Origin of the sequence: Halomonas halodenitrificans DSM 735, assembly GCF_000620045.1 — a bacterium.
GTDB lineage: Bacteria > Pseudomonadota > Gammaproteobacteria > Pseudomonadales > Halomonadaceae > Halomonas > Halomonas halodenitrificans.
Window position 1 is genome coordinate 55227 of record NZ_JHVH01000008.1, and the last position, 55367, is coordinate 110593.

General features: G+C 64.5%; 59 protein-coding genes (2 of these 59 cut by a window edge). 22 read left to right on the plus strand and 37 right to left on the minus strand.

The window, feature by feature from the left end; translation table 11 throughout:
• From Q358_RS18525 to Q358_RS0105385, 3 genes are all read right to left on the minus strand, one after another.
• A protein-coding gene (locus Q358_RS18525; RefSeq protein WP_027961118.1) for a YebC/PmpR family DNA-binding transcriptional regulator crosses the window boundary here: on the minus strand, positions 1–281 show its 5' portion. It extends 469 nt beyond the left edge of the window; 281 of the gene's 750 nt are visible here — the first part of the coding sequence; it begins with the start codon at positions 279–281; its stop codon lies beyond the left edge, outside the window.
• Between the two features lie 259 nt (positions 282–540).
• Positions 541–2322, minus strand: coding sequence for an aspartate--tRNA ligase (gene aspS, locus Q358_RS0105380; protein WP_027961119.1), 1782 nt, complete (start codon positions 2320–2322; stop codon positions 541–543).
• 75 nt (positions 2323–2397) lie between these two features.
• The gene (locus Q358_RS0105385) at positions 2398–2649 is read right to left on the minus strand and encodes an FmdB family zinc ribbon protein (protein ID WP_027961120.1); all 252 of its coding nucleotides are present in this window, start codon (positions 2647–2649) and stop codon (positions 2398–2400) included.
• A gap of 173 nt (positions 2650–2822) precedes the next feature.
• Here Q358_RS0105385 and Q358_RS0105390 point away from each other — a divergent pair, with 173 nt between their 5' ends.
• Genes Q358_RS0105390 through Q358_RS0105400 form a run of 3 tightly spaced genes read left to right on the plus strand, consistent with a single transcriptional unit; the run spans position 2823 to position 5682 of the window.
• Entirely contained in the window at positions 2823–3761 is a 939-nt protein-coding gene (locus Q358_RS0105390) for a D-2-hydroxyacid dehydrogenase (RefSeq protein WP_027961121.1), read from the plus strand.
• Positions 3762–3763: 2 nt separating this feature from the next.
• On the plus strand, positions 3764–4744 hold the full coding sequence (locus tag Q358_RS16610; RefSeq protein WP_084286446.1) for a ribokinase: 981 nt from the start codon (positions 3764–3766) through the stop codon (positions 4742–4744).
• Positions 4741–5682, plus strand: a complete 942-nt coding sequence (locus tag Q358_RS0105400; protein ID WP_027961122.1) for a nucleoside hydrolase — start codon at positions 4741–4743, stop codon at positions 5680–5682. The genes Q358_RS16610 and Q358_RS0105400 overlap by 4 nt, the downstream gene beginning before the upstream one ends.
• Positions 5683–5698: 16 nt before the next feature.
• Here the strand turns inward: Q358_RS0105400 and Q358_RS0105405 are convergent, their stop codons facing one another.
• Positions 5699–5971, minus strand: coding sequence for an acylphosphatase (locus tag Q358_RS0105405; RefSeq protein WP_027961123.1), 273 nt, complete (start codon positions 5969–5971; stop codon positions 5699–5701).
• Positions 5972–6211: 240 nt separating this feature from the next.
• Between Q358_RS0105405 and Q358_RS0105410 the strand changes: the two genes are divergently transcribed.
• The gene (locus Q358_RS0105410; RefSeq protein WP_027961124.1) at positions 6212–7255 is read left to right on the plus strand and encodes a Glu/Leu/Phe/Val family dehydrogenase; all 1044 of its coding nucleotides are present in this window, start codon (positions 6212–6214) and stop codon (positions 7253–7255) included.
• A 44-nt stretch (positions 7256–7299) separates the two neighbouring features.
• Here Q358_RS0105410 and Q358_RS16615 read toward each other — a convergent pair whose 3' ends face one another.
• Complete coding sequence (locus Q358_RS16615) at positions 7300–8259, minus strand: YihY/virulence factor BrkB family protein (protein WP_051530200.1); 960 nt, start codon at positions 8257–8259, stop codon at positions 7300–7302.
• Between the two features lie 136 nt (positions 8260–8395).
• On the opposite strand from Q358_RS16615, the gene Q358_RS0105420 reads away from it, so the two are divergent.
• Entirely contained in the window at positions 8396–9490 is a 1095-nt protein-coding gene (locus Q358_RS0105420; protein WP_027961125.1) for a bifunctional nicotinamide-nucleotide adenylyltransferase/Nudix hydroxylase, read from the plus strand.
• 94 nt (positions 9491–9584) lie between these two features.
• Here Q358_RS0105420 and Q358_RS0105425 read toward each other — a convergent pair whose 3' ends face one another.
• The 6 genes from Q358_RS0105425 to Q358_RS0105450 all read right to left on the minus strand — a co-directional run bounded on the left by Q358_RS0105425 (position 9585) and on the right by Q358_RS0105450 (position 16672).
• Positions 9585–10502 carry a LysR substrate-binding domain-containing protein gene (locus Q358_RS0105425; RefSeq protein WP_027961126.1) on the minus strand — a complete coding sequence of 306 codons (918 nt, stop codon included), beginning with the start codon at positions 10500–10502 and terminating at the stop codon, positions 9585–9587.
• A gap of 65 nt (positions 10503–10567) precedes the next feature.
• Complete coding sequence (cls, locus tag Q358_RS0105430; RefSeq protein ID WP_027961127.1) at positions 10568–11986, minus strand: cardiolipin synthase; 1419 nt, start codon at positions 11984–11986, stop codon at positions 10568–10570.
• A gap of 165 nt (positions 11987–12151) precedes the next feature.
• Positions 12152–13657 (minus strand): fumarate hydratase, encoded by a 1506-nt coding sequence (locus tag Q358_RS0105435; protein WP_027961128.1) that lies wholly within the window; start codon positions 13655–13657, stop codon positions 12152–12154.
• Positions 13658–13911: 254 nt separating this feature from the next.
• Positions 13912–15933 (minus strand): excinuclease ABC subunit UvrB, encoded by a 2022-nt coding sequence (uvrB, locus tag Q358_RS0105440; protein ID WP_027961129.1) that lies wholly within the window; start codon positions 15931–15933, stop codon positions 13912–13914.
• Between the two features lie 70 nt (positions 15934–16003).
• Complete coding sequence (locus tag Q358_RS0105445; protein ID WP_027961130.1) at positions 16004–16420, minus strand: OsmC family protein; 417 nt, start codon at positions 16418–16420, stop codon at positions 16004–16006.
• A 54-nt stretch (positions 16421–16474) separates the two neighbouring features.
• Positions 16475–16672 carry a hypothetical protein gene (locus tag Q358_RS0105450; protein ID WP_027961131.1) on the minus strand — a complete coding sequence of 66 codons (198 nt, stop codon included), beginning with the start codon at positions 16670–16672 and terminating at the stop codon, positions 16475–16477.
• A gap of 136 nt (positions 16673–16808) precedes the next feature.
• Here Q358_RS0105450 and ygfZ point away from each other — a divergent pair, with 136 nt between their 5' ends.
• Positions 16809–17846, plus strand: a complete 1038-nt coding sequence (ygfZ, locus tag Q358_RS0105455; RefSeq protein ID WP_043487708.1) for a CAF17-like 4Fe-4S cluster assembly/insertion protein YgfZ — start codon at positions 16809–16811, stop codon at positions 17844–17846.
• A 37-nt stretch (positions 17847–17883) separates the two neighbouring features.
• On the opposite strand, the gene Q358_RS0105460 is transcribed toward ygfZ, so the two are convergent.
• Together Q358_RS0105460 and Q358_RS0105465 are read right to left on the minus strand one after the other, a co-directional pair.
• Positions 17884–18645 (minus strand): TatD family hydrolase, encoded by a 762-nt coding sequence (locus Q358_RS0105460; protein WP_027961133.1) that lies wholly within the window; start codon positions 18643–18645, stop codon positions 17884–17886.
• 12 nt (positions 18646–18657) lie between these two features.
• Positions 18658–20247 carry a peptide chain release factor 3 gene (locus Q358_RS0105465; protein WP_027961134.1) on the minus strand — a complete coding sequence of 530 codons (1590 nt, stop codon included), beginning with the start codon at positions 20245–20247 and terminating at the stop codon, positions 18658–18660.
• 143 nt (positions 20248–20390) lie between these two features.
• Between Q358_RS0105465 and Q358_RS0105470 the strand changes: the two genes are divergently transcribed.
• Both Q358_RS0105470 and Q358_RS0105475 read left to right on the plus strand, forming a co-directional pair.
• Positions 20391–21668: an ATP-binding protein gene (locus Q358_RS0105470; protein ID WP_027961135.1), complete on the plus strand. Its 1278-nt coding sequence runs from the start codon at positions 20391–20393 to the stop codon at positions 21666–21668.
• A gap of 28 nt (positions 21669–21696) precedes the next feature.
• Positions 21697–22236: a response regulator transcription factor gene (locus Q358_RS0105475; RefSeq protein ID WP_027961136.1), complete on the plus strand. Its 540-nt coding sequence runs from the start codon at positions 21697–21699 to the stop codon at positions 22234–22236.
• Between the two features lie 7 nt (positions 22237–22243).
• Here Q358_RS0105475 and Q358_RS0105480 read toward each other — a convergent pair whose 3' ends face one another.
• Positions 22244–23011 carry a 3-hydroxybutyrate dehydrogenase gene (locus tag Q358_RS0105480; RefSeq protein ID WP_027961137.1) on the minus strand — a complete coding sequence of 256 codons (768 nt, stop codon included), beginning with the start codon at positions 23009–23011 and terminating at the stop codon, positions 22244–22246.
• Positions 23012–23124: 113 nt separating this feature from the next.
• Positions 23125–23583, minus strand: coding sequence for a [NiFe]-hydrogenase assembly chaperone HybE (gene hybE / locus Q358_RS18790; protein ID WP_027961138.1), 459 nt, complete (start codon positions 23581–23583; stop codon positions 23125–23127).
• Positions 23584–23787: 204 nt separating this feature from the next.
• Between hybE and Q358_RS0105490 the strand changes: the two genes are divergently transcribed.
• The 5 genes from Q358_RS0105490 to Q358_RS0105510 all read left to right on the plus strand — a co-directional run bounded on the left by Q358_RS0105490 (position 23788) and on the right by Q358_RS0105510 (position 26470).
• On the plus strand, positions 23788–24009 hold the full coding sequence (locus Q358_RS0105490) for a response regulator (RefSeq protein WP_027961139.1): 222 nt from the start codon (positions 23788–23790) through the stop codon (positions 24007–24009).
• A complete protein-coding gene (locus Q358_RS16620; RefSeq protein WP_425402538.1) occupies positions 23979–24233 on the plus strand; it encodes a peptide-methionine (R)-S-oxide reductase in 255 nt (84 codons plus the stop codon). The genes Q358_RS0105490 and Q358_RS16620 overlap by 31 nt, the downstream gene beginning before the upstream one ends.
• A gap of 113 nt (positions 24234–24346) precedes the next feature.
• Positions 24347–25168, plus strand: coding sequence for an inositol monophosphatase family protein (locus Q358_RS0105500; RefSeq protein ID WP_027961140.1), 822 nt, complete (start codon positions 24347–24349; stop codon positions 25166–25168).
• A 159-nt stretch (positions 25169–25327) separates the two neighbouring features.
• Positions 25328–25603, plus strand: a complete 276-nt coding sequence (locus Q358_RS0105505; RefSeq protein ID WP_027961141.1) for a GrxA family glutaredoxin — start codon at positions 25328–25330, stop codon at positions 25601–25603.
• Between the two features lie 99 nt (positions 25604–25702).
• Entirely contained in the window at positions 25703–26470 is a 768-nt protein-coding gene (locus Q358_RS0105510; protein WP_027961142.1) for a VOC family protein, read from the plus strand.
• Positions 26471–26567: 97 nt separating this feature from the next.
• Here Q358_RS0105510 and Q358_RS0105515 read toward each other — a convergent pair whose 3' ends face one another.
• Together Q358_RS0105515 and Q358_RS0105520 are read right to left on the minus strand one after the other, a co-directional pair.
• The gene (locus Q358_RS0105515; RefSeq protein WP_027961143.1) at positions 26568–27227 is read right to left on the minus strand and encodes a CoA transferase subunit B; all 660 of its coding nucleotides are present in this window, start codon (positions 27225–27227) and stop codon (positions 26568–26570) included.
• A gap of 58 nt (positions 27228–27285) precedes the next feature.
• A complete protein-coding gene (locus Q358_RS0105520) occupies positions 27286–27987 on the minus strand; it encodes a CoA transferase subunit A (RefSeq protein WP_027961144.1) in 702 nt (233 codons plus the stop codon).
• A 214-nt stretch (positions 27988–28201) separates the two neighbouring features.
• On the opposite strand from Q358_RS0105520, the gene Q358_RS16625 reads away from it, so the two are divergent.
• Genes Q358_RS16625 through Q358_RS0105540 form a run of 4 tightly spaced genes read left to right on the plus strand, consistent with a single transcriptional unit; the run spans position 28202 to position 31546 of the window.
• Positions 28202–29152 carry a LysR family transcriptional regulator gene (locus tag Q358_RS16625; protein WP_051530201.1) on the plus strand — a complete coding sequence of 317 codons (951 nt, stop codon included), beginning with the start codon at positions 28202–28204 and terminating at the stop codon, positions 29150–29152.
• 39 nt (positions 29153–29191) lie between these two features.
• Positions 29192–30061, plus strand: coding sequence for an acyltransferase (locus Q358_RS0105530; protein ID WP_027961145.1), 870 nt, complete (start codon positions 29192–29194; stop codon positions 30059–30061).
• A gap of 14 nt (positions 30062–30075) precedes the next feature.
• Positions 30076–30945 (plus strand): LysM peptidoglycan-binding domain-containing protein, encoded by an 870-nt coding sequence (locus Q358_RS0105535; RefSeq protein ID WP_027961146.1) that lies wholly within the window; start codon positions 30076–30078, stop codon positions 30943–30945.
• A complete protein-coding gene (locus tag Q358_RS0105540) occupies positions 30932–31546 on the plus strand; it encodes an alpha-ketoglutarate-dependent dioxygenase AlkB family protein (protein ID WP_043487710.1) in 615 nt (204 codons plus the stop codon). The genes Q358_RS0105535 and Q358_RS0105540 overlap by 14 nt, the downstream gene beginning before the upstream one ends.
• A gap of 136 nt (positions 31547–31682) precedes the next feature.
• Here the strand turns inward: Q358_RS0105540 and Q358_RS0105545 are convergent, their stop codons facing one another.
• Positions 31683–33089: an alanine/glycine:cation symporter family protein gene (locus Q358_RS0105545; protein ID WP_027961148.1), complete on the minus strand. Its 1407-nt coding sequence runs from the start codon at positions 33087–33089 to the stop codon at positions 31683–31685.
• A gap of 572 nt (positions 33090–33661) precedes the next feature.
• On the opposite strand from Q358_RS0105545, the gene gcvH reads away from it, so the two are divergent.
• Both gcvH and gcvP read left to right on the plus strand, forming a co-directional pair.
• Positions 33662–34054, plus strand: coding sequence for a glycine cleavage system protein GcvH (gcvH, locus tag Q358_RS0105550; RefSeq protein WP_027961149.1), 393 nt, complete (start codon positions 33662–33664; stop codon positions 34052–34054).
• 99 nt (positions 34055–34153) lie between these two features.
• Positions 34154–37048: an aminomethyl-transferring glycine dehydrogenase gene (gene gcvP, locus Q358_RS0105555; protein WP_027961150.1), complete on the plus strand. Its 2895-nt coding sequence runs from the start codon at positions 34154–34156 to the stop codon at positions 37046–37048.
• A gap of 99 nt (positions 37049–37147) precedes the next feature.
• On the opposite strand, the gene Q358_RS0105560 is transcribed toward gcvP, so the two are convergent.
• A complete protein-coding gene (locus Q358_RS0105560; RefSeq protein WP_027961151.1) occupies positions 37148–38071 on the minus strand; it encodes a LysR family transcriptional regulator in 924 nt (307 codons plus the stop codon).
• A gap of 100 nt (positions 38072–38171) precedes the next feature.
• On the opposite strand from Q358_RS0105560, the gene ppnN reads away from it, so the two are divergent.
• Entirely contained in the window at positions 38172–39533 is a 1362-nt protein-coding gene (ppnN, locus tag Q358_RS0105565; protein WP_027961152.1) for a nucleotide 5'-monophosphate nucleosidase PpnN, read from the plus strand.
• 81 nt (positions 39534–39614) lie between these two features.
• Here the strand turns inward: ppnN and Q358_RS0105570 are convergent, their stop codons facing one another.
• Together Q358_RS0105570 and Q358_RS0105575 are read right to left on the minus strand one after the other, a co-directional pair.
• Positions 39615–39986: a hypothetical protein gene (locus tag Q358_RS0105570; protein ID WP_027961153.1), complete on the minus strand. Its 372-nt coding sequence runs from the start codon at positions 39984–39986 to the stop codon at positions 39615–39617.
• 1 nt (position 39987) lies between these two features.
• The gene (locus Q358_RS0105575; RefSeq protein ID WP_027961154.1) at positions 39988–40452 is read right to left on the minus strand and encodes a flavodoxin domain-containing protein; all 465 of its coding nucleotides are present in this window, start codon (positions 40450–40452) and stop codon (positions 39988–39990) included.
• Between the two features lie 196 nt (positions 40453–40648).
• On the opposite strand from Q358_RS0105575, the gene Q358_RS0105580 reads away from it, so the two are divergent.
• Positions 40649–40858, plus strand: a complete 210-nt coding sequence (locus tag Q358_RS0105580) for a DUF2788 domain-containing protein (protein WP_027961155.1) — start codon at positions 40649–40651, stop codon at positions 40856–40858.
• An 84-nt stretch (positions 40859–40942) separates the two neighbouring features.
• Here the strand turns inward: Q358_RS0105580 and ihfA are convergent, their stop codons facing one another.
• From ihfA to Q358_RS16630, 13 genes are all read right to left on the minus strand, one after another.
• Entirely contained in the window at positions 40943–41245 is a 303-nt protein-coding gene (ihfA, locus tag Q358_RS0105585) for an integration host factor subunit alpha (protein WP_027961156.1), read from the minus strand.
• Positions 41246–41334: 89 nt separating this feature from the next.
• Positions 41335–43731 (minus strand): phenylalanine--tRNA ligase subunit beta, encoded by a 2397-nt coding sequence (gene pheT, locus Q358_RS0105590; RefSeq protein ID WP_027961157.1) that lies wholly within the window; start codon positions 43729–43731, stop codon positions 41335–41337.
• A 40-nt stretch (positions 43732–43771) separates the two neighbouring features.
• Positions 43772–44791, minus strand: coding sequence for a phenylalanine--tRNA ligase subunit alpha (gene pheS, locus Q358_RS0105595; RefSeq protein ID WP_027961158.1), 1020 nt, complete (start codon positions 44789–44791; stop codon positions 43772–43774).
• A 126-nt stretch (positions 44792–44917) separates the two neighbouring features.
• A complete protein-coding gene (gene rplT, locus Q358_RS0105600; protein WP_013332273.1) occupies positions 44918–45271 on the minus strand; it encodes a 50S ribosomal protein L20 in 354 nt (117 codons plus the stop codon).
• 39 nt (positions 45272–45310) lie between these two features.
• A complete protein-coding gene (rpmI, locus tag Q358_RS0105605; RefSeq protein WP_027961159.1) occupies positions 45311–45505 on the minus strand; it encodes a 50S ribosomal protein L35 in 195 nt (64 codons plus the stop codon).
• Between the two features lie 103 nt (positions 45506–45608).
• Positions 45609–46151, minus strand: coding sequence for a translation initiation factor IF-3 (gene infC / locus Q358_RS0105610; protein WP_084286449.1), 543 nt, complete (start codon positions 46149–46151; stop codon positions 45609–45611).
• A gap of 11 nt (positions 46152–46162) precedes the next feature.
• On the minus strand, positions 46163–48082 hold the full coding sequence (gene thrS, locus Q358_RS0105615; protein WP_027961161.1) for a threonine--tRNA ligase: 1920 nt from the start codon (positions 48080–48082) through the stop codon (positions 46163–46165).
• A gap of 268 nt (positions 48083–48350) precedes the next feature.
• Positions 48351–49004: an OmpA family protein gene (locus tag Q358_RS0105620; RefSeq protein ID WP_043487711.1), complete on the minus strand. Its 654-nt coding sequence runs from the start codon at positions 49002–49004 to the stop codon at positions 48351–48353.
• Positions 49005–49266: 262 nt separating this feature from the next.
• Complete coding sequence (locus Q358_RS0105625; protein ID WP_027961163.1) at positions 49267–49734, minus strand: DUF2489 domain-containing protein; 468 nt, start codon at positions 49732–49734, stop codon at positions 49267–49269.
• Positions 49735–49860: 126 nt separating this feature from the next.
• On the minus strand, positions 49861–50814 hold the full coding sequence (cyoE, locus tag Q358_RS0105630) for a heme o synthase (RefSeq protein ID WP_043487712.1): 954 nt from the start codon (positions 50812–50814) through the stop codon (positions 49861–49863).
• On the minus strand, positions 50807–51874 hold the full coding sequence (locus Q358_RS0105635; protein ID WP_027961165.1) for a COX15/CtaA family protein: 1068 nt from the start codon (positions 51872–51874) through the stop codon (positions 50807–50809). Before Q358_RS0105635 ends, cyoE begins: the two co-directional genes overlap by 8 nt.
• Before the next feature lie 52 nt (positions 51875–51926).
• Positions 51927–52478, minus strand: a complete 552-nt coding sequence (locus tag Q358_RS0105640) for a hypothetical protein (RefSeq protein ID WP_027961166.1) — start codon at positions 52476–52478, stop codon at positions 51927–51929.
• Entirely contained in the window at positions 52475–53209 is a 735-nt protein-coding gene (locus Q358_RS16630; RefSeq protein WP_084286450.1) for an SURF1 family protein, read from the minus strand. Before Q358_RS16630 ends, Q358_RS0105640 begins: the two co-directional genes overlap by 4 nt.
• Between Q358_RS16630 and Q358_RS0105650 the strand changes: the two genes are divergently transcribed.
• Positions 53208–53399 (plus strand): DUF2909 family protein, encoded by a 192-nt coding sequence (locus Q358_RS0105650; protein ID WP_027961167.1) that lies wholly within the window; start codon positions 53208–53210, stop codon positions 53397–53399. The genes Q358_RS16630 and Q358_RS0105650 overlap by 2 nt on opposite strands.
• Positions 53400–53445: 46 nt before the next feature.
• On the opposite strand, the gene Q358_RS0105655 is transcribed toward Q358_RS0105650, so the two are convergent.
• The 3 genes in view from Q358_RS0105655 to ctaD are tightly spaced (at most 30 nt apart) and all read right to left on the minus strand, a layout consistent with a single transcriptional unit that may run on beyond the window.
• Positions 53446–54303, minus strand: coding sequence for a cytochrome c oxidase subunit 3 (locus Q358_RS0105655; protein ID WP_027961168.1), 858 nt, complete (start codon positions 54301–54303; stop codon positions 53446–53448).
• A complete protein-coding gene (locus Q358_RS0105660; protein WP_043487713.1) occupies positions 54300–54899 on the minus strand; it encodes a cytochrome c oxidase assembly protein in 600 nt (199 codons plus the stop codon). The genes Q358_RS0105655 and Q358_RS0105660 overlap by 4 nt, the downstream gene beginning before the upstream one ends.
• Positions 54900–54929: 30 nt before the next feature.
• A protein-coding gene (ctaD, locus tag Q358_RS0105665; RefSeq protein ID WP_027961170.1) for a cytochrome c oxidase subunit I crosses the window boundary here: on the minus strand, positions 54930–55367 show its end. The gene runs 1197 nt beyond the window's last position; only the last 438 of its 1635 coding nucleotides appear in the window; its start codon lies off the right edge, out of view; it ends in the stop codon at positions 54930–54932.

Genomic DNA, 55367 nt, shown 5'->3' on the forward strand with positions numbered 1-55367 from the left:
CCTTCCGGCCCATAGCCCTCGTAGATGCACTCCTCCATGGCATCGTCATCGGCATTGCCGGCACCCCGGTCGACGGCGCGCTGCACGGTATCCTTGGGCATGTTGTGGCCCAGCGCCTTGTCGACGGCCGTGCGCAGGCGCGGGTTGTCGGCGGTGTCCGGGCCACCCTGGCGCGCGGCCACGGTAAGCTCGCGGATCAGCTTGTTGAAGATCTTGCCCCGCTTGGCGTCCTGAGCCGCCTTGCGGTGCTTGATGTTGGACCATTTGCTATGGCCGGCCATATTACCTCCGGTGTATCCAGAAACGCAGACAGTCACGGGGTCTTCCGTGGCGAGGGGCGCCGACGGTAGGCCAAAGAGGAGGTCCTACGCCAAGGATGGCGTCGGTAGCGCCCAGGGAAGGGTTCACAGCGCCTCCTCGTCGGCCTGCCGCCGGGTTAGCCCCGGGGAAAAAGTCATAACATCAGCGCCCGAGAGAAAACAGGACACAACACCGGCGCCCTGAGGCGCCGGTGAAAGGGGCTGGTGAGGCGGCCGAGGCTTACTCCTCGGCGGTCTCTGTCCTCGCCTTCTGGCGCAGACGGATATTGAGCTCCTTGAGCTGGTCGCCGCCGACCTCGCCCGGGGCGTCGGTCATCAGGCAGGCCGCGCTCTGGGTCTTGGGGAAGGCGATGACCTCGCGGATGGTGCGCCCGCCGGTCATCAGCATCACCAAACGGTCGAGGCCGAAGGCCAGGCCACCATGGGGCGGCGCCCCGTATTGCAGCGCATCCAGCAGGAAGCCGAACTTCTCGCGGGCCTCGTCCTCGCCGATGCCGAGAATCTCGAAGACGCTACGCTGCATCGCCTGGTCGTGGATACGAATGGAGCCGCCACCCAGCTCGGTGCCGTTCAGCACCATGTCATAGGCCCGGGACAGCGCCTCGGCGGGATTCGCCTTGAGCGCTTCGGGACTGCACGCCGGCGAGGTAAAGGGGTGATGCAGCGGGCTCAGGCGACCCGCGTCGTCGGCCTCGAACATCGGGAATTCCACCACCCACAGCGGCGCCCATTCCTGGGTATAGAGGTCGAGATCCTCACCCAGCTTGACCCGCAGGGCACCGATCGCCTCGTTGACGATGCGTGCCTTGTCGGCGCCGAAGAAGATGATGTCGCCATCCTCGGCCCCCACGCGGTCGAGCAGCTGCTCTACCACGTTCTCCATGAACTTGACGATGGGCGACTGGAGGCCTTCCAGCCCCTTGGCACGCTCATTGACCTTGATCCATGCCAGCCCCTTGGCACCGTAGATGCCGACAAACTGGGTGTAGGCGTCGATCTCCTTGCGGGACAGCTTGGCACCGCCCGGGACGCGCAGGGCCGCGACGCGACCGTCGTCGGCGCTGGCCGGCCCGGAGAAGACCTTGAAGTCGACCTGGGTCATCAGGTCGTCGACATCGGTGAGCTCCAGCGGAATGCGCAGGTCGGGCTTGTCGGAGCCGTAGCGATTCATGGCCTCATGCCAGGTCATGCGCGGGAATTCGGGGAGCTTGGCGCCGAGCACGTCCTGGAACAGCTGGCGGATCATCGACTCGGTGATGCCCATGATGTCCTCTTCCTCCACGAAGGAGGCCTCGAGGTCGATCTGGGTGAATTCCGGCTGACGATCGGCGCGCAGGTCCTCGTCGCGGAAGCACTTGGCGATCTGGTAGTAGCGATCGAAGCCGGCCACCATCAGCAGCTGCTTGAACAGCTGCGGCGACTGGGGCAGCGCGAAGAAGCTGCCCGCATGGGTACGACTCGGCACCAGATAGTCACGGGCGCCCTCGGGGGTAGCGCGGGTCAGGATCGGCGTCTCGATGTCGAGGAAGCCTTGCCCCTCGAGGTAGGCACGCACGCTGTGAGAGATGCGTGAGCGCAGGCGCAGCTTGTCGATCATCTCCGGGCGGCGCAGGTCGATATAGCGATGCTTGAGGCGGACCTCTTCGCCTACCTTGCCGTGATCGTCGAGCTGGAACGGCGGCGTGGCGGCGGTGTTGAGCACTTCCACCTGCTTGGCCAGCACCTCGATCATGCCGGTCGGCATGTTGGGGTTCTGGGTCCCCTCGGGGCGCAGCCGCACACGACCCTGAATGCGCAGCACAAACTCGCTGCGGGCGCGGTCGGCGTTGGCGAAGGCCTCGGCGGTATCGGGGTCGACCACGACCTGGGCGATGCCATCGCGATCGCGCATGTCGAGGAAGATCACGCCCCCGTGGTCACGGCGGCGGTGTACCCAGCCGCACAGGGTGACCGTCTGGTCCACCAGGGTCTCGTTGAGCTGGCCGCAATAATGGCTGCGCATGTCGTGTCCTGTTCTGTTGCGTGGTGTAAGTCGAATAACGTTCGAAAATAGGGTCGAATCGATGAGGGGCCGACCTCAGGCCGCCGCACCGTCCTTGCTGCTTGTCTTGTCGCTGCCGCCGTCCCCGGCAAGATTCTTCTTGCCGCCGGACTTGAAGTCGGTCTCGTACCAGCCATCACCGGCCAGCCGGAAGCCGGCGGCGGAGACCAGGCGCGAAAGCGCCGAGGCCGTGCAGGCGGGACAATCGGTCAACGGCTCGGCGCTCAGCTTCTGGAGCTTCTCCAGGCGATGGCCGCAGGCCTTGCACTCGTACTCGTAGATGGGCATGGTTTGCTCACTCCAAATCGTCACTACCCAATTCAGGACGCGGTCGGGCCCGACCCGACCCCGATGGATATGGGGCCGAGTGTGGCGACTTCCAAGCCTGCCAAAGCGCGCTATTATAGCGCGCCTCATACCTGTGCGGGCAAGGCGCCCCTCATACAACGAGGAACCCTGTAATGAAAGCCGTCCTTCTCGATGCCGCAAGCCTCGGCCCCGATATCGATCTCGCTCCCCTTCACGAGCAGGTAGAGACGCTGGTGGTGCACGAGCGCAGTACCACTCATGAGGCCCAGGCCAGGCTGGCCGACGCCGAGATCGCCATCGTCAACAAGGTGGTGCTGGACGCCGCGACCCTGGAGGCCCTGCCCTCCCTGAAGCTGATCTGCGTGCTGGCCACGGGCACCAACAATATCGATATGGCCACCGCCAATCGCCTGGGTATCGCGGTCAAGAACGTCACCGGCTATGGCACCGCGAGTGTCGCCCAGCATACCCTGATGCTGCTGCTGAACCTGGCGAACCGGCTGCCCCTCTATCGGCACGACGTGGCGGCGGGCCACTGGAACCAGAGCCCCTTCTTCTGCCTGATGGACCACCGCACCCTGGAGCTCGAGGGCAAACACCTGGCCATCGTCGGCCAGGGGGAACTCGGGGGGCGCGTGGCCCAGCTGGCCGAGGCCCTGGGCATGCGGGTAACCTTTACCGCCCGCCCCGGCAACGAGGCCCATGATGCCCGCCCCGGCCTGCTCGAGCTGGCCCCCGATGTGGATGCCGTCAGCCTGCACTGCCCGCTCAGCGAGGCCACCCACCACCTGGTCGATGCCGACCTGCTGGCCCGGCTCAGGCAGGATGCCCTGCTGATCAACTGCGCCCGTGGCAGCATCATCGACGAGGTCGCGGCCCTGGACGCCCTGCGTGCCGGGCGCCTGGGTGGACTTGCCGTCGATGTCCTCCCCGAGGAGCCGCCTCGAGATGGCCATCCGCTGCTCGACGCCCTGCACGAGCCGCTCAACCTGATCGTGACGCCTCACAACGCCTGGATTACCCCCGAGGCGCGTCAGAATGTCGTATCGCTGACGGTCAATAACCTGCAAGACTGGCTCAGGGGGCATTGACCATGACCGGGCATGACGCTACTCGACATCCTGTCGTTTCCGGTGGTGCAGGTGGCCATTCCCAGTGTCATGAGTTTCATTGCCATAACTTCGGCTCGATCAATCTGGACCATGTCTATCGGGTGCCTCACCTGGTACATCCGGGCGAGACGCTTGCCAGCCTTGACTATCGAGTCGGCCTCGGGGGCAAGGGGGCCAACCAGTCGCTGGCCATGGCCCGGGCCGGGGGGCGCCTGAGTCACTGGGGGCGACTGGGGCGACAGGACGCCTGGGCACGCGATGCCCTGGCCCGGGACGGCGTCGACGTTTCCACGATCATGCTGGTCGATGGGCCCAGCGGGCACGCCATCATCCAGGTAGATGACGCCGGCGAGAATGCCATTATCCTGTTCCCCGGGGCCAATCATGAGACGTCCAGGCAGGAGCTGGCCGACCTCCTTGCCGCCTCACGCCCGGGTGACTGGCTGCTGCTGCAGAACGAGCGCAACGGCCTGGAGGAACTGATACCCCTGGCCGTGGCGCATGGACTGAAGGTGGCCTTCAATCCGGCCCCCATGGACAGCAGCGTCGCCAGGCTCCCCCTTCAGCAATGCTCCTTGCTCTTCGTCAACCGCACCGAGGCGGCCCTGCTCTGCGGGCTCGCCGTGGAAAGCAGCGCCGAGGCGCTGCTCGATGCCCTGGCGGCGCAACTGCCCGGGGCCGAGGTAGTCCTGACCCTGGGGGGCGAAGGTGCCTGGCATCAGCAGGCAGGCCTGCGCCGCCACCAGCCGGCCCTGCCGGTCGTGGCGGTGGACACGACCGGTGCCGGCGACACCTTTGTCGGCTACTATCTCGCGGCACTGCAGGCCAACCTGCCTGTCGAGGAGTGCCTGCGGCGCGCCGCCACCGCCGCGGCACTGGGCGTTCAACGAGCCGGTGCCGCCGACAGCATCCCCTTCCTCGACGAGGTCGAGGGCTGGGGGGCCACAAGGAGAACTCGATGACTCACCCGATCATTTTCGATACCGATCCGGGCGTGGACGACGCCCAGGCCATCGCCATCGCCTTGCGCCATCCGAAGCTTGAGCTATTGGGCATGACCACCACCTACGGGAATGTGGATGTCGAGGTCGCCACCCATAACGCCCTGCTGCTCGCCCAGCTGGCGGGGCGCGAGATACCCGTTGCCCAGGGCGCCGCGGCGCCTCTGGTGAAGAGGCGCCATGCACCGCCCGCGCATATCCACGGCGCCAACGGCCTGGGCGATATCCCCCTGCCGGCGGTCAACCGCCAGGCGGAATCCAGGAGTGCGGCGCAGTTTATCGTCGACACCGTGAACGAACGCCCCGCCGAGGTGACCCTGGTGGCCGTTGGGCCCCTGGGCAATCTGGCCGCGGCGCTACAGCTCGACCCGACCATCATCGACAAGGTGAAGGGCGTGGTGATAATGGGCGGCTCGATTCACGAAGGCGGGAACGTGACTCCCGTGGCCGAAGCCAACATGTTCAACGACCCCGACGCCGCGGCACGGGTACTCACCGCCGGCTGGCCGCTGACCCTGGTGGGTCTGGACGCCACCCATCGCTGTGTGCTGAGGCCATCGCACATGGCGAGAATCGAGGCCGGTCAGGGTGAGCTGGGTCGGTTGCTGGCCGGCAGCTATGCCTTCTATCGGGACTTCTACCACGAGTTCCTGGGTATCGATGGCTGCTGCCCCCACGACAGCTGCGCCCTGGCCTGGTTGCTGCAGCCTGAGCTGTTCACCACGGCACGGGGCCACCTGTCGGTGGTCACCGACGGCGCGGCGGAGGGGCAGACACTCTTCGCTCCCGAGGGTCGCGGCTTTATCGAGGAGCGCTGGTCAACGACGCCGCTGGTCGACGTCTGCCTCGAGGCCGATGGCCAGGCCATCAGCGATTGGATCGCCGACGTCCTGGCGTGACGCCGAGGTCTTCTCCCTAACCGGTACGGAAGTCGTCCGGAGCATGCGTCTCGATGACCTCGAGTCCCACATGGGTGACTCTTGCATTTTCCGGGCCTTTCCATAGCCACTCACTGAATACCCTGACGGCTTCCTTCTGGCCACACGCCAGCACCTCCACACGGCCGTCGGGCAGGTTGAACGCATGCCCCGTCAGGCCTTGCTTCAGTGCCTGTTCCTGGGCGGCACGACGATACCAGACGCCCTGGACCTTGCCGGTCACCAGGGCCTTCACACAGGTCATTTCCATGGCAGGTACCTCATCTGAATGCGTGACCCCCGCACTGACTCGCGAGGGGATATGGAGCGAGGATATGGCCTTTCTACCAATCATGCACCTGTCTCTGCCAGCCTGCCCGCCGCTTTCTTCTCGCGGTGGCTTGCATTAGTCTTGAGGGCAGCTTCGCCGGCGGCCACAAGCCAGCATGGGCGAAGCCGTGCCCTACCCGGGCCATCAACAACGATAATCCTCACAAGGGAGAGACACATCATGTCTGTCTTCGAACACCCGGAGTTCGACCGTCATCAGCAGGTCGTATTCGGCAGCGACGCCGCCAGCGGCCTGCGTGCCATCATCGCCATCCATGACACCACACGTGGACCCGCCCTGGGCGGCCTGCGCATCTACCCCTATGCCAGCGAGGCCGATGCCCTGACCGACGTGCTTCGTCTCTCGCGTGGCATGAGTTACAAGTCCGCCATGGCCGGCTTGTCACTGGGTGGTGGAAAGGCGGTGATAATTGCCGACCCGCATACCGAAAAGACTCCGGCGATGTTGCAGGCCATGGGGCGACTGGTGGAATCCCTGGGGGGGCGCTATATCACCGCCGAGGATTCGGGCTCGGGTGAGGCCGACATGCAGATAATCGCCGAAGAAACGAGCCACGTCAGCGGACTGGCTCAGTCCGGAGAGGACTCCGGAGACCCCTCCCCCTATACGGCCTGGGGCGTGTTCTGTGCACTGAAGAGTGCCGTGCGCCACGGCCTGGGCCGCTCCGAGCTCGAGGGGCTTCGCGTGGCGGTTCAGGGCGTTGGTCAAGTGGGTGCCCATCTGGCTCGCCACCTGCACGCGGCGGGAGCGCAGCTCGTGCTGACCGACGTCAACCGTCAGGCCCTTGCCCTGCTCGCCGAAGAGCTGGGCGCAGAGGCGGTAGCCCCGGAGGCCATCTTCGATGCCGACGTTGATCTCTTCGCTCCCTGCGCCATGGGGGCCGTGCTGGACGAAGACATAGTCGAACGACTCAAGGCCAGGGTCATTTGCGGAGCCGCCAACAATCAGCTGGCCACCCCCGAAATCGCCGACCGGCTGATGGCTCGCGGCATCCTGTATACGCCGGATTATGTAGCCAATGCCGGCGGGGTCATGGATATCGCCGGACAGCGACTCGATGGTCACGACCATGATGCGGCGATGCGGCGGATCGAAGGCATCGGTACGACGCTCGACGAGCTCTTCGCCCGGGCCGCCCGCGAAGACTCCAGCCCGGCTCAGATAGCCGACATCATGGCCCGGGAGCGTTTCGGACGCGGCTGAGGGCCGGCGTCCAGAACACCGGCCCTCAGCCCCGGAGGGCGACGTCAGGAGGCGTCGCCCTCCGGGGCTGGTGTCTCCATCAGCTCGCGCTTGACCACCACGGCAGAGTTGCGCGGCACCAGGCGCTTGCCTCGCGCCAGGAGGTGGCAGCGAGTAAAGGCGGCGCCAAACAACAGAATCAGCGATGAGTAGTAGACCCACAGCAGGATCATCACCACCGACCCCGCCGCACCATAGGTGGACGCGGTGGCCGTATGCGACAGATAGAGTGCAATCATCGAGCGACCGATCGCAAACAGCAGCGCCGTGACCACGGCCCCCACCACCACGTCCCGCCAGTCAAGCACCACATCCGGAAGAATCTTGAAGATGGTCGCGAAGAGCGCGGCAATCAGGACCAGGGAGACGAGAAATTCCGCTCCCGTCGTCAGCAGGCCCATATAGGGCAACAAGGTGTCGGCGGCTTGCAGGGCGGCACGCAGCATGACGCCCAGCACCAGGGAGACCAGCAGGATGAAGCCGATCGAAAGCACCACGGTCAGCGACAGCAGGCGGTTCTTGATAAACACCAGGGCGCTGTTGGCGCTGGGGCGAGCCGTCACTCCCCAGATGGTATTCAGGGAGAACTGCATCTGGGCGAACACCGTGGTAGCACCCACGGCCAAGGCGCCGAACCCCAGCAGCGTGGGAAGCAGCCCCGACTCCTGGATGCGTGAATGGGCTACGGCCTGTTCGATGGCGGTGGCGGCCTCCGGGCCCATGGTGCCCTGCAGCTGCGCGACGATCTGACCCTGGGCGGCTTCTTCGCCGAGGACCAGGCCGATCACGGTGACCGCGATGATAACGGTGGGCGCCAGTGAGAACAGCGTGTAGAAAGCCAGGGATCCCGCGTAGCTGAAGGCATTGCGCTCCAGCCATAGCTGAATCGCACCCTGCATCACGCGCCACCAGAACATGATCCCGGCCTTGAGCCGGCTGGGCGTCAGCTTTCTCGGATCGAACATCGCATTCCCCGCATCCCTGTGATTTAGGCACAGGATACCCGAAGCCTGCCCGGGGCGTCTTGCTGTCACCCGCTGGACATTGCAAGCCACTGAGGAGAAAAACATAATGGGGCCGTCATCATCATCTGGGCCCATCATGACTCCTTTCACGGACGCCAATTCGGAGAGCCCCGATTTCGACTGCCTGGTCTTCATCGGACGCTTTCAGCCACCCCACCTGGGCCACCTTGCCGTGATCCACGAGGCCCTGAAGCGTGCCCGACAGGTGATCGTCATGGTGGGGTCGGCATGGCAGGCGCGATCGCTGCGCAATCCGTGGCGCTTCGAGGAGCGTCGCGCCATGCTGCGCAGCGCCTTCGATGCCGACGATAATGAACGCCTGGCCATCGTGCCGCTGCTCGATGCCCTCTACAACAATGATGTCTGGGTGCGTGACGTACAGCGCAAGGTGCGTGATATTGCCAGCCCACTGGAGGCACGCCTGCCGCGTATTGGCTTGATCGGGGCGAACCGGGGCCAGTCCAGCTATTACCTTACGCTGTTTCCCCAGTGGGAATCGGTCAGTGTTCCCCTGGTGGAAGGCATCTCCGCCAGCCAGATCCGCGAGAGACTGTTTCATTCCTCCCCGTCGGCCGGCGACTATCTCAGCACCGGTGCATCCCATGACCTGCCTCCCGGTGTCGTCGATACCCTGTGTGACTTCTGCGCCGGGTATGATTATCGCCAGTTGATCGAGGAACAGGTGCTGCTGGATCAATATCGCAGTGCCTGGGCCCAGGCGCCCTACCCGCCCATCTTCGTCACCGTCAACGCGGTGGTGGTGCAATCCGGCCACGTGCTGCTGGTGCGCCGCACCGCGGCTCCCGGCAAGGGGCTCTATGCGCTGCCCGGCGGCTTTATCAATCCCCATGAACGGCTGCTGGATGCCTGCCTGCGAGAACTTCGTGAACGCGTGCGTCTCAAGGTGCCGGAACCGGTGCTGAAGGGGTCACTGCGGGGACAGCGGCTGTTCGACGAACCCCATCGGAGCTGGCGGGGGCGGACCCTGGCAGAGGCCTTCTACTTCGCGTTGCGACCCGAACAGCAGCTACCCCGGCTGAAGCCGGTCCAGGGCGGCGATCATGCCCGCTGGGTGGCACTCGCCGATCTCGATCCGGAGAGTCTGTTCGAGGACCACTTCTTTATCATCCAGGATTTCCTGGGCCTGCCCGCCGATTTCGGCAGCTCCTGACATCACGACCAGCCGCGAGCAGGGCCGTGACAGGAACCGCGACCGGAACGGCGCACTCGAGCACCGAACCCGAGCGTCGCGCCCAGCGGCGGGATCAACCCTGCAGGAAGTCGCGGGGTAGCTTCTGCATCTGCTTCCAGAGCTTTTCGACGCCGGGCTTGTGAACCAGGGAACAGCGATATAGCCGGATCTCCAGCGGTATATCCCACTTCTCGTCACCGGCGCGAACCAGACGCCCCTGCTTCAATTCCTGGCGGATGCAGAAGTCGGGGATCCAGGCCAGGCCCATGCCCTGCATCACCATGCCCTTGAGGCCCTCGGCCATGGCCGTTTCGTACACGGTACGTAGCCGCAGGCGCAGCGGATCGTTCTTGAGTAACATGCGCACGCTGCGACCCAGGAAAGCGGCTTGGGTATAGGCGAGGTAGGGAATCGACTCTTCCCCCTCCAGGGAGAAGCGTGGTTCACCATCCTCGTCCGGGAGGCATACAGGGGCCATCTTGACCTGGCCGATGGAAAATGACGGGAAGACCTCGGAGTCGAGCTGCATGGTGGCATGGGGATCATGATAGGCCAGCATCAGATCACAGTTGCCCTCCCGCAGCACGTGGATCGCCTCGCCCACGTTCATTGCCAGCAGTCGAGTGGGGAGTTCACCGATGCCCTGCTGAAGGCGCGAGATCCAGGGCGGAAAGAAGCTTAGCGCCAGGGAATGAGCCGCGACGATATCCAGCGCCTCGTTGGCCATGGCAAGCCCCCGCAGATGCCCGAGACTCTCGTTGAGTTGCTCGACCAGGTTACGGGCGGTGACCAGAAAGAGCTGCCCTTCCGGCGTCAGCCCCACCGGTGTGGTGGAACGATCCACCAGAGTGGCACCGACCGCCTGCTCCAACGAGCGAATGCGACGACTGAAGGCGGGCTGGGTCACATGACGCTGGCGCGCCGAAGCGGAAAAGCTGCGCGTATTGGCTAGAGCAACGAAGTCCTCTAGCCACTTGGTCTCGAGGTTCACCGCGACTCCCGGTTCGGAGTGTGAATAACGGCCGGACTCGCCGACCACCGCAACTAATTAATATATCACTGAATTGGAGCCATCAGGTAGGCGGCTCGGGATATCAGCTTGCGCCATAGCGGACGCGAGGTGATCTCCTCGACCTCGATCCGGCGACAGTCTCTGAAATCCTTTTCGAGCATGCTGTGGACCTGGGCGGCGAACTGACGATCCGGCAGGAAGGCCGTGATCTCGAAGTTCAACCGGAATGACCGATTATCGAGATTGACGGTGCCCACACAGGCCGAGGCGTCATCGATCAGCATCACCTTCTGATGCAGGAAGCCGGGCTGATAGCGGTAGACCTTGACCCCGGCGCGGAGCATATCGGGAAGAAAGGAGAAGGCGGAGAGAAAGACCAGCAGATGGTCGGGACGCTCGGGGATCATGATCCTTACGTCGACCCCCCGCATGGCCGCCAGGCGCAGGGCATCCTGCACCCCCTGATCGGGCACGAAGTAGGGACTGGTGACCCAGAATCTTTCCCGGGCACTATGTATCGCATGCTGAACAAGCAGGCCGGCGGTGTCCTGATTGTCAGCCGGCCCCGAGGGCACGATCACCACATTATGACACTCCTCGCAGGTCTGGGTGGGCTTCCAGGAGAGATTGATCAGCTCGCCGGTCGCCCAGTGCCAGTCTTCCCAGAAGGCTTCCTGCAGCCCCAGGGCGCTGGGACCCACAAGCTTGAGGTGAGTATCACGCCAGGGGCCATGACGTGGATGCTGGCCCAGGTACTCGACGCCGACATTGAAGCCACCGAGCCACCCTTCCTTGCCATCCACCACCAGGATCTTGCGATGGTTGCGGAAATTGATCTGGAAACGATGCTTGAAACCACGCGAGGAGCGAAAGGCACTCACCTCGATGCCCTCCTCCACCAGGCCCCGCAGGAAATCGTCGTTGAGCTTATGACTGCCTATCTCGTCATACAGAAAGTAGACCCTGACCCCCCGCTCGGTGGCCCCCTTGAGGTGTCGCTTCAGCTTGGCACCCAGCGCATCGTCGCGCACGATAAAGAATTGCACCAGGACATACTCTTCGGCCCTGTCGATACCGTCGAAGAGGCTCTCGAAGGTCGCCTGGCCATCGACCAGCAGCTCGGCGCGGTTGCCACTGGTCAGCGGCATCTGGGCCAGCTGCTCCACGGCGCGCACATCGGGATCGTGGACATCCGTGAGGTAGGGGTCGATATGCGAGCGATAGCGGGCCAGCACTCGGCGTAATATGCTGTCGCGCTGTCCTCGAGCGGTGACATAACCATAGAAGCGTGGCTGGCCGAAGATCCAGTAGGCCGGCACGGCGAGATAGGGAAAGGTGAGCAGCGAGAGAATCCAGGCGACGGCACCCTGGGAGGTGCGGCTGGACAAGAGCGCCAGTACCGCCGAGAGAACTCCCAGCACGTACATCGTAAAGATCGCAAGCCCGATCAGCCAGGACGTCATGAGCTCTCCCTGCAAGGTAATGATCACCGGCATCGCCGGGGCACCTCGGCACCGACTCTTCGGCGCATGAAAGGCACCCTCGTGATACCCCATGTATCGTGGGGAGCATACCCAAACCACAGAGGCCCCGCCAGGTGGCGGGGCCTCTGGCATCATCACCCGACGTCACGCACGCTCGGCGATGATCTCCTTCCACTTGGCGGGACCCGTCTGGTGTACCGAGGTACCCTGGCTGTCGACCGCCACGGTCACCGGCATGTCCTCTACCTCGAACTCGTAGATGGCCTCCATGCCCAGGTCCTCGAAGCCCACCACGCGAGCCTTCTTGATGGCCTGAGCCACCAGGTAGGCGGAGCCGCCAACGGCCATCAGGTAGATGGCCTTGTTGTCGCGGATCGCCTCGATGGCCGCTTCGCCACGCTCGGCCTTGCCGACCATTCCCAGCAGGCCCGTTTCCTCGAGCATGGTGCGCGTGAACTTGTCCATTCGTGTGGCGGTGGTCGGGCCGGCCGGGCCCACGACCTCATCGCCTACCGGGTCCACGGGCCCCACGTAATAGATAAAGCGTCCTTGCATATCCACGGGTAACGGCTCGCCCTTGGCGATCATGTCGACCATGCGCTTGTGGGCGGCATCGCGGCCGGTGAGCAACTTGCCGTTAAGCAGCAGGGTATCGCCGGGCTGCCAGGTCTGCACTTCCTGTGGCGTCACGTTGTCGAGATCGACCCGCTTGACGTTATCGCCCGCCTCGCGCGTGACCTCCGGCCAGTCCTCCAGCCGGGGTGCCGGCAGCGCCGCCGGGCCCTTGCCATCCAGGGTAAAGTGGGCGTGGCGTGTGGCGGCGCAGTTGGGAATGATCGCCACCGGCTTGTTGGCCGCATGAGTAGGATAGTCCCTGACCTTGATATCGAGCACCGTGGTCAGGCCACCCAGGCCCTGGGCGCCGATGCCGCTCTGGTTGACGCGGTCGAACAGCTCCAGGCGCAGTTCCTCGGCACGGCTGGAAGCGCCGCGCGCCTGCAGCTCCTGGATGTCGATGGGGTCGAGGAGCGCCTCCTTGGCGATTTCCATCGCCTTCTCGGCGGTCCCCCCGATGCCGATACCCAGCATTCCCGGGGGGCACCACCCTGCCCCCATCCTGGGCAGCTGCTCCATGACCCAATCGACCACGTTGTCGGACGGGTTGAGCATGGCGAACTTGGACTTCGCTTCGCTACCGCCCCCCTTGGCGGCGACATGCACCTCGACGGTGTCGCCGGGGACGATCTTGTGATGAATGATCGCCGGCGTATTGTCACCGGTGTTCCTGCGGGCGCCGTCCGGGTCGGCCAGCACCGAGGCCCGCAGCACATTGTCGGGAAGCTGATAGGCGCGACGCACCCCCTCATTGACCATGTCGTCGAGGCTCATGTCGGCCTCCCAGCGGACATTCATGCCCACATGGACGAAGACGGTAACGATGCCGGTATCCTGGCAGATGGGGCGATGACCCAGGGCGCACATCCGTGAGTTGATCAGGATCTGGGCAATGGCATCCTTGGCGGCCGGGTTCTCCTCGCGCTCATGGGCCTGGGCCATGGCATCGATGAAATCCTTGGGGTGGTAATAGGAGATGTACTGCAGGGCATCGGCAACGCTCTGGATCAGGTCGTCCTGACGAATCACGGTCATGGGCAAGGAGCTCCTTAACTGGTCGGCACGCCCGCCTTCAGGTGGCATTTGTCTGCCGGAGAGCGGGCTCTCGCAGGGGCATTATACCCTACCCCCCGGCCTGTCGACATCGATGCCGCTAAAGTTGGCCGATGTGATGGGTGCGATGCTAGATAACGGTATAAATATCGTTATGCGAGTCAACATTTACCCGCCGGTAGCCGAAACCAAGGGCCCCAAGGACCCTGATCCCGGTCTTGCAAGGCCAAGGCGCGCTACCCCAGCGCCAGCTGGCGTTCCTTGAGCTGGTTCAGCTTGTCTCGCAAGCGTGCGGCCTCCTCGAACTCGAGATTCTGGGCGGCCTCGAACATGGCATCCTCGATTCGGGTAAGCTCGCGCATCAGCTCCTGAGGCGACAGATCGGCGGGATCGTAGACGCCATCCGGCTCGGCGACCTTGCGCTCGCCGCGGCGGCCCTTGCCCTTCTTCCCCGGCGTCTGGGCCGCTTCGAGAATATCCGCCACCGAGCGGGTCACCGTGGTCGGCGTGATCCCGTGCTCTTCGTTGAAGGCTTGCTGCTTGGCGCGACGACGCTCGGTCTCCTCCATGGCACGGCGCATGGAATCGGTGACCCGGTCGGCATAGAGGATGGCACGGCCGTTGGCATTACGCGCCGCCCGGCCGATGGTCTGGATGAGCGAGCGCTCGTTGCGAAGGAAGCCCTCCTTGTCGGCATCCAGGATCGCCACCAGCGAGACCTCCGGGATATCGAGCCCCTCGCGCAGCAGGTTGATACCCACCAGGACATCGAACTTGCCCAGGCGCAGGTCGCGAATGATCTCCACCCTCTCCACCGTATCGATATCCGAGTGCAGATAACGCACGCGCACCCCGTGCTCATCCAGGTACTCGGTCAGGTCTTCCGCCATGCGCTTGGTCAGCGTGGTCACCAGTACCCGCTCGCCGACACCGGCGCGGCGATGAATCTCGGACAGCAGGTCGTCCACCTGGGTGGTGGCCGGGCGCACCTCCAGCTCCGGATCGAGCAGCCCCGTGGGGCGCACCACCTGTTCCACCACGCTGCCGGCATGCTCGGCCTCGTAGGGCCCCGGCGTTGCCGACACGAAGATGGTCTGGGGGCAGATCGCCTCCCACTCCTCGAACTTCATCGGCCGGTTATCGAGCGCCGAGGGCAGGCGGAAACCGTACTCCACCAGGGTCTCCTTGCGGGAGCGGTCCCCCTTGTACATGCCCCCCACCTGGGGGACGCTGACGTGGCTTTCATCGATAAACAGCAGCGAGTCATCCGGCAGGTAATCGAAGAAGGTAGGCGGCGCATCGCCGGGGTTGCGCCCCGACAGGTAGCGGGAGTAGTTCTCGATACCGTTGCAGTAGCCAAGTTCCAGCATCATCTCGATATCGTAGAGGGTGCGCTGCTCCAGGCGCTGGGCCTCCACCAGCCGCTCGTGCTTCCTTAGCCAGTCGAGGCGCTCGACGAGCTCCGCCTTGATCCGGTCGATGGCGCCCAGAATCGTTTCTCGGGGCGTCACATAATGCGACTTGGGGTAGATGGTCATGCGCGGCACCTCGGCGCGCACCTCCCCGGTCAGAGGGTCAAACAGCCGGATGGTGTCGATCTCGTCATCGAACAGCTCGACCCTCACCGCCTCGTCCTCGGCATCTGCCGGGAAGATATCGATCACGTCGCCGCGCACCCGATAGGTGCCACGCTTGAAGTCCATGTCGTTGCGCGTGTACTGCAGCTCGGCGAGTCGCCTCAGGAGCTTGCGCTGGTCGATCAGCTCGCCACGCGTGAAGTGCAGGCGCATCTTGAGGTACTGGTCGGGATCGCCCAGGCCATAGATGGCCGATACCGAGACCACGATCAGGGCATCCCGACGCTCGAGGAGTGCCTTGGTAGCCGACAGGCGCATCTGCTCGATATGGTCATTGATCGAGGCGTCCTTCTCGATGAAGGTGTCCGAGGACGGCACATAGGCCTCGGGCTGGTAGTAATCGTAGTAGGAGACGAAGTACTCCACGGCGTTATCCGGGAAGAACGCCTTGAACTCGCCATAGAGCTGGGCCGCCAGGGTCTTGTTGGGGGCCATGACGATGGTCGGACGCTGGAGGCGTTCGACCACATTGGCCATGGTGAAGGTCTTGCCGGAGCCCGTGACACCGAGCAGGGTCTGATGGGCAAGCCCGGAGTCCAGGCCGTTTATCAGTCCATCGATGGCCGCTGGCTGATCACCGGCGGGCCGAAACTTCGAGGCGAGGCGAAAGGGCTTGCTCATGGTGACTCCGCGTAGTTACTCCAGGTCGTGCAACGGCCCCGGCGGGCGTTGCCGAACACTCGACCCCGGATCAGGCCGGCGTCACGGCCCGCGTGCTTACCTCCACCGTGGCGCTGGTCATCAAACGGTGGATCGGGCACTTGTGGCTGATGTCCTCGAGGCGCGCGATCTGTTCCGGGTCGGAAATACCGTGGAAGTTCATCACCACCTCGAGGCGATAGGTACCCTGGCGCTCCTCGCTGTCATCACGGTGTACCTTCACGCTGATTCCCTCGAGGGGCCACTCCTTGCGGCGGGCATACATCATCGAGGTAATCGCCTTGCAGGCACCCAGCGACAGATCGAAGTAGTCGTGAGGGTCGGGGGCCGTCTCCTCGCCGCCATAGGCCTCCGGCACGTCGACAAACAGATCTTCGAAGTCATCGAGTTCCACTCGTTGACGAAAGATATGGTTGCGTACGCTCTCGATCTCAATGGTCTTCTTCATGCAAGTTACTCTCCATTCACTTCAGGGCCGTCGCAGATGGCAACACCGCTCCGCTCACTTGACGTCGATGGGAAGCCCCAGGGCCTTTACCGCCTTGATCAGCGCCTCGCGTCGAACACGCCCTTCCACCTCGGCACCGTGACGCCCCACCTCGGCGCTGTCGACACCGTCGAGCATCATCAACGCCGTGGTGATGCGGTTGACCTGGTCGGCGTCGACTACGCCCTCGAAGTTCAGCGATTGATGTGCCATGACGTGACTCCTGGCTGGCATGGATCAAGCGGCGAGTCTAGCACGCCCCGGCCCCGGACAGCAGCGGTTGCAATGTCGCACCGGCGCCCACATGTATCGGGTATACCAACACTTTTCCCGATACGACGAGGCTCTCATGCACGACTGGATTACCGGGCTGGGCGCACGCGCGCTCGCCGACGACCGTATCACCTTCGACGGCCAGGATGACGCCCGTCGAACGCTGGACGGCACGGCCGTGACCCCCCTCGTTCAGTTCGGTGTGCTCGATGTGCTGGGCGCCGACGCCGAGAAATTCCTCCAGGGCCAGGCGAGCGCCCAACTGACGCTCGTCAAGGGAGACTTCGCCCCGCTGACCGTGTTCTGCAGCCCCAAGGGGCGCATACTGGCCAACGCCCAGTTGATGCGCATCGCCGAGGAGCACTATCGCCTGGTGCTCCACCGCGACCTGGTCGAGCCCCTGGCCGCACATCTGGGCAAGTTTGCCGTCTTCTACCGGGTCGAGCTCAAGACCCGGGATGACCTGGCGCTGATCGGCCTGATCGGCCAGGAAGCCGGCGCCCTCGCCGAGGTGCGGCTGGATACGCCGCCCCCGTCGGCCTGGCACCAGGCCGGCGATGCCGATACACAGCTGCTTGCCCACCCGGGGCCTCGCCCGCGACTGCTGGCCATCCTGCCCACCGAGCAAGCCACCGAGCTCTGGCCACGCCTGACGGAGCAGGCCACGCCGGTGGGCAATGCCGTCTGGTCCCTGCATGACATCCAGGCCGGCCTGGCCTGGCTGACCTCACACCATCGCGATGCGCTCCTGCCCCAGATGATCAACTGGGAGGCGCTGGGCGGCATCAGCTTCAAGAAGGGCTGCTACACCGGGCAGGAGGTCGTGGCCCGCGCGCATTTTCGGGGACAGGTAAAGCGTCGCCTGATGCGCGGCCAGCTCGAGGGCGACGCCTTGCCGGAGATCGGCAGCGCGGTACTCGACCACCGTGACAAGGCCGTAGGCGAAGTGCTCGCCACGGAGCTAGATGCCTATGACCAGGCCGAGGTGCTGGTGGTGCTGAGCACCAAGGAGGACATCGGTCCGCTCAGCGTGGCCGGCCAGACCCTCAAGGTGTTGAAGCTGCCCTACCCCGTCGAACGCCTCGACCCGGAAACCCTGCACGACCGGGGCTAGGCGCCGGCGGGTCGTCGATGCCGGTTACGCCTGCCGGCTAGGCCAGCCTGAACAGCCGGCGCGTCGTCGCGTCGGCACTGGCCGCCACCTCCTCCACGGCCTGGTGCCGCAGCGCCGCTACCGCCCGACACACTTCGGCGACCCGCGCCGGCTCGTTACGCTGGCCCTGATGGCCGGCAAGCGGCATGTCGGGGCTATCGGTCTCCAGCACGAAGCCATCGTCGGGCAGGCTCTGTACGGCGCGGTGCAGCCGCCTCGCGCGGTCGAAGGTTACGGCTCCCCCCAGTCCGAGGACAAAGCCGAGATCGAGAAACCGCCTGGCCTGCTCGGGCGATCCCGCGAAGGCATGGATCAACCCCCCGGCGGGAAGCGCCAGCTGGCGCAGCCGTTTGGCCACCTTGTCATTGGCCTGGACGCAGTGGACCACCGCCGGCAGGCCATGCGCCCTGGCGAGCCTGAGCTGGGCATCGAAGAGCCGCCACTGGGCCTCGAGAGTCTCGGGAAAGCGGGCATCGATGCCGCACTCTCCTACCGCCACCACCTGGGGATTGTCGTCCAGCGACCGGGCCAGGGCATCGATATCCGCATCGCAATGGGCATCCATAAAGTAGGGGTGCAGCCCCAGGCAGGGACTGATCGCGTCGCGCTCACCCAGCGCCAGCACTCCCGACCAGCGGACGCGGGTCGTGCCGGGCACGACGAAATGCTGCACTCCTGCCGCCCGGGCCCGGGCGATGACCGCCTCTCGATCGGCGTCGAAGTCGGGGAAGTCCAGATGGCAGTGGGCATCGATCAACATGAGTCGTAAGCGTCAGTGCTCCCGGGTCGCCTGGAAGCGAATCTCCGGCCAACGCTCCTGGGTCATCTGCAGGTTGACCCGCGTCGGGGCGATATAGGTCAGGTAGCCGCCGCCGTCGATGGCCAGATTGGCACTCGCCTTGCGCTTGAACTCCTCGAGCTTCTTGGCATCGTCGCAGTAGATCCAGCGCGCCGTATTGACGTTGACGCCCTCATAGATGCAGTCGACCTTGTACTCCTCCTTGAGGCGATGGGCGACCACGTCGAACTGCAGGGTACCCACGGCACCGAGAATCAGGTCGTTGTTGTCCAGCGGCATGAATACCTGGGTGGCCCCCTCCTCGGAGAGCTGCTGCAGGCCCTTCTGGAGTGCCTTCATCTTCAGCGGGTCCTTGAGACGCACCCGCTTGAACAGCTCCGGGGCGAAGTGCGGGATACCGGTAAATCGGATGTCTTCGCCCTGAGTGAAGGTATCGCCGATCTGGATGGTACCGTGGTTATGCAGGCCGATGATGTCACCGGGCCAGGCCTCTTCCACCTGGGCGCGATCGGAGGCCATGAAGGTCAACGCGTCCGCTATCTTGACGTCCTTGCCGATCCGCACATGGCGCATCTTCATGTTCTTCTCGTACTTGCCCGAACAGACGCGCAGGAAGGCGACCCTGTCGCGGTGCTTGGGGTCCATGTTGGCCTGGATCTTGAACACGAAGCCGGTAAAGCGCCCGTCGTCGGCTTCCACATTACGCAGGTCGGTGTCGCGCGGCTGGGGGGGCGGCGCATACTCGACGAACCCATCGAGCATCTCGCGCACGCCGAAATTACCCATGGCGGTACCGAAGTACACCGGCGAGAGCTCGCCCCGGCGGTAGGCCTCCAGGTCGAACTCATGAGAGGCGCCGCGGACCAGCTCCACCTCCATGCGCAGCTCCTCGGCCTGGTCTTCGCCCAGCACGGTATCCACCTCGGGATTGTCGAGCCCTTCGATGCACTTGTCGTCGGGAATACGGTTACCCTGGCCCTGGGTATAGAGATGGATCGTATCGTTGTAGAGGTGATAGACCCCCTTGAAGTGCCGGCCCATGCCAATGGGCCAGGTCATTGGCGCACACTGGATATTGAGCACCGTCTCGACCTCATCCATCACCTCGATGGGGTCGCGAATATCGCGATCCATCTTGTTGATAAAGGTCAGGATCGGCGTGGTACGCAGCCGGCACACCTCCATCAGCTTGATGGTGCGCGCCTCGACGCCCTTGGCCCCGTCGATCACCATCAAGGCCGAATCCACCGCCGTCAGGGTCCGGTAGGTGTCCTCCGAGAAGTCCTCGTGGCCCGGGGTATCGAGCAGGTTGACCACTCGTCCACCATAGGGAAACTGCATCACCGAGGTGGTCACCGAGATACCGCGCTCCTGCTCCATCTTCATCCAGTCGGAAGTGGCATGGCGGTCGTTGCGCTTGCTCTTCACCGAGCCGGCCATCTGAATGGCATTGCCGAACAACAGCATCTTCTCGGTGATGGTGGTCTTGCCCGCATCCGGGTGCGAGATGATGGCAAAGGTACGTCGAAGCCCGGTCTCATGGGCCTGTATCAGGTCTGACATTAGGGTCGCCAATTTGTACTCGACGCGGCACCCGGTGAATACCGGGCGGCATCGAGAAAGGAGTTTGGCGCATATTCTACGCCCTCACCGGGGCGAAATGTAGGCCGAACGCGCTATCATGGCCCAGACGTCAAGGAGCCCATATGCCCACCACGCAGCCACTTCCGCTCTCCACCCCCAACCGCAACCTGGTCCGCCTGACGATCGTGCGTGGCATCACCTGGACCGGGTTTCTCGCCGCCATCATCTTCGGGGTCGAGGTGCTCGACTTCGAGCTCGAGGTGGCCGCGGTGATCGGGGTCGTGCTGATCATGGCGGTGATCAACCTGGCAACCTGGTGGCGCCTGGGTCGACACCGTGCCGTCACCGACGGCGAATACCTGCTCCACCTGCTGGCCGACGTTGCCGGCCTGACATCCCTTTTCTACTTTACCGGCGGCGCCAGCAACCCCTTTATCACTTATTACCTGGTACCGGTCACCATCGCTGCCGCCACCCTGCCATGGCGCTGCGCCTGGATCATTGCCGCGACCTCCATGGCCGGTTACAGCGCTCTACTCGCCTTCCACCACCCGGTGCCCCAGTTGACCGGTGGCCATTACGGCCCCGCCGAGAGCCTGAACCTGCATATACTGGGCATGTGGCTCAACTTTGCCCTCTCCGCGGGCCTGGTCACCTTTTTCATCTACAAGATGGCTCACGCCCTGCGCAGCAGGGAACAGGCGCTGTCGCGGACCCGCGAGGCGGCCCTGCGCAATGAACAGGTGCTGGCCGTTGCCACCCAGGCCGCCGGCACCGCGCATGAGCTGGGGACTCCGCTCTCCACCATGGCGGTGCTGCTCTCCGAAATGCGGGAGGAGGCCGGCGAACAGCCCATGCTGCTGAAGGATATCGACCTTCTCCGCCGACAGGTGGACACCTGCAAGTCACGGCTGCAGCAACTGGTGGAAAGCGCCGACCGTCGGCGCATGGCAAGGCCTCAGATCACGGATGCCGAGCTCTGGGTGGCTGGAGTGGTACAGCGCTGGCTGGTGCTGAGACCCGACGTCAACCATCTCATGGAGGTAGCCGAACATCGCAAGCGCGCCAGGCTCGCGGTGGACACCACCCTTGAACAGGCATTGATCAACCTGCTCAATAATGCCGCCGATGCCAATCCCGACGATATCGCCATCAGACTCGACTGGCACGACAACGAAGTGATCATCGACATCCGGGACCATGGCCCCGGGGTGGCCCTGTCCATTGCCGATCAGCTGGGCGAAACCTTCGTCTCCACCAAGAGCAAGGGGATGGGCATCGGGCTGTTCCTGACCCATGCCACCATCAACCGCTTCGGCGGTGGCGTCAGCCTATATAATCACCCCGAGGGTGGCACCCTGACCGAGGTCGTGCTGCCACGCGCGGCCGCCAACGAATGAACTCATCCACCATCCAAGCGAGAGCCCCATGCCAGACACGCCCCAACGCATGCTGATCATCGACGACGACGAGATGTTCTGCCATGTACTCGACCGCGCCATGACGCGCCGTGGCCATGAGGTCGTGGTTGCCCGCGACGCCCAGGAGGCTCTGTCCCTGGCGCGTCAGCATCGTCCGACTCTGGCGACACTGGATCTCAAGCTGGAACACGAGTCAGGTCTCAAGCTGCTTCCGGAGCTTCTGGAAGTGGTTCCGGCGTGCCGGATCGTGATCCTGACCGGTTACTCCAGCATCGCCACGGCCGTGGAAGCGATCAAGCTGGGAGCGGTCAATTACCTGTGCAAGCCGGCCGATGCCGACGAGGTGCTCGCCGCCTTCGAGAAGGATGACGGCGATCCGCAGATAGAGGTGGCCGAGCAGCCGCCCTCCATCAACCGAATCGCCTGGGAGCATATCCAGAAGGTGCTCCAGGAGCACGACGGCAACATCTCCGCCACCGCCCGGGCCCTGGGCATGCACCGACGCACCCTGCAGCGCAAGCTACAGAAGCGGCCGGTGCGGCGGTAAGCCGGGCTTACTGCGCCGTCCACCCCAGATCGATATTCCAGCTCGCACCGGTGACGGCGCCGGCCGAATCCGACGCCAGGTAGGCCACCAGTTCGGCGACCTCGACCGGCTCGATCAGGCGCTTGACGGCGGCATTCTTGAGCATGATCTGTTCGATCACCTCCTGTTCCTGCATGCCGTGCATCTGCGCCTGATCGGCGATCTGGTTGTCGACCAGCGGGGTCTTGACATAGGCCGGGCAGATGGCATTGGCCGTGATGCCCTGGCCGCCACCCTCCAGCGCCGCGGTCTTGGTCAGGCCGATCATGCCGTGTTTGGCACTGATATAGGCCGACTTGCCCGGCGAGGCCACCTGGGCGTGTACCGAGGCGATATTGACGATGCGGCCCCAGCCATTCTCGCGCATGGAAGGCCAGACGGCCTGGCTCAGCAGGAAGGGGGCGGTCAGCATCAGGTCGATGATCTGACGCCACTTCGCTTCCGGAAATGTCTCGATGGGCGATACATGCTGGATGCCGGCGTTGTTGACCAGGATGTCCACCCGCCCGAAACGCTTGATGGCCTCGGCCACGGCCGCCTGGCAGGCCTCCCCATCCGTCAGGTCGGCCTGGAAGAAGCTGGCACCGGCTTTCTCCGCCACCTCCCGGCCCGCGGGGTTGAAGTCCACCGCCAGCACCTGATGGCCCAGCTTACAGAAATGGCGAACCACCGCCTCACCGATACCGCTGCTGGTGCCGGTGACAAGGGCGACACGGGGGGTAACGGACGCTGACATGGGCAACTCCTTGCTGAATAAGTGGGGCTTGCGGGTAGATAGCCGAAAAACGTGCTGCACGACCAGCATAAGGGGATACCGCTATGCCACGCCACCCCGAATGAGGCGGCGAATCACTCGCCGCCAGGCGCGCCGTCCCGAGATTCTTCTTGGCGTACCATGACCCGCTCCATCATCCGCTGGGCCAGCCGGCTGGCATCCTGACGCGAGGCCACATCGCCGAGGTCATCGAGCAGAACCAGGCGCCAGCAGCCGACCCCTTCGCCCAGCGTCACGGCTTCCATGGGGTAACGGCCGGAGGGCAGCGACAGACTGCAATGCTCCCCGGCGGCAGGCATGGATGCCTCCGGCTCGGCAGGCAGCATCACCAGCCAGAGTGATACCGGCGTGACCAGCGCCCCCACCAGCTGCTCGCCATGTTCGGGCAGGCGATAACACTGAAAGCACAGCGCATCGGCGGCCAGCCGTGGGTTGAACTGGGGCAGGGTCTTGGACTCCCGCAGATGGCTGGCGGTCCAGGCCTCGGCGAGTCGCCGCAGGCGTTGATACTGTTCCGGCGTCAGGGCATGCATGGGTCTCTCCATATCCACATAGCGGTGCCAGTACGGCCGTTCATGCGGGTCTCGAGTGGTTGGTGGCGTCCTGGCACAGGGCATGATATAGCGACGCGAAGGATCCGCCCATCCAAGCGCGTGTCCTTTTGCCAGGCCGACAGGGTATGGCAATGGTTGACTATAACAAGGGTTGAGAACGCAGGATGATAGAGCGATGACACCATGACACGAAACGTACTGATTATTGAAGATAATCGCAGTATCGGCGAACTGGTGGGGATGCATATGACCGACCTTGGCATGCATCCGATGCTATACGAACTGGGCGATTCCGGGCTGGAACGCTTTCTTCAAGGCGGTATAGACCTGGTCATCCTCGACCTGATGCTGCCCGGAATGGACGGTCTCTCCCTGTGTCGGGAGATCCGCGCCAGGCCCGGTTAGAAAGGGAGGACAACACCTTCTTCATGAAGCGCACCGAGATCCGCAGCCGATACGCCGACTCCCACCTCGGGCATGTGTTTAACGACGGCCCGGAGCCCACGGGGCTGCGCTACTGCATGAACTCCGCGGCGCTACGCTTCATCCCCCTGGAACACATGGAAGAAGAAGGTTACGGCGCCCTGGTGAGTCAGGTGACAGAAGACCGCCAACACGGCGCCAACTGACAGGATCACTCGTCGGCCCCAGACCAGCCATCGGCGCCAGCCCGACAAACTGCTAGGCTGGTGGCACACGCCATCCAGCCCAGCAAACCCAGTCCAGCGCAAAGAGCCCCACCATGACCGATAACGAACGCCTGCAGCATGCCCTGGCGATTGCCCTGGAAGCGGGGGAACATATCCGCCAGGCACGCGATCACCAGGATTTCGGCCACCGCTACAAGGCCGGCGAGGAGCTGGTGACCGATATCGACGTGGCGGTGGATCGCCTGATCCGCGACCGCCTGGATGCGGCCTTTCATGGCGAGGCTCGCCTCAGCGAGGAGCTCTCTCCCGACCGCAGAGCCCTGGCGGTCGAGGGCCCCCTTTGGGTCGTCGACCCCATCGACGGCACCGTCAACTTTGCCCACGGCCTGGCCCATGTGGCCGTCTCCATCGCCTGGCTGGAGCATGGAGAGACCCGTATCGGCGTCGTCCACGCTCCCTTCCTCGGCGAGACCTACACGGCGATCCGCGGCGAGGGTGCCTGGCGCAACGATCTGCCGATTCACGCCAGCCGCCGCAAGGAGCTGAGCCGCAGTCTGGTCGCCACCGGCTTTCCGTACCGCCGCGACAGCCGGCCACCGCTGATGCGGCGACTGGGCGCCGTGCTCGATCATTGCCAGGACGTGCGCCGCAACGGTTCGGCGGCCCTGGACCTCTGCGATGTGGCCTGCGGCCGCCTGGATGCCTACTACGAGAGCGTGTCTCCCTGGGACTTCGCGGCCGGCTGGCTGATTGCCGGCGAAGCCGGTGCCCGTACCGGCCATCTCTATCCCTGCCCCGAGGGCATCCCCGCGGCCCTCTACGGAGAGAATCTGCTCGTCTCGAGTCCCGGCATTCACGCCGAGCTGGGCGAGTTGCTGCGGCGTGCCGATGCCGGAGAGCTGGAAAGCCCCTAGGTCGATGGCCGAGCAGGCCGCCATCGCCAGGTATTGAGACTCTCAATAGACATTCTCAATGGCCCGGCTCGCCAGGGCCTATTGGCCAGAATCTGGCCTATCACCGATAATGGGCGCCCCTGATATTTTCATCCGCGCCCCTGGCGCCCAGGAGTTTCCATGTTCGTGACCATCTATGGCCGCCCCGGCTGCCCCTTCTGCGTCTTTGCCAAGGACCTCGCCCAGCGCCTCGAGGCCGGCGGCGCCATAGAGGGCTTTCGTTATGTCGACATGTACGCGGAAGGGCTGACCAAGGCCGACCTCACGGTTAAGGTAGGCCAGACCGTGCATACCGTGCCCCAGGTGTTCCTCGATGCCACCCCGGTGGGCGGCTTCTCCGAATTCGATCAGTACGTACGCGAACACGGCCTGTTGGCCACCGCTCCAGCCAACTGAGATCCCCACCGCTCGGCCGCGTGGTCCGGGCGTTGAAAGCTCTCTACCCTCGGCGCCTATACTTCCTGCCAGTCCACGACGACAAGGGAAGCGCTTTCGATGCAGAGAGCAGAGTTCATTCAGCAGTTATGGCTGGATTTCATCCATCAACACCCGAAGATCGGTGGGCTGCGGTTGTGGGCGCCGAATGCCCCGGCCGAATACCTTGCCCTGCTGACTCTCAACCACAGTGATCACGGCATGGACGCCCTGCTTCCCTCACTCGAGCATTTCGGTTACCGCATCCGACACCGCCACGCCATGGCCGACCGTGGGCTGCTGGTCAACCTGCTGTCCCCACCACAGGAGGGTCCCTGGTTCGCGGTCGCCGAACTCCAGACGGGAACCCTGCCCCGACACGCCAGGGCATTGCTCGAGAACCTCGTCGACCTGGCCCCCCAGTCGGCCCACCGAGGGCCCAACCGACTGTGTCGTGGCCGCCCCTGGCCCATGCCCGACTGGGATAGCTATCAGACCCTGTACCAGGCTCACCCCCTGGCGGCGGCGCTTGCCATCAACGGCCCTCGCCTCCATCACGTCGGCTATGATTGCCAGCGCCTGGGTACCGCCCTGGAGGACCTGCACCGCGGAATGGAAGACGCCGGCTTTGCCGGGACGGCGGACCGCCAGCATGGCCTCTTCCCCATTTCCCCGCTGATTCAGTACCGCTTCTATCCTGGCGGGTCGCATCCCCTGCCGTTCGCCGAGGGTGACGAGCACCGAGTCGAGACCGGGGGGGTCGCGCTGGTACAGAAATCGGTGGGTGCCGACCAGGAACGGGCGGTCGAGCTGCTGCTGCCCCACCATACCCGCTGCGAGATCAACTGAGCGTCATCCACAGAATTTGTGGATAACGCTGTGCAACACTGGCGCTATTGCCCCGCCGCATCGACTCTGCGGCGGACGGTCACAAAATCATCGCCGATCAATCGAAGGTCATTTCCGGCACGTGGTCGGGCACGACCAGCGTGCCGGCCGTCAATGACTCGATCTCTTCCACGGAGACCCCAGGGGCACGCTCCCTGAGGTGGAAGGCGCCGTCCTTGATCTCGAGGTAGGCAAGATCGGTCAGCACGCGGTTGATGCAGCCGGCACCGGTAAGCGGCAGGTTACAGGACTCGAGAAGCTTGGATTCACCGTGCTTGGAGGCATGAGTCATGGTGCAGATGATGTTCTCCGCGCCGGCCACCAGGTCCATGGCGCCTCCCATGCCCTTGATCAGCTTGCCGGGGATCATCCAGGACGCGATGTTGCCGTTCTGGTCGACCTCGAACGCCCCCAGAACGGTCAGATCCACGTGTCCCCCGCGGATCATGCCGAAGGATTCCGCGGAGTCGAAGATCGCCGCGCCGGGCCGCGCCGTCACGGTCTGCTTGCCGGCGTTGATCATGTCCGGGTCGACTTCCTCCTCGGAGGGAAAACGCCCCATGCCGAGCAGGCCGTTCTCGGACTGCAGCATCACGTCGATGCCCTCGGGGATATAGTTGGCCACCAGGGTGGGGATACCGATGCCGAGGTTGACGTAGAAGCCATCTTCCAGCTCACGCGCCACGCGCATTGCCATCTGTTCGCGAGTCAGTGCCATCTTGTTGCCTCTTTGTTCGATGAGAAACGGTCGGTGGGAAACGGTCGTGATGCACGCCTCAGGCGTCGCGCACGGTACGCTTCTCGATGCGCTTCTCGAAGGATCCCTTGATGATGCGATCGACATAGATTCCCGGGGTGTGAATCTGGTCGGGATGGAGCTCGCCCGGCTCGACGATCTCCTCGACCTCGACCACGGTGATCCTGCCGCAGGTCGCCGCCAGCGGATTGAAGTTCTGGGCGGTGTCGCGATATACCACGTTACCGTAGCGATCGGCCTTCCAGCCCTTGACGATCGCGAAGTCCGCGTGGAACGCCTCCTCGAGGATATGCGGGCGGCCATTGAACTCGCGAACTTCCTTGCCCTCGCCGATGGGCGTGCCGTACCCCGTGGCGGTGTAGAACGCCGGGATCCCCGCGCCGCCGGCACGCATCTTCTCGGCCAGGGTACCCTGGGGCGTCAGGACGACCTCGATTTCCTCGTTGAGCATCTGCTGCTCGAACAGCGCGTTCTCGCCCACATAGGAGGCATGGATGCACGAGATCTGCTTGTCCTCCAGCAGCAGGCCCAGGCCGAAGCCATCGACGCCGCAGTTGTTGGAGAGCACGGTCAAATCCTTAACGCCGCGACGCTTGATCTCGGCGATCAGGTTCTCGGGAATGCCGCAGAGGCCGAAGCCACCGGCAGCGACGGTCATGCCGCTCTCGATGCCTGCCATCGCCTCTTCGTAGGAGTTAACGCGCTTGTCGAATCCGGCCATTGGGGCGCCTCATGTCGTTTGGCTGACGTACTCGGGAATGTGGCTAGAGTACTCGGGGAAAAGAAGGGACTCGGGAAGAATCGTGGGCCTGTCGAGGCCCTGAGTCCAGTGTTACCCCGGGAAATATATTTGTTAAGTTTGTTTTTTTTATCCTTTAATCTATAAGACTCATTAATCACACCTTCGTCGCATGCCTGTTTCGAGCGCCCTTGCCATGACCACCAAGCAGCTCCGCGCCTTCCTCGCCGTCGCCCAGACCCTGAGCTTTACCCAGGCCTGCGAGCACCTGCACCTCTCACAGCCGGCCCTGAGCCTGGCGATCAAGGGGCTCGAGGAGAGCCTTGGCGGCCGACTGCTGACCAGGACCACGCGCAGCGTTCGCCTGACGCCCGAGGGCGAATCGCTGGTCCCGCTGGCCAAGCGGCTAGTGGCCGAATGGGACAACACCGAAGAGCTCATGCGCCAGCGCTTCACCTTGCAGATGGGCCGACTCGGCGTCGCCGCCATGCCTTCCTTCGCCAGCAACCTCCTGCCTACCGCCCTGATGGCTTTTCGGCAGCGCTATCCGCGCGTCAACATCACCGTGCATGACGTCATCAACGAGCAGGTCATCGACATGGTGCGTAACGGCCAGGTGGAGCTGGGTATCGCCTTCGAACCCGAGGCCACGGGAAGCCTCGCCTTCACCCCCCTGTTCGATGACCGCTTCGTCGCCGTGGTGCCGCCCCGCTCGCTGCTGGCCAGGCAGGCCACACTGCGCTGGGAAATGCTGCTGACTCACGACTTTATCGCCCTCCAGCGCCCCTCCATGGTGCGTCGCCTGCTGGAGCGGCAGCTGGCAACCGAAGGCATGTCCCTGCCGACCGCCTTCGAGAGCCATCAGCTTGCCACGGTGGGTCGCATGGTCGCCAGCGGCCTGGGGGTCAGCGCGGTTCCTTCGCTATGCCGCCGTCAGATGGAGGAGCTCGGTGCCTGCTGCCTGACACTGGAAACGCCCGCCATCGAACGAGCCGTGGGCATCCTCACCCACGGTGAACTCTCCACCGCGGCCCTGGCCCTGAAGGAGGTCATCGTCGAGAGTCAAAACGCTCCTGCCGGCCCCTCAAGCGTCAATGAGACGGATACGTTGCCCCGGGCGCTGGGCAGGCGCCCGACGATCCTTTAGCATTGCCCAGATTCTCACCAACGACCCATGGAGAGCGGCATGTCGACCCTCAGGGGCATTGTCAGCCTGCTGTTGCTTACTCTGACCACGCTGATCTGGGGGGTCCCCCTGCTCATGATGACGCTGGTGAAATTGCTGACCCCCGGGCATCGATGGCGCCTGGCGGTCCTCAAGGTGATCAACGCCATCGCGCTTAACTGGATCGGGCTCAATCTGTGGTGGATGCGACACTGGCTGAAACCGCAGCTGGACATCGAGCTGCCCGAAGGCCTCTCTCGCCGGCGCGGCTGGCTGGTGCTCTCCAACCACCGCAGCTGGACCGATATCTTCGTGCTCTTCTTCGCCATGCACCGGCGCATCCCCATGCCACGCTTCTTCCTCAAGCGGGTCTTGATCTGGGTGCCGATCGTCGGGCTGGCCTGGTGGGCCCTCGAATATCCCTTCATGCGCCGCATGACCGCCGAGCAGCGTGCCCGTCACCCTCACCTCGCTCGCCGCGACCAACAGGCCACGGAGCGCATGTGTGACCGGGCCCGGGAGATGCCCATCGCCATCTTCAACTTCGTGGAAGGCACACGCTTCACCCCGGTCAAGCATGCCGCCCAGGGGGCGCCTTATCGGCACCTGCTGCGGCCTCGTGCAGGCGGCGTCGCCCAGGTGCTGAACCTGCTCGGCGACCAGCTCGCCGGCATCATCGATGTCACCCTCCACTACGACAATCCGAACCCGAGCTTCTGGGGCTACCTGTGTGGCCATGAGGGTCGCATCGTGATGCAGACCCGTATCCTGTCGATCGAGGACTGGATGCACAACGGTAACTACCAGGATAACGCCAGCGACAAGGAACGCTTCCAATCATGGATCAATGCGCTTTGGCACCAAAAGGACGAACGTCTCTCGCACTTCTGATCGGCCTGTTGGTACTGCTCCTCGCCGGCTGCGCCGCCCAGCAGAAGGACGGTGCCACACGTGATGCGGCCGAAGCCTCCCGCCGCGGTAGCTGGGTTATCGTGCAGCGTGGCGATACCCTCGGCACCCTGGCACAGCGCGCCGGCGTGCCCCTGGAGCGGCTGCAGCGCTTCAACCCGGGCGCCGACTCCCGACGCCTGGCGGTGGGCCAGCGACTGCTGATGCCGACCCAGCGTGAACGCGCGCCCTACCAGGGTCCCTATCGCTATCAGGTGCGTGCCGGGGATACTTACACGAGTATCGCTCGACGCTTCAAGACACGTGCTTCGCGCCTGCAGAAGGCAAATCCCGGCGTTGCCTCGACCCAACTTCGCGTCGGACAGCTGATCAAGGTACCGCTATCGTCTGGCGGTGCGGCCCGCGCGTCGGCTTCCGGAGGAAGTTCCGGGTCGAGTGGATCGAAGCCCGCGCGACGCGCGAGCCTTCCGGACCCCGGCGATCTGCCGGGCTCGGCTCGCCGCTGGCCCTGGCCGCTGGACGACTACCGTATCGTGCGTGCCTATGGGGCCGACAGCCGCGGCACCCTCCAGCCCATGCTGCTGGCTACCGACAAGGGGGCCACGGCCAAGGCCGTGGCGGCCGGTGAGGTACGCTATGCCGGCAGCATGCGCCAGCTCGACCAGGTGGTCATCGTTCACCACGCCGATAACCTGCAGAGCGTCTATGCCCAGTGCAAGCGACTCATGGTGAAGGATGGCAGCACCGTGAAGCCGGGCGACCCGCTCTGCGAGGTGGGCTACAGCAGCGCCACCGAACGTCATGACCTGCTGTTCGACCTGCGCCACGGCGGCAAGCCGGTGAATCCGCGCCGTGTCCTGCGCTGAGGGGCTCACCGGCGTGCTGGAAACGCCTCCGTTATGGGTCAAACCGGGATTTCTGGCCCGGGTCGAGGCCGATCACCTGCTGGCCCACCTGGACCAGTGCCTTGACTGGCAACGGCCCAGGCTTCACCTGTATGGCCGACAACACCTCATCCCACGCCGCCAGGTTTGGATGGGGGACCCCGATGCCCGCTACCGCTACTCCGGCCAGGGCTTCCTCCCCGTCCCCTGGCATCCGCCGATCGCGGACCTGAGAGACCGGGTCGTCAACGCGGTTGACGCCGCGGGAACCGCCCCACGCTTCAACAGCGTCTTGATCAACCGCTACGCCGACGGCAACGACCGCATGGGCTGGCATAGTGACGACGAGCCCGAACTTGGCGGTGACCCGCAGATTGCCGCGGTCAGCCTGGGCGCCGAGCGTCCGCTGCGCTTTCGCTGGAAGAACCGCCAGGCCCCGGCCTTCAACCTCTGGTTATCCCACGGGAGTCTCCTGGTGATGGGTCCGGGGGTCCAGTCGCGGCTTCAGCATGCCCTGCTGCCCCGACGCATCCCGGGCCTTCGCATCAGCCTTACCTTTCGCCATGTCCTGCCCCGGGGGTGATCCTCAAGCTTGCCTCGCGGCGCATGCCCGAATGGATAACGGTATATAAACTGTCAGTCTGCCGAAACCGGTACCATCCAAACGACGGAAGGCGCCCCTCGGGGCGCCTTCCGTCACTCTGCCAGAGGCCAGCGGATCACGACTTGTCGTGGTCCAGTTCCTCTCCCGGCAGCACCTCTTCGCCATTGAAGTAGGCGCGAGCCAGCTTGATGACCACCGGCGACAGCAGCGCCAGGGCGATCAGGTTGGGAATCGCCATCATGGCGTTGAAGGTGTCGGCCATCAGCCAGATAAGCCCCAGGTTGGCCAGGGCACCCAGCGGAATCGCCAGCACGAACAGGACCCGATAGAGCGTGATGGAACGGGTGCCGAACAGGAACTGGAAGCACTTCTCGCCATAGAAGGACCAGCCCAGGATAGTGGTGAAGGCAAACACCGTCAGCGCCAGCGATACCACCTCGTTACCCAGGCCCGGCAAGGCCGCATCGAACGACAGCGCGGTCAGTGAGGCGCCCGCCTCGCCGGTTTTCCACACGCCGGCGGTCAGGATGACCAGGGCGGTAATGGAGCACACGACGATGGTATCGATAAAGGTACCCAGCATCGCGATCAGGCCCTGGCGAACCGGATTCTTGGTCTGCGCCGCGGCGTGCGCGATGGGGGCACTCCCCAGGCCCGCCTCGTTGGAGAAGATCCCGCGGGCCACGCCGAAGCGGATGGCCGCCATCACCGCCGCACCGGCAAAGCCACCGGCGGCGGCATGCGGATTGAACGCGTAGGTGAAGATCATGCCGAAGGCACCGCCGACCTGATCGGCATTGACCACCAGCACGACCAGGCCCGCGATCACGTAGGCAATCCCCATGACCGGCACCAGCTTGCCTGCCACCTTGGCGATACGCTTGATGCCACCGAGAATCACCGCGCCGGCCAGCACCATGATTACCACACCGGTAATCCAGTGGGGCAGCCCGAAGGTGCTGTCGAGAGCGTCGGCCACGGAGTTGGACTGGACGGTGTTGCCGATGCCAAAGGCGGCGACGGCGCCGAAGAAGGCAAAGGCCCCACCCAGCCACAGCCACTTACGATCCAGGCCATTCTTGATGTAATACATCGGGCCGCCGATATGGAAGCCGGTGCTATCGGTTTCCCGGAAGCGAACCGCCAGCACCGCCTCGGAAAACTTGGTGGCCATGCCCACCAGGGCGGTGATCCACATCCAGAACACCGCACCGGGACCGCCCAGGGCGATGGCAGTTGCGACACCGGCGATGTTGCCGGTACCGATGGTGGCCGACAGCGCCGTCATCAGCGCGTTGAAGGGCGAAATCTCGCCATCTTCCTCGCTCTTCGGCTTGCCGTCCGGGCTGTGCTTGCTGTCCCGCCCCTGCCACATCAGCTTGAAACCCTCTCCAAGCTTGCGGATCGGCATGAGCTTGAGGCTGACCTGTAGATAGATGCCTACCCCGAGCAACAGGATCAGCATCAGCGGCCCCCATACCACGCCGTTGATGGCACTAAAGATCGTATTCAAGGTTTCCACGTCGTTCTCCCTAAGCGATTATTATTGTGCACTGGGTTCAGGTATCCCCTCGCCCGGCAATCAATGACTGGCCCGATCCTGCCTTCATGATGAGAGAATCGGGCGCCGTGGCAACAGCACAGGATTCACCACGACCCGCGGCGCCGGACACATAAAACACAGCGCAAGCCCGCGTAACATAGCGGATTTTATGGCCGTTGCACCACCCAAACGAGCAATACGAGTAAAAGAGCGAGCGCCCGGAGCCGGCCATGAGTTTCCGATGGGAAACCTGGGGCCTGCGCCTCTACCGACCTTCCGGGCGCATGCACACGCCGATTCGCCCCTCGACCGGCCATGATCCTGCAGACTGTATTGACGCCATGACATCGCCCGCGCGTGTAATCTTCGCTATACACCGGCTTACCCGCCCATCCAGCCCATGCCGGGGGTGGACGGAAAGCCCACTAGGCGCCACCCTGCACCATGAGACCTCGGTCCACGCTTGCGAGAAGCGCTGAGGACTCGCCAAACGCTGCCAATGGCGGTAGCATTCGTTCCGCCCGGAAAAACTTTTCTTATAGGAAAATTCGATGAGCTCTATTCCTGCCAATCTGCGCTTCGCCGACAGCCATGAGTGGGTCCTGGATAATGGCGACGGCACCGTGACCATCGGCATCAGCGACCATGCCCAGGACTCCCTGGGTGACGTGGTCTTCGTCGAACTTCCCGAGGTAGGCCGCACCCTCGAGCTCAAGGACGAGTTCGGCGTGGTCGAGTCGGTGAAGGCGGCCTCCGATCTCTACGCCCCGGTGGCCGGCGAGATCATCGAAGTCAACGAAACCCTGGAAGACGCCCCCGAGACGCTGAACGAGTCGCCCTACGAGGATGGCTGGATCATGAAGGTGCGCCTCGAGGACGCCACCCAGATCGACGACCTGCTGGATGCCGACGGCTACGAGGCCGTGGCCAGCGCCGACGAGTGATCTCTCCTTGATGCCTCCGGCCTGTGGGGCCGGAGGTAACACGCATTACCGCGCCGCGCCGCTTGGCGACCGGCCCCAACATTACCGACAGGGTGTTACATGGCTCTCGACAACCGCCGCCTGGCCGATCTGGCCGCTCATGATGCCTTCATCCAACGCCACAACGGTCCCCGCGAGCAGGAGATCGATGCCATGCTCGCCGAACTGGATATGGCCAGCCTGGACACCCTGATCGAACGCACCGTGCCCGGCGATATCCGCCTGGACGGCGAGCTGGACCTCGATCCGCCCAAGAGTGAAGCCGAGGCGCTGAACTATCTGCGGCGCCTGGCCGCCCAGAACCGACCCTTCAAGAGTTACCTGGGCCAGGGCTACCATGGCACCCATCTGCCGACGGTGATCCAGCGCAACGTGCTGGAGAATCCCGGCTGGTACACCGCCTATACCCCCTATCAGCCCGAGATCTCTCAGGGGCGCCTGGAAGGGCTACTCAACTTCCAGCAGATGGTCATGGACCTGACCGGCATGGAACTGGCCAATGCCTCGCTCCTCGACGAGGCCACTGCCGCCGCGGAAGGCATGGCGCTATGTCGGCGCGCCAACAAGAAGGCCAAGAGCAACAGCTTCTTCGTCGCCGATGATGTCCTGGCCCAGACCCTGGACGTGGTGCGTACCCGTGCCGCCTACTTCGGCTTCGAGCTGGTCGTCGCACCGGTGGAGCAGCTCGCCGAGACCGATGCCTTCGGCGCCCTGCTCCAGTACCCCGGCGAAAGCGGACGCGTCAATGATCTGGCCCCGCTGCTCGAAGCGGCCAAGGCGCGTGGGATCATGACCTGTGTTGCCGCCGACATCATGGGGCTGGTGCTGCTCAAGGAGCCCGGCGCCCTGGGCGCCGACATGGTCGTCGGCACCACCCAGCGCTTCGGCGTGCCCATGGGCTTCGGCGGCCCGCATGCCGCCTTCTTCGCCACCACCGACAAGCTCAAGCGCTCGATCCCGGGGCGCATCATCGGTGTCTCCAAGGACAGCCGCGACGGCCAGGCCCTGCGCATGGCGATGCAGACCCGCGAGCAGCATATCCGGCGCGAGAAGGCCACCTCCAATATCTGCACCGCCCAGGCACTGCTGGCCAATATCGCCGGCTTCTATGCCGTCTACCATGGCGCCGAAGGGCTGCGCACCATTGCCGGTCGCATCCATCGCCTGACGACCCTTCTGGCACTCGGCCTGCAGGAAAAGGGCGTGACCCTGGCCCACGACAGCTGGTTCGACACCCTGCGCCTGACCGGTATCGATGCGGGCAAGGTTCATGGACGCGCCCTCACCCAGGCGATCAATGTTCGCTACTTCGAGAACGGTGACGTGGGCATCAGCCTCGACGAGACCACCACGGCCCACGACCTCGACGTCCTCTTCGACGTGCTGGTCGGCGAGGAACACGGTCTTTCGGTGCGCGAGCTGGACGAGCGAGCCCTGGCCGAGGACGCCGGCGGCATCCCCGCGGCCTGCCGTCGTGACAGCGACTTCCTGACCCACCCCACCTTCAAGCGCTACCGCAGCGAGACCGAGATGCTGCGCTACCTCAAGCGCCTGGAGAACAAGGACCTGTCGCTGGCCCACGCCATGATTCCGCTGGGCTCCTGCACCATGAAGCTCAACGCCACCAGCGAGATGATCCCCATCACCTGGCCCGAATTCGCCGAGGTGCACCCCTTCGTGCCCCGCGACCAGGTCGCCGGCTACAAGCAGATGGTCGACGAACTCTCCGCCTTCCTGGTGGAGATCACCGGCTATGACCATATCTCCATGCAGCCCAACTCCGGGGCCCAGGGCGAGTACGCCGGCCTGGTGGCCATTCGCCGCTATCAGGCCTCCGTGGGCGAAGGCCACCGCGATGTCTGCCTGATTCCCAGCTCGGCCCATGGCACCAACCCCGCCTCCGCCGCCATGGTCGGCATGAAGGTCGTGGTCGTGGAGTGTGATGCCGACGGCAATATCGATATCGATGACCTGCAGGCCAAGGCCGACAAGCACGCCGAGACCCTCTCGGCAATCATGATCACCTACCCCTCCACCCACGGCGTCTTCGAGGCCGGGGTCCGCGACGTGTGCCGGGTCGTGCATGACCATGGCGGCCAGGTCTATGTCGACGGCGCCAACATGAACGCTCAGGTGGGGCTCTCGCGTCCCGGCGACTTCGGCGGGGACGTCAGCCACCTCAACCTGCACAAGACCTTCTGCATCCCCCATGGTGGCGGCGGCCCGGGCATGGGCCCGATCGGCGTCAAGGCGCACCTGGCGCCCTTCGTCTCCAATCACGTGGTTACCCCCATCGACGGCGTCAACGCCGATTGCGGCGCGGTGGCGGCGGCGGCCTTCGGCAGCGCCTCGATCCTGCCGATCTCCTGGGCCTACATCAAGATGATGGGGGCCCGCGGCCTGCGCGAGGCGACGGAGCTTGCCATCCTCAACGCCAACTACATCGCCAGCCGCCTGGGCAACCATTATCCGGTGCTCTACAAGGGCGAAAACGGTAACGTGGCCCACGAGTGCATCATCGACATCCGCCCGCTCAAGGCCAGCTCCGGCATCAGCGAGGAGGACATCGCCAAGCGCCTGATGGACTATGGCTTCCATGCGCCGACCATGTCCTTCCCGGTGCCCGGCACCCTGATGATCGAGCCCACCGAATCCGAGTCGCGCTACGAGATCGACCGTTTCTGCGACGCCATGATCGGCATTCGCCAGGAGATCGCCCGGGTCGAGGCCGGCGAATGGCCCCTCGACAACAACCCGCTGGTCATGGCGCCCCATACCATGGCCGACCTCATGGATGATAACTGGGAGCGCCCCTACTCGCGCGAGACCGGCGCCTTCCCCAGCGAGGCGGTCAAGGCGGCCAAATACTGGCCGGCGGTCAACCGCGTCGATAACGTCTCCGGCGACCGGCAGCTGATCTGCTCCTGCCCGAGCATCGACGAGTATCGCCGCTGATTCCGTCGAAATCTCATCGACGGCGCTTCACGGTAAGTGGCGTCACTGGCAACGGGCCCCGCTTCGGCGGGGCCCGTCATTTTCAGGCGGCGGACATGGCTAGAATGCAGGCCCCAACTCCGACGTGTCACCGTAGCCATGCAGTGCCAGGCGACGCTGTTCACGAAAGTCTTCCAGCAGTCGCACATAACGCCGCGGCATCTCGCTGCCCGCCCGGGTCACCCGATACAGTGTCTCGTGCACCGCCACGGGCAGCTCCAGCGCCTTGACCTGACGCTGCCAGGGCGAGGTCTCCAGCACCGGGCGCGACACCACCGTGAACCCCAGCCCCCGGGCCACGGCATCCATCACCATGCCTACCTCGTTGGTATATCCCTGGCGCCGGAAATGGCTCATGGAGCGAAATTCCCCGGGGAAGTTGCCCCGCAGCAGGGCACTGGCATGGTTCAGGCCATCGAAGTAGCTGATAAATCCGATCCCCATCAGCTCGGCCAGCCCACTACCGACGAAGTCCGCCGGGACCACGAGACACAGTGGCTCGCGATGCCAGGGCGCCACGTCCAGATCGGGATGACGCATGGGTTCGGTCACGATGCCCAGGTCATAGCGGCCCGCCAGTACATCCTGGGAGATCTCCTGGTTGAAGGCGAAGGTGTAGCTTACCGTCAGCCCCGGATACATCTGCTGCTGGCCGAGCAGGAACGGATAGAGCATCGCGCCCACGCTACCCGGCGAGGCCAGTCGGCAGTCGCCCGAATAAGTGGAATCGGCATCCAGCGAGTGGCGGAACTGCTCATGCTCGGCGAACAGCTTGAGGGCGTAGTCGTAGGCCCGCCGCCCCGCCTCGGTCAGGGTAAAGCGCCGCCCGTGGCGCTCCAGCAGCGACTTGTCCAGATAGCGTTCAAGCTTGCGCACATGCTGACTGACCCCGGGCTGGGTCATCTCCAGCCGGTGCGCGGTCTGGGTAAAGCTACCGGTCTCGACCAGGGTGATAAAGGTACGAAAGTACAACGCATTGAACATGACGGATCACACCACGAATGGGGGATCGATTCTAGCACTGACGCCGCGTCCGGCGTGATAGCATCGAGGATGCACATCTTCGCATGACAAGGACGCCCGCATGCCCGATACCATCTCCACCCTCATTTCACCGGAAGGCAGTCTCGAGATCCTCTCCCAGCACGAGGTGGCGAGGCTGCATGACACCTCCCGCGCCGGCCTGCACGACCTGCTGCGCTGCTGCGCCCTGGCGGTACTCAACAGTGGCTCGCCCACCGATGACGGCCTGGCCCTGATGCAGACCTATGCCGACTTCGATATCGAGGTGGTGCCCCAGGATCGCGGCATTCGCCTCAAGCTGACCAACGCCCCGGCCGAGGCCTTCGTCGACGGCAAGATGATTCGCGGCATCCGCGAGCACCTCTCCTCGATACTGCGCGATATCGTCTACGTCTATAACGAGATCCAGGGGCATCAGCGCTTCGACCTGACCACCGGCGAGGGCACGACCAACGCGGTGTTTCACATCCTGCGCAAGGCCGGCACCCTCAAGCTCGGCATCGACCCGAGCCTGGTGGTGTGCTGGGGCGGACACGCCATCTCCCGCGAGGAGTATGACTACAGCAAGGACGTGGGCTACCACCTGGGGCTGCGCGACCTCGATATCTGCACGGGATGTGGCCCCGGAGCCATGAAAGGCCCCATGAAGGGCGCCAATGTCGCCCACGCCAAGCAGCGCCGCCACCAGGGCCGCTACCTGGGCGTCTCGGAACCCGGCATCATCGCCGCCGAGGCGCCCAATCCCATCGTCAACGAACTGGTGGTAATGCCCGATATCGAGAAGCGCCTGGAGGCCTTCGTGCGCCTGGGCCACGGCATCATCGTCTTTCCGGGCGGGGTGGGCACCGCCGAGGAGATTCTCTACCTGCTGGGGATCCTGCTGCATCCCGACAACGCCGATATGGCCATGCCGGTCATCCTGACCGGCCCGGCCAGCAGCGCCGAGTATTTCCAGCGCATCGATGAGTTCCTGGCCTACACTCTGGGCGATGAGGCACGCCGCCGCTATCGCATCATCATCGACGACCCCACCGAGGTGGCACGCGCCATGCGCAAGGGGGTCGACGAGGTCGCCGAGTATCGCCGAGCGCGCCAGGATGCCTTCTACTTCAACTGGCGGCTGAATATCGACCGCCATTTCCAGGCGCCCTTCGAGCCGACCCATGAGGCCATGGCCAGCCTGACCCTGACTCACGACCAGCCGGTACACGAGCTGGCCGCCAATCTGCGCCGGGCCTTCTCCGGCATCGTCGCCGGCAACGTCAAGGAGCAGGGCATCCGCGCCATCAAGGCCCAGGGCCCCTTCCGGCTCAGCGCCGAGCCCGAGCTGATGGCCCGCCTGGATGCGCTGCTCGACTCCTTCGTGGTTCAGGGACGCATGAAGTTAACCGGCGACTACAAGCCCTGCTATACGCTGGGCTAAGCGATTGGAGGCTGCCGGGGGACAGTCCCCGGGATATGGCTGTCGGGGGGACTGTCCCCGGGGTATGGGGACTGTCCCCCGCTATTCCTGGGAGAGCGGCCTCACCCAGAGAGTGATGGCATGCAGCAGCAGCCCCAGGGTGGCGCCGTGGGAGATCCACAGCTCCCAGCCGACGAAGTCGCTGAACAGGCCATGCCAGGCTCCCATGCCGGCCAGGCCGGCCAGCAGGCAAAGCCCCAGGCGTCCCAGCAGGCGGGGCAGTCCAGTCCTGCCCGCCGAATCGAGAAGCCGCCACTGCAGCACCGCGACCAGGCCCACCAAGGGCAACGCCATCAGCATCAGATTGAAACGATTGCCATGGTCACCCACCAGATACCGCGGCAGCGTGGCGAGCATCACCACCACCAGGCCCACCAGCAGGCTGAGCCGTTCCGGCGTCGGCCGGGCGCCCACCTCAGGCGACCTTCAACTGCTGCGAATCGATCCACTCCTCGACCCAGGGAATCGCGGCATCATCGGCCATGAAGGTCTCCATGGCATCGACCTCCAGCCGCTCTCCCAGCCGCAGGGCGCCCTGCCCCGCCAGCAGCTCGTCGAGCTGGCGGCCGGCACCGCAGAAGGTCTCACCGTAGGAGCTGTCGCCCAGGGCAATCAGGCCATAGCGCAGGGCGGCGAGCCCCGGGCTCTGCTCGGCGATGGCATTGGCAAAGGGGGCGAAGCCGCCGGGATAGTCACCGCTGCCGGTGGTGGAAACACAGAACAGCGCGAGGTCGGTATCCGCCGCGGTCAGGTCGGCCAGTGAAGGGTTCTCGAGAATGGCCACCTCATGGCCCGCCTCCTCGAACAACGGCTTGACCTGTTCGGCGACGTCCAGGGCGCCGCCATACATGGTTCCTACAAAGATCTTGAGCATCGACATGTCACGGATTTTCCTGAGAATTCTAATCGAATGTTAACATGTCTCGCCGCTCCCTCGCATCCGCCGGCTACCCGGGTCGCAGCGATCCGCAAGATCTGAACATGGATCAATGGCGGGGCATTTTGTCGCAGCCAGGCCGCCTCAAGCCCGGCCTGGCCCGCGTATAATGAGGGGCTTTCCCCCTGACGGAGATGACATGCAGCAGACATTCGAGGCGTGGATCACCCCGCTGATGATCGGTGGCCTGATCCTCTTCATGTTCTTTATCATCTGGGATCTCGCCAAGAAATCCAATGCCGGCCGATTCGGCACGATCATGCTGTTCGTGGTGCTGGGCGCGGGCATCTTCGGTTATGTCTTCAAGGTGGTCATCACCTGGGTGCTGGAGAGCGGCGGCGCCGTCTAGCCCGCCGCCATGAACGACAGAGGGCCACCCATGGGGTGGCCCTCTGTCGTTCATGGCGTGGCAATGCCCAATGATGCTCAGTGCTCAGTGATGCTCGCCGCGATACGTCTCGACCTGACTCTTCAGCTTCTGGCCGGGACGAAATGTCACCACTCGCCGGGCGGAAATGGGGATCTCCTCTCCCGTCTTGGGGTTGCGACCGGGTCGTTCCCGCTTGTCGCGCAGGTCGAAGTTGCCGAACCCGGACAGCTTGACCTGCTCGTTTTCCCGGAGGCAGCCGCGGATCTCCTCGAAGAACGATTCCACCATGGACTTGGCCTCTCGCTTGGAGAGGCCGAGTTCAGCATGCAGGTGTTCGGCGAGCTCCGCCTTGGTCAGTGCACCCATCCTTGCCCTCCTGTCCGGCCCCACCTCGACGCGATCAGGGGCCGCTAGACGACCGACACCCGCCTGCTGCATCCCGCCGCAAAACATGCTCAGGCGCGCAACTCCGCACCCAGGTGCCGACGGGATTCCTCGACGATGGCATCGACCAACTGGTTGATTTCCTCGTCATTAAGCGTGCGCGAAGGATGCTGCCAGGTCAAGCCCAGGGCGACGCTCTTGCGACCCTCGGCCACGCCCTTGCCCTGATAGACGTCGAACAGCCGGCATTCGCTTAACCATTCGCCGGCCTGAGCCCTCAGAGTATCCAGCAGCGCCTGCACGGGCAGCGCCTCGTCGACGAGGAAGGCCAGGTCGCGACGCACTTCCGGATACCGCGACAGGGGCATGAAGGCCGGCACGTTTCCGTGGGTCAGGGCGTCCAGGCGCACCTCGAAGAGCACCGCATCGACCTTGAGGCCAAGCGTGGCACGCACCGCCGGATGCAGGGTGCCGATCCAGCCCGCCTCCTCGCCACGGTACAGTATCCGGGCACACTGCCCCGAATGCAGCGCCGGGTGCGCCCCGGGCTCGAAGCGCCATGCCTCGGCATCGCCGCCCATGGCCAACAGGCTCTCCAGGTCGCCCTTGAGGTCGAAGAAGTCCACCGAAGCGCGGTCACCCGCCCAGCCTTCCGGCTCACGCGAGCCACAGGCCAGGGCACCCAGCATGGGAACCTGGTCCAGGTCATCGAGCTCGCCGCGAAACACCAGGCCGGTCTCGAACAGCCGCACCCGGCTCTGCTGACGATTGAGGTTGTGCTGAAGGGCCCGCACCAGCCCCGGGAAGAGGCTGGCCCGCATCACCGACAGATCCGCCGAGATGGGGTTGGCCAGCACCGGCGACACCGCCTCGGGCAACAGCGTCTGCTGAAGCTCCGGTGCCACGAAGCTGTAGGTGACGGCTTCCTGGTAACCCCGGGCCACCATCTGGCGACGCAGCCGGGCCAGCGGGGTCCGCGCCTCATGATCGGGTCGCAGACCCAGGCGCGCCTGGGGACGACGCGCCGGGAGACGGTTGTAGCCGTGGATACGGGCCACTTCCTCGATCAAGTCCTCCTCGATGGCGATATCGAATCGCCAACTCGGGACGTCGGCGTGCCATTCCGACCCGTCCCACTCGCTCCCCATGCCCAGGTGCTCGAGTATCTCGCTGACCTCCTCGACGGCAAACGCCTTGCCCAGGGCCTGCTCGAGCCGTGCGCGGCGCAGGACGACCCACCGGGTCGCCGGCAGCCATGCCTCGCTGGCCACCTCCACCAGGGGACCGGCCTCACCGCCGACGATATCGAGCAGCAGCGCCGTGGCGCGCTCGGCGGCCTCACGGGCCAACTGCGGGTCGACCCCACGCTCGAAGCGGTGCGAGGCATCGGTATGCAGCCCGTAGGTGCGTGCCTGACCGGCCACCGCCAGGGGCGTGAAGAAGGCCGACTCCAGGAAGATGTCCCGGGTGCCCTCGCCGACCCCCGAGTGCTCACCGCCCATCACCCCGGCCATGGCCAGCGGGCCGCGCTCGTCGGCGATCACCAGGGTCGAGGCGTCGAGGTCGACCGCCTGCCCATCGAGCAGTACCAGGCGCTCCCCTTCCCGGGCCAGGCGCACGATGACCGCACCCTGCAGGTTCTCCCGGTCGAAGGCGTGCAGCGGCTGGCCCAGCTCGAGCATCACATAGTTGGTGACATCCACGACCGGGTCAATGCTGCGTACGCCACCCCGACGCAGGCGCTCCACCATCCACAGCGGCGTCGCGGCGGTCACATCGACGCCCTTGATCAGCCGTCCGATATAGCGCGGACAACGCTCACCGTCCTCGACACGCACGTCAAGCGTCTCGTCATGGCTCGCCGGCACCGGGCGGCACGCCGGCCCCTGTACGGGGAGGCGATTGAGCACACCCACTTCCCGGGCCAGCCCCTTGAGGCTCAGGCAGTCACCGCGATTGGGGGTCAGATCCACGTCGATGGCCTGGTCATCCAGCCCCAGCCAGGCGCGCAGATCCTCGCCTGTCGGCGCATCGGCGGGCAGCTCCATGATCCCCGGCGAGGTCTCTTCCGCCAGGCCCAGCTCGGAGGCCGAGCAGATCATGCCGCGGGATTCCTGGCCGCGCAGCTTGGCCTTCTTGATCTTGAAACCCGACGCCTTGGCGTCATCGGGCAGCACGGCGCCGACCCGGGCGAAGGCCACCTTCTGCCCCGCCGCCACATTGGGGGCCCCGCAGACCACCTGTACCGGCTCGCCGCCGCCGTCATCGACCCGGCAGACGCTGAGCTTGTCGGCATCCGGGTGCTGGACCTTGTCCATCACCTCGGCGATCACGACGCCCTCGAAGACCGCCGCCACCGCTTCCACGGCATCGACCTCCAGGCCGGCCATGGTGATCTGGTCGGCCAGCGCCTGGGTCCCCAGCTGGGGGGATACCCACTCGCGCAACCAGTGTTCGGAAAATTTCATGACAAATCCTATCGCTGTGTTCTGCTTATCCGGTGGAGGCTCAGGCGAACTGGCGCAGGAAGCGCAGGTCATTATCGAAGAACAGCCGCAGGTCATTGACCCCATAGCGCAACATCGCCAGGCGCTCGGCCCCCATGCCGAAGGCGAAGCCGGTATAGCGCTCGTTGTCGATGCCGGCATGACGGAACACCTCGGGATGCACCATTCCACAGCCCATCACCTCAAGCCAGCCGCTATGGCCGCAAACCCGGCACCCATCGCCGCCGCACATCACACACTGGATATCGACCTCGGCGGAGGGCTCGGTGAAGGGGAAATAGGAGGGGCGGAAACGCACCGAGAGATCATCACGCTCGAAGAAGGCGTGCAGGAAATCCTCGATGGTGCCCTTGAGGTCGGCGAAGTTGATCCCTTCGTCCACCAGCAGTCCTTCCACCTGGTGAAACATGGGCGTGTGGGTGAGATCCGAATCGCTGCGATAGACCCGACCCGGGCAGACGATGCGGATCGGCGGGCCGTCCTCCTTCATGGTGCGCACCTGCACCGGCGAGGTATGAGTCCTCAACAGCCGAGTGGCGTCGAAGTAGAAGGTATCGGCCATGCCCCGCGCCGGGTGGTGGGCGGGGATATTGAGCGCCTCGAAGTTGTGGTAGTCGTCCTCGATCTCGGGACCTACCGCCACATCATAGCCGATCCGCGTGAACAGCCCCTCGATGCGCTCCAGGGTACGGGTTACCGGATGCAGCCCGCCGCTGGGTTGGCCACGCCCGGGCAGGGTCACATCGACCCGTTCCGCGGCCAGACGCGCCTCCAGGGCCGCCTTCTCGAGGCTGGCCTTGCGCGACTCGAGTTCGCTGGCCAGGGCCTGCTTGGCCTCGTTGATTCGCTCGCCGGCGGCCGGGCGCTCGGCGGCGGGCAGCTTGCCCAGCCCCTTGAGCAACGCGGTGATCTCGCCCTTCTTGCCGAGGTAGCGTACACGGTGCTCTTCCAGGGCCGCGATGCTATCGGCGGCCTGGATCGCCTCGCGGGCCTCGGTGACCAGGTTGGGAAGGTGGTCCATCCGTTGCGCTCCGAATTCGATACGTAAAACACAGGGCTAAAAAAAACAGGGGAAGAGCGGCTGCTCTTCCCCTGCGACGTCCACAACTACCCGGTGATGCCGGGCAGCCGACAATGACGCTGTCTCTTACTGGGCAGCCTTGGCCTTCTCGACGATGGCAGCGAAGGCTGCCTTCTCGTTGACGGCCAGGTCAGCCAGGACCTTGCGGTCGATCTCGATTCCGGCCTTCTTCAGGCCGCCGACGAAGCGGCTGTAGGACAGGCCGTGCTGACGGGCGCCGGCGTTGATACGCTGGATCCACAGGGCGCGGAACTGGCGCTTGCGCTGACGACGGTCGCGATAGGCATACTGGCCGGCCTTGATGACCGCCTGCTTGGCGACGCGAAAGACGCGGCTGCGGGCACCGTAGTAACCCTTGGCCTGCTTGAGAATCTTCTTGTGACGGCGACGGGCAACGACGCCCCGCTTGACACGAGTCATGGCTTACTCCTGACGAAAAATGGGTTCTACCAAGGGTACTTAGAGGTTGGGCAACATCCGCTGGATGAGCGCCTTGTCCGCGTCGTGGATCTGCTTCATGCCACGCAGTTGACGCTTACGCTTGGTGGACTTCTTGGTCAGGATGTGGCTACGGAACGACTGCTTGTGCTTGAAGCCGTTGGCCGTCTTCTTGAAGCGCTTGCCAGCGCCGCTGTTGCTCTTGATCTTCGGCATGAGAATAACTCCGCTCGAGGTTCTTCAGAAAACCCGAGGCCGACGCAAGGCCTGTACCTTGCGTCCGTTGAACCGGCCACCGGATCACTTCTTTTGGTACTGCTTACTGCTTCTTCTTGGGGGCGATGATCATGATCATCTGGCGACCTTCCATCTTGGGGAAGGACTCCACTGACCCGAGATCCTCGAGGTCGGCGGCGATCCGCTCCATCAGCTTGCGGCCGATGTCCTGGTGCGCCATTTCACGACCCCGGAAACGCAAGGTGACCTTGCCCTTGTCGCCCGCTTCGAGGAAACGCGTCAGGTTCTTCATCTTGACCTGATAGTCGCCCTCGTCGGTGCCAGGCCGGAATTTGACTTCCTTGACCTGAATCTGCTTCGTCTTCTTCTTCTGAGCCGCCTTCTGCTTCTTCTGCTCGAAGACAAACTTGCCGTAATCCATGATCTTGCAGACGATTGGATCGGCATTGGAGATCTGCACGAGGTCCATACCCGCCGCTTCGGCACGCTCCAGCGCATCGCTGGTAGGCACGATGCCCAGCTGTTCGCCGTCGCTGTCGATCAGGCGAACCTGATCATCGGTAATACGCTCGTTCATGGGTGGACGCTTGTCCTGGGGGCGTCCACGTTGGTTGCTACGCTTGATGTTCCGTCTCCTTAGGCAATTGACGAATGTCTCTCACCGAGTTCTTCATCGAGGCGAGCCATGAGGCTATCGACCGTCATGGTACCCAGATCTTCACCGCTGCGCGTACGCAGGGCAACCGAATCGGCTTCGACCTCCTTATCTCCCACCACCAGGAGATAGGGAACTTTCTGCAAGGTATGCTCCCGGATTTTAAAGCCGATCTTCTCATTCCTCAAGTCCGCCTTGACGCGTAAACCGAATTTCTGCAGCCGACGCTCCAGATTCAGCACGAATTCGCGCTGGGAATCGGTGATATTGAGGATCACCGCCTGCTCGGGGGCCAGCCACAGCGGCATGGCACCGGCATAGTGCTCGATCAGGATCCCCAGGAAGCGCTCGAAGGAGCCGAGGATGGCGCGATGCAGCATCACCGGCGTCTTGCGGGCCCCATCCTCATCGACGAACTGGGCGCCCAGGCGTCCCGGCAGATTGAAATCGAGCTGCAGGGTGCCGCACTGCCAGACGCGATTGAGACAGTCGCGCAGGGAAAACTCGATCTTGGGGCCATAGAAGGCGCCTTCCCCGGGCTGGAGTTCCCACTCGAGTCCGGTCGCATCGAGGGCGGCCTCGAGGCCCGCCTCGGCACGGTCCCAGAGCTCCGGCTCGCCCATGAAGCCCTCGGGGCGCGTCGAGAGCTTGAGCTCCACGGCATCGAAGCCCAGGTCCCGATAGACCTTGAGGGTCAAGGCAATAAACGCCTCGGCCTCGGACTGGATCTGCTTTTCCGTACAGAATATATGGGCGTCGTCCTGGGTAAAGCCGCGCACTCGCATCAGGCCATGCAGGGAGCCGGAGGGCTCGTTGCGATGGCAGCTGCCGAACTCCGCCAGGCGCAGCGGCAGGTCACGGTAGCTCTTGAGGCCCTGATTGAACACCTCCACATGACACGGGCAGTTCATGGGCTTGATGGCGTAGTCGCGCTTCTCCGACTCGGTGGTGAACATCAGTTCGCTGTAGTGGCCCCAGTGGCCGGACTTCTTCCACAGCGACAGGTCGACCACCTGAGGCGTCTTGATCTCCTGGTAACCATTCTCGATCTGCACCCGGCGCATATACCGCTCGAGCGCCTGGTACATGGTCCAGCCGTTGGGGTGCCAGAACACCATTCCCGGCGCCTCCTCCTGGAGGTGGAAGAGGTCCATCTTGCGCGCCAGCTTGCGGTGATCGCGCTTTTCCGCTTCCTCGAGGCGCTTGAGATAGGCCTTGAGCTGCTTCTTGTCGGGCCAGGCGGTGCCATAGATGCGCGTCAGCATGGGCTGGCTGGCATCGCCACGCCAGTAGGCGCCGGCCAGCTTGGTCAGCTTGAAGGACTTCAGGTGTCGCGTATTGGGCACATGGGGGCCCCGACACATGTCGACATATTCTTCATGATGGTAGAGACGGATCGTCTCGCCCTCGGGGATATCGCGAACGATCTCCTGCTTGTAGGGCTCGTCGCGATGCAGGAAGGTCAGCATCGCCTGGTCGCGATCGGCATACTCGCGAACCACATCATAGCCCGTGTCGATCAGCGCCTTCATGCGCTTCTCGATGGCCTCCAGGTCCTCGGGGGTCGCCGAACGACCGAAGTCGATATCGTAGTAGAAGCCATCATCGATGACCGGGCCGATCGCCATCTTGGCATCGGGGTAGAGCTGCTTGACGGCGTGACCGATCAGGTGGGCACAGGAGTGACGAACCACCTCGAGACCCTCGGCATCCTTGGCGGTGAGGATCGCCACATTGGCGTCACGATCGATGATATCGGCGGCATCCACCGGCACACCGTCGATCTTGCCGGCCACACAGGCCTTGGCGAGTCCGGGGCCGATATCTTCGGCCACTTGCATCACGCTCAATGGGGCATCGAAGCGTCTCTGGCTGCCGTCGGGCAGGGTCACGGTAGGCATGAAGGGGGTCCTTTCGCGCAGTGGTGGCCCATACGAAAGACCACGTGTCGCAGTGAACAAGAGAATGGAGGCGTGCCGTCAACCGGAGCCCGGCCATCGCCGTAATAAATCGAGATAAAGGCGAGACGGTGCCGAGCCGTGCCGGAAGACGCGACGCAATACGATAGCAAAGCCACAGGCCCGATGCCAGATGATACACGCAACAGGGGCGCCCGAAGGCGCCCCTGTCAATGAGCCCGGAAGGCTCGCGGTGATCATCAGCCCTGGATTACTGGCTCATGATCTCCACACGACGGTTCATGGAACGGCCGGCGTCGGTTTCGTTGGTCGCCACCGGACGCTCTTCACCGTAACCCACGGTGTTCATGCGGTTACCGGCAACGCCTTCGCTCATCAGGTAGCTGCGAACGGAGTCGGCGCGGTCCTGGGAGAGACCCAGGTTGTACTCGTTGCTACCCACGGCATCGGTATGACCGGCGATGGTCACGCGAACCTCGGGGTTGTTGTTGAGCGTGCTAGCCACCTGGTTCAGCTCGGAAGCGGCACCCGGACGCAGCTCGGCAGAGTCGAACGCGAAGGTAACATCGCTTTGCAGGGTTACCGGCTCGAAGGCGGGCTCGGGCTCGGGCTCCGGCATCGGCGCGGGCTCGGCCACCGGCTCCGGGGTATCGGCACACAGCGCGGCACCGAGTGCAGCACCGGCAGTACCACCCAGCGCCGCACCAGTGTCCTCATCGGACTCACTGCTGCTGGCGTAGCCGATACCGCCACCGATCACGCCGCCGGCCAGGCCACATACCATCGGATGCTGGTACCAGGGCTTGTCGACGGAGGACGTGGTGTTGGTGTTAGATGTGGCGCAGCCTGAGAGGCCGACCACCAGAGCAGAACCGAGCAGCAAGCCAGTCGTGGACTTCTTCATGTGAAACTCCTTCTCTTTTCTTTTATCGCTCCAGGGTAGGCAAACGCTTGCCGCCTTCCCAGATGATCCCGACGATCGGATGTTGCAATCTATGTTGCTTCATCCATAACGTGACCCGGCATCCCAAGGGAGAAGTTACCGGCCACGACACGCTGCCAAGCTTGAAGTAACTCGGCAGATCTTTCAATCGTCTATGACGAGACTAGCAGAAAAATGCCCAAATCGCACAGTGTTCGATAAAGCACTCGTTCGAGCACAAGCCTCAGTGCAGACTCGCCGGCCAGTCACGCTTGAACTGCAAGGCGGCGCGCGCCGCCTCGAGAATGCTCTCACGGTACTCTTCCTCGACGGCGAAGCGCTCCTTGTCCTCCTTGAAGCGCTCCTTGGAGCTCAGGTCGTGGCGCGCCTGGTGGGTATGCAGGTGACGCGTTCGCTCATGGACCTCGCCGAAGGGACGGAAACTGTCGCGCTCCATCAGGCGCGAATCGAGGATCTCGAGCAGCACCTTGCAGCGCCACGCCCCCTCGGTAATGTCGACCTGCTCCTGGAGCAGCGCCGAGGCCACCAGCTCCAGGTTTTCCAGGCACTTTTCGTGGGCTCGCCGTAATTCATCCTGCTGGCTGGCCTGGCGCCGGCGGACTTCACGCCACAGGGTGAAGGCATAGGCGCCGAGGCCGGCGATAATTACCAGGGCCAGGCCGGCAAGCATCAAGGCAGTCGTGGAATTCATCGGAAGACCCCGTGGCATCACAGAACATGGACCTGGGATTCTACCCCCTTGCCGGCCACGACCCAATGCTACGCCGCCGAAGCGAGTGGCCCACGCCCCCTGCTCAGCCTCACGGCACGCCGCCAATCACTGGATGGCCGGCGCCAGCCACAGCGCCCAGGCCTGGGCATAGTGGTCCAGCAGCAGCACCCCGAAAAGCCCCAGGATGTAGCGAATCGAGAACCAGAAGGCGGCCAGGGGAGCCTTGGGATCCCGACCCCGCCAGACTCGGTAGTTCCAGAACATGAAGCGCGCATTGAGCGCCATCACGCCAACCAGATAGACCGCACCACTCATGCCGATCACGAAGGGCAACAGGGTCACCGCTACGGTCAACCAGCCGTAGAGCCACACCTGCAGGCGCGTAAAGGCTTCACCATGGGTCACCGGGAGCATCGGTACACCGGCACGGGCATATTCGTCGCGCTTGTGCAGCGCCAGCGCCCAGAAATGCGGCGGCGTCCAGGCGAAGATGATCAGTACCAGCAGCAGTGGCTCGGCCCCTACCTGACCGGTCACTGCGGTCCAGCCCAGTAGCGGCGGAGCGGCGCCCGCCACTCCCCCGATCACGATGTTCTGGGGAGTCGCGTGCTTGAGAAAGGCCGTATAGACCAGCGCATAACCGAGCAACGACCCCAGGGTCAGCCAGGCCGTCAGCGCATTGACCTGCCACACCAGCAGCCCCAGCCCCGCCAGCGACAGCAGGGTGGCCCAGCCCAGTGCGATACCGCCCGGCATGCGTCGAGAGGCGAGCGGGCGCCGCGAGGTGCGCACCATCATGGCATCCAGGCGCCGGTCCACCACATGGTTGAAGGCCGCCGCCCCGCAGGCGGTCAGGCCGATACCGGCCAGCCCGAAGACGATTACCCCGGGCGACGGCAGTACCGGCTGTGCCAGCGCCATGCCCACCAGGGCACAGACCAGCATCACCACCACCACCCGCGGCTTGCACAGGGTGACCAGGTCCCGCCACCCCCAGCGACCCAGCGAGGAGGAAGAAAGCGCGGTGACGCGAAATTCGGTTGTCAGTGAATCAGACATGGACCCACTCCTTCTTCTGTCGGGATGATTGACAAGAGGTGGTAGAAGCCGGCGCCAGGCAACGCCATCGCCAGGCGGCCAGCGCCAGACTCAGGGCCAGCGCCACGGCACCCGCGGTATGCAGCAGCGCCAGCCATAGCGGCAGCCACAGCAACACATTGGCGATTCCCAGCAGGAACTGCACGATGTAGGCACTCCCCAGACCCGCCAACCAGGGCCGCATCGCCGGCTCACGCCAGGCATGCAGCACCAGTGCCATCAGTGCCATCCCCAGCGCCAGCGCCCCCAGGCGATGCCCCACCTGAATGGCACTACGCGCCTCGGCATGCAGCTGGCCATGCAGGTAATTGGGGCCCACACCCTGGGAGAGATGAAAGCCCTCGCTCCAGTCCATGGCCGGCCACCACGCGCCGTTGCAGGTGGGAAAGCCCTGGCAGGCGATGCCGGCGTAGTTGCTCGACACCCAACCGCCCAGTGCCAGCTGGGCCACCAGCAGCATCGCGGCGATACCCCATAACGGCGTCAGGCGGCAACGCGGCGACGCCACGCCACCCGGCGCCAGGTGGCCGTTCGCGCAGCGGCGCAGGCGTAGATGCAGCCACAGGAATACCAGCATCACGCTGAATCCGCCCAGCAGATGCAGCGTCACTACCTGGGGCCACAGCTTGAGCGTGACGGTGAAGGCGCCAAATGCTCCCTGCAGCATGATCAATCCCAGAAGCGCCAGGGAGAGACGCCAGGGATAGTCGGCCCGGCGGCGCAGCGGCCAGCCCAGCAACACCAGGGCGATCACCAGCAACCCCAGGGCGGAGGCCACATAGCGATGGACCATCTCCATCCAGGCCTTGGCGCTCACCAGCGGCGATGCCGGGCTATGCGCCAGGGCCCGCCCCTCATCGGGCACCACCAGGGCGCCGTAGCAACCCGGCCAGTCCGGACACCCCAGCCCGGCATCCACCAGGCGCGTCCAGGCGCCCAGCAGAATCACCCCCATCGTGAACACAACGCCCGCCAGGCCGAGGCCCTTGAGCAGGGTCAATCGCCGCTGTGCCGCCTGCATCGCCCCACCTCCCTTCGCATCCAAGCTTCACCTACGCGCTTCGCGCACGCGCCTAATGCCCCGCCAATTCCTGGCCGGCCCGCCAGGGCGCCTCCGGGTTCATGCGCAGCAGGCGCCCCAGGTCTTCCTTCACCGCATAGGGATCCACTCCGGGCGCATAGCCAAGCACCACCCGTCCTCGAGGGTCGATCACCCATAACCGTCCAGGCTTCAGCCAGGCCGGGCGCCGGGCCCACCGGGTGACCACCGCACCGGGCAGGGCCTCGGCGGTGCCGCCCACACGAAGCCGGCTGACCCTGGGTGCCTCGCTGCCCAGGGCCCGATGCAGCCGCCACCATTGATTACTGAGCGCGTCACAGCGCGCGGCGCAGTCGAATGCCAGCACCCAATCTCCGGACACTTCCGGCGCCACTGGCAGGCTCAGCGGCCACTCGGTCAGCACCGGCACCCCCGGGGCGAGCTCCCCGTGAGCCGTACGCCCCTCGGGGATACCCACCCGCCCCAGGGCCATCACCGTGGCCACCAGCACCGGCAGCGAGAGAAACAGCAGCAGGGCCGACAGCTTGAGCCGGCCATGACGTGCGGCGTGGACGCTTGTCATCATGGGCCCTCCCCGGGCGAGTCATCGGCATGAGTCGGGTGGCGATACCGGCGCCGGCCCCCGATGACCATCACCACCAGCGCCGCCAGTGCCAGCCCCCACCACTGAACCGCATAGCCGAGGTGGCGGCTGGGCGGCATGACACTGGGAGACCACCAGCCGGGCAGGACCCCGGGGCCGCTCTCGAGATGCAGCCAACCGGCGTGGGCGAAATCGAGGTCCCAGGCATCCAGCTGGATACGCTGCAGCCGCGCGCCCTCCCGGTTGGGGCCGAACAGCGGTGCCCCCTCGCCTGCCCGCTGCCAGCGACCACGCAGCGTGACCCGGCCCCGGGGCGTGGCCACGCTGGGGTCGGCCCGGCTCGTGCCGGTCTCCAGGAATCCGCGCTGCACCAGCCATAGCCGGCCATCATCGCCGCGCAGCGGCGTCAGGGGCGCCACGCCCAGCCGCCCCTCATGGGTGCGGTTATCGAGAAACAGGGTCTCGTCGGCCAGATACTCGCCGGTCAATGTCAGGTGGCTGCCCTCCGGGGGTAACTGCCGAGGCGCGGTAAGCGCAGGGGCCGCTTCCAGCCGCGCCAGATAGGCACGCTTGTCCGCACCGCGCTCCCACTGCCAGAGGCCCAGTACCAGCCCCAGCGCCACCACCACCGACCAGAGCGCCCACCACAGGCGTTGCCGGCACCGTCCACGGCGGGCATGCTGGGTAACATCAACGTCCAAGGAGTGTTCCATGCTGCTCAAGGTCCTGATTGCCCTGGTATTCCTGGCCATGCTGGCGAGCCTGGCCGCCGGTGCCGGCTTCCTGCTCCGCGACGATGCCGCCTCGCGGCGCCTGCTGATCTCTCTCAAGCTGCGGGTGGTACTGGCCGCCACCCTGCTGGCCCTGCTCTTCTATGGCTTCTATGCCGGCACCCTCGCCTGAGCCCCGCGCCGCCTCAAGAGCCCCGCAGGCCTCGGAAGACATAAGCTCAGAAGACATAGACGAAAAGAAAGAGCCCGACCCACACCACATCCACGAAATGCCAGTACCAGCAGGCCGCCTCGAAGCCAAAGTGGTCCTGGGCGGCGAAGTGGCCGCGCAGGATACGCAGCAGCATCACCGTCAGGATGGTGGCCCCGACAATCACGTGGGCTCCGTGGAAGCCGGTGAGCAGGAAGAAGGTCGAGCCATAGATCCCCGCCTCGAGAGTCAGGCCGTAATGATGGTAGGCCTCGTAATACTCCACGCCCTGAAGGGCGATAAAGGTGAACCCCATCAGCACGGTGACCAGCAGCCAGTTGCGCGTGGTCTGGCGCAGACCTTCCTTGAGGCCCTCGTGGGCCACGGTCAGCGTGATGCTGGAGCCCACCAGGAGCAGGGTGTTGGCCAGGGGCAACTGCCAGGGGCTCAGCACCTCACGGGCCCCCGACACGTCGCCCGGGGGGTCCAACAGCGGCCAGCTGGCGGTAAAGTCCGGCCACAGCAGGGCCGCCACCCCCTTGGCCCCCTCGCCGTCCAGCCAGGGCAGCGCGAAGGTGCGCACATAGAAGAGCGCGCCGAAGAAGGCCCCGAAGAACATCACCTCGGAGAAGATGAACCAGGCCATGCCCTGGCGGAAGGAGCGATCCATCTGGGCATCATAGAGGCCGCTGCGTGACTCCTTGATCACGTCGCGAAACCATAGCCCCATCACGGTCAGTAACGCCACGAACCCCGCCGCCATCATCAGGCCATTCAGCCCATGCACCAGGATCATCCCGAATCCGACCAACATCGTGCCCAATGCCAGGGAGCCCAGGATCGGCCACTTGCTGGTTGCGGGAACGTAATAGCTGCCACCACTCATGCCTCACCTCCTTTATCGCTGCTCGCGCGTGCCTGAAGCGCGGGCTCATCCCGAGCGATCGGATACAGGGTATAGACCAGGGTTACGGTGCTGACATCGGCCGGCAGGTCCCGGGTCAGCTGGAAAATCAGGGGAAACTCGACCCGCTCCCCCGCCTGCAGATGCTGTTCCTGGAAGCAGAAGCAGGCCAGCTTGCGTAGATACAGGTTGGCGCGCGCCGGCGTCACGCTGGGAACGGCCCGCCCTCGAATGGCGGTGTCCGCCGTATTATGGAAGGCGAAACCCACCTCGGCGCTCTGCCCGGGGTGAACGCGGATCTGGCGTGTCTCCACCTCGAGGTTCCATGGCAGGCCGGCACTGGTGCGCGTCACGAACTGCACGCTAACGGCACGCGACTGATCCACCTCCTCGGCGACCAGCGGCTGGCCCTGGGTGTCCACCTTGCCGTTGAGCCCGGTCACCTCGCAGAAGACGTCGTAGAGCGGCACCAGGGCGAAGGCGAAGGCAAACATGCCGGCCAGGGCGAAGAGGGTCCGGGTCACCGTTCGCCGAACGCCGCTCGCTCTCTGGGTCTGCGTGTGCTGATGCTTGTTCATCACCACTCTCCCCGGGTCGACAGGCGACCCTTATTTCGACTCATGGCGAAAGGTGGGTGGATGCTCGAAGGTATGCAGCGGGGCCGGACTCGGCACGCTCCACTCGAGGTCCTCGGCGCCCTCCCAGGCCTTGGCCGGCGCCTTCTCGCCGCCCCGCACGCACTTGATGATGAGCCACACGAAGAGCAGCTGGGAGGCGCCGAACAGAAAGCCCCCCAGGCTCGACGCCAGGTTGAAGTCCGCGAACTGCAGGGCGTAATCGGGAATGCGCCGCGGCATGCCGGCAAGCCCGGCGAAGTGCATCGGGAAGAACGTCAGGTTGACCCCGATCACCGACAGCCAGAAGTGCCACTGGGCCAGCCTCAGGTTGGGATAGTGGCCAGTCCACTTGGGCAGCCAGTAGTAAGCCGCGGCGAGGATGGCGAACAGCGCCCCCGGCACCAGCACATAGTGGAAGTGCGCCACCAC

What these genes read in the sequence shown, in the direction of transcription:
- aspS (WP_027961119.1), bottom strand. Translation starts at nt 2,322, where the DNA reads ATGCGCAGCCATTATTGCGGCCAGCTCAACGAGACCCTGGTGGACCAG.
- Q358_RS0105385 (WP_027961120.1), bottom strand. Translation starts at nt 2,649, where the DNA reads ATGCCCATCTACGAGTACGAGTGCAAGGCCTGCGGCCATCGCCTGGAG.
- Q358_RS0105390 (WP_027961121.1), top strand. Translation starts at nt 2,823, where the DNA reads ATGAAAGCCGTCCTTCTCGATGCCGCAAGCCTCGGCCCCGATATCGAT.
- Q358_RS16610 (WP_084286446.1), top strand. Translation starts at nt 3,764, where the DNA reads ATGACCGGGCATGACGCTACTCGACATCCTGTCGTTTCCGGTGGTGCA.
- Q358_RS0105400 (WP_027961122.1), top strand. Translation starts at nt 4,741, where the DNA reads ATGACTCACCCGATCATTTTCGATACCGATCCGGGCGTGGACGACGCC.
- Q358_RS0105405 (WP_027961123.1), bottom strand. Translation starts at nt 5,971, where the DNA reads ATGGAAATGACCTGTGTGAAGGCCCTGGTGACCGGCAAGGTCCAGGGC.
- Q358_RS0105410 (WP_027961124.1), top strand. Translation starts at nt 6,212, where the DNA reads ATGTCTGTCTTCGAACACCCGGAGTTCGACCGTCATCAGCAGGTCGTA.
- Q358_RS16615 (WP_051530200.1), bottom strand. Translation starts at nt 8,259, where the DNA reads ATGTTCGATCCGAGAAAGCTGACGCCCAGCCGGCTCAAGGCCGGGATC.
- Q358_RS0105420 (WP_027961125.1), top strand. Translation starts at nt 8,396, where the DNA reads ATGACTCCTTTCACGGACGCCAATTCGGAGAGCCCCGATTTCGACTGC.
- cls (WP_027961127.1), bottom strand. Translation starts at nt 11,986, where the DNA reads ATGACGTCCTGGCTGATCGGGCTTGCGATCTTTACGATGTACGTGCTG.
- Q358_RS0105435 (WP_027961128.1), bottom strand. Translation starts at nt 13,657, where the DNA reads ATGACCGTGATTCGTCAGGACGACCTGATCCAGAGCGTTGCCGATGCC.
- uvrB (WP_027961129.1), bottom strand. Translation starts at nt 15,933, where the DNA reads ATGAGCAAGCCCTTTCGCCTCGCCTCGAAGTTTCGGCCCGCCGGTGAT.
- Q358_RS0105445 (WP_027961130.1), bottom strand. Translation starts at nt 16,420, where the DNA reads ATGAAGAAGACCATTGAGATCGAGAGCGTACGCAACCATATCTTTCGT.
- Q358_RS0105450 (WP_027961131.1), bottom strand. Translation starts at nt 16,672, where the DNA reads ATGGCACATCAATCGCTGAACTTCGAGGGCGTAGTCGACGCCGACCAG.
- ygfZ (WP_043487708.1), top strand. Translation starts at nt 16,809, where the DNA reads ATGCACGACTGGATTACCGGGCTGGGCGCACGCGCGCTCGCCGACGAC.
- Q358_RS0105460 (WP_027961133.1), bottom strand. Translation starts at nt 18,645, where the DNA reads ATGTTGATCGATGCCCACTGCCATCTGGACTTCCCCGACTTCGACGCC.
- Q358_RS0105465 (WP_027961134.1), bottom strand. Translation starts at nt 20,247, where the DNA reads ATGTCAGACCTGATACAGGCCCATGAGACCGGGCTTCGACGTACCTTT.
- Q358_RS0105470 (WP_027961135.1), top strand. Translation starts at nt 20,391, where the DNA reads ATGCCCACCACGCAGCCACTTCCGCTCTCCACCCCCAACCGCAACCTG.
- Q358_RS0105475 (WP_027961136.1), top strand. Translation starts at nt 21,697, where the DNA reads ATGCCAGACACGCCCCAACGCATGCTGATCATCGACGACGACGAGATG.
- Q358_RS0105480 (WP_027961137.1), bottom strand. Translation starts at nt 23,011, where the DNA reads ATGTCAGCGTCCGTTACCCCCCGTGTCGCCCTTGTCACCGGCACCAGC.
- hybE (WP_027961138.1), bottom strand. Translation starts at nt 23,583, where the DNA reads ATGCATGCCCTGACGCCGGAACAGTATCAACGCCTGCGGCGACTCGCC.
- Q358_RS0105490 (WP_027961139.1), top strand. Translation starts at nt 23,788, where the DNA reads ATGACACGAAACGTACTGATTATTGAAGATAATCGCAGTATCGGCGAA.
- Q358_RS0105500 (WP_027961140.1), top strand. Translation starts at nt 24,347, where the DNA reads ATGACCGATAACGAACGCCTGCAGCATGCCCTGGCGATTGCCCTGGAA.
- Q358_RS0105505 (WP_027961141.1), top strand. Translation starts at nt 25,328, where the DNA reads ATGTTCGTGACCATCTATGGCCGCCCCGGCTGCCCCTTCTGCGTCTTT.
- Q358_RS0105510 (WP_027961142.1), top strand. Translation starts at nt 25,703, where the DNA reads ATGCAGAGAGCAGAGTTCATTCAGCAGTTATGGCTGGATTTCATCCAT.
- Q358_RS0105515 (WP_027961143.1), bottom strand. Translation starts at nt 27,227, where the DNA reads ATGGCACTGACTCGCGAACAGATGGCAATGCGCGTGGCGCGTGAGCTG.
- Q358_RS0105520 (WP_027961144.1), bottom strand. Translation starts at nt 27,987, where the DNA reads ATGGCCGGATTCGACAAGCGCGTTAACTCCTACGAAGAGGCGATGGCA.
- Q358_RS16625 (WP_051530201.1), top strand. Translation starts at nt 28,202, where the DNA reads ATGACCACCAAGCAGCTCCGCGCCTTCCTCGCCGTCGCCCAGACCCTG.
- Q358_RS0105530 (WP_027961145.1), top strand. Translation starts at nt 29,192, where the DNA reads ATGTCGACCCTCAGGGGCATTGTCAGCCTGCTGTTGCTTACTCTGACC.
- gcvH (WP_027961149.1), top strand. Translation starts at nt 33,662, where the DNA reads ATGAGCTCTATTCCTGCCAATCTGCGCTTCGCCGACAGCCATGAGTGG.
- gcvP (WP_027961150.1), top strand. Translation starts at nt 34,154, where the DNA reads ATGGCTCTCGACAACCGCCGCCTGGCCGATCTGGCCGCTCATGATGCC.
- Q358_RS0105560 (WP_027961151.1), bottom strand. Translation starts at nt 38,071, where the DNA reads ATGTTCAATGCGTTGTACTTTCGTACCTTTATCACCCTGGTCGAGACC.
- ppnN (WP_027961152.1), top strand. Translation starts at nt 38,172, where the DNA reads ATGCCCGATACCATCTCCACCCTCATTTCACCGGAAGGCAGTCTCGAG.
- Q358_RS0105575 (WP_027961154.1), bottom strand. Translation starts at nt 40,452, where the DNA reads ATGTCGATGCTCAAGATCTTTGTAGGAACCATGTATGGCGGCGCCCTG.
- Q358_RS0105580 (WP_027961155.1), top strand. Translation starts at nt 40,649, where the DNA reads ATGCAGCAGACATTCGAGGCGTGGATCACCCCGCTGATGATCGGTGGC.
- ihfA (WP_027961156.1), bottom strand. Translation starts at nt 41,245, where the DNA reads ATGGGTGCACTGACCAAGGCGGAGCTCGCCGAACACCTGCATGCTGAA.
- pheT (WP_027961157.1), bottom strand. Translation starts at nt 43,731, where the DNA reads ATGAAATTTTCCGAACACTGGTTGCGCGAGTGGGTATCCCCCCAGCTG.
- pheS (WP_027961158.1), bottom strand. Translation starts at nt 44,791, where the DNA reads ATGGACCACCTTCCCAACCTGGTCACCGAGGCCCGCGAGGCGATCCAG.
- rplT (WP_013332273.1), bottom strand. Translation starts at nt 45,271, where the DNA reads ATGACTCGTGTCAAGCGGGGCGTCGTTGCCCGTCGCCGTCACAAGAAG.
- rpmI (WP_027961159.1), bottom strand. Translation starts at nt 45,505, where the DNA reads ATGCCGAAGATCAAGAGCAACAGCGGCGCTGGCAAGCGCTTCAAGAAG.
- thrS (WP_027961161.1), bottom strand. Translation starts at nt 48,082, where the DNA reads ATGCCTACCGTGACCCTGCCCGACGGCAGCCAGAGACGCTTCGATGCC.
- Q358_RS0105620 (WP_043487711.1), bottom strand. Translation starts at nt 49,004, where the DNA reads ATGAAGAAGTCCACGACTGGCTTGCTGCTCGGTTCTGCTCTGGTGGTC.
- Q358_RS0105625 (WP_027961163.1), bottom strand. Translation starts at nt 49,734, where the DNA reads ATGAATTCCACGACTGCCTTGATGCTTGCCGGCCTGGCCCTGGTAATT.
- cyoE (WP_043487712.1), bottom strand. Translation starts at nt 50,814, where the DNA reads ATGTCTGATTCACTGACAACCGAATTTCGCGTCACCGCGCTTTCTTCC.
- Q358_RS0105635 (WP_027961165.1), bottom strand. Translation starts at nt 51,874, where the DNA reads ATGCAGGCGGCACAGCGGCGATTGACCCTGCTCAAGGGCCTCGGCCTG.
- Q358_RS0105640 (WP_027961166.1), bottom strand. Translation starts at nt 52,478, where the DNA reads ATGATGACAAGCGTCCACGCCGCACGTCATGGCCGGCTCAAGCTGTCG.
- Q358_RS0105650 (WP_027961167.1), top strand. Translation starts at nt 53,208, where the DNA reads ATGCTGCTCAAGGTCCTGATTGCCCTGGTATTCCTGGCCATGCTGGCG.
- Q358_RS16630 (WP_084286450.1), bottom strand. Translation starts at nt 53,209, where the DNA reads ATGGAACACTCCTTGGACGTTGATGTTACCCAGCATGCCCGCCGTGGA.
- Q358_RS0105655 (WP_027961168.1), bottom strand. Translation starts at nt 54,303, where the DNA reads ATGAGTGGTGGCAGCTATTACGTTCCCGCAACCAGCAAGTGGCCGATC.
- Q358_RS0105660 (WP_043487713.1), bottom strand. Translation starts at nt 54,899, where the DNA reads ATGAACAAGCATCAGCACACGCAGACCCAGAGAGCGAGCGGCGTTCGG.